The organism is Mesobacillus jeotgali, assembly GCF_031759225.1.
In the GTDB taxonomy this organism is placed as follows: Bacteria; Bacillota; Bacilli; order Bacillales; family Cytobacillaceae; genus Mesobacillus; species Mesobacillus jeotgali_B.
In genome coordinates this window covers 382,844-440,514 of the sequence record NZ_CP134494.1, presented here as the reverse complement: position 1 = coordinate 440,514, position 57,671 = coordinate 382,844, and the positions used below count along the sequence as shown (strand labels likewise).

At 44.3% G+C, this 57,671-nt stretch carries 58 protein-coding genes and 1 riboswitch (2 of these 59 running past the window's edge); of the genes, 17 read left to right on the top strand and 41 right to left on the bottom strand.

Annotated features, from left to right (window positions below):
- Positions 1–848 carry the 5' portion of a sodium/proline symporter PutP gene (gene putP / locus RH061_RS02255; RefSeq protein WP_311073610.1) on the bottom strand. 622 nt of this gene lie to the left of the window's left edge, so the window shows 848 of its 1,470 coding nt (coding positions 1–848); the start codon lies at positions 846–848; its stop codon lies off the left edge, out of view.
- A 704-nt stretch (positions 849–1,552) separates the two neighbouring features.
- Entirely contained in the window at positions 1,553–1,870 is a 318-nt protein-coding gene (locus RH061_RS02250; protein ID WP_311073609.1) for a hypothetical protein, read from the bottom strand.
- 154 nt (positions 1,871–2,024) lie between these two features.
- Here RH061_RS02250 and RH061_RS02245 point away from each other — a divergent pair, with 154 nt between their 5' ends.
- On the top strand, positions 2,025–2,837 hold the full coding sequence (locus RH061_RS02245; RefSeq protein ID WP_311073607.1) for an N-acetylmuramoyl-L-alanine amidase: 813 nt from the start codon (positions 2,025–2,027) through the stop codon (positions 2,835–2,837).
- Between the two features lie 58 nt (positions 2,838–2,895).
- Here RH061_RS02245 and RH061_RS02240 read toward each other — a convergent pair whose 3' ends face one another.
- Entirely contained in the window at positions 2,896–3,681 is a 786-nt protein-coding gene (locus RH061_RS02240; RefSeq protein WP_311073605.1) for an SDR family oxidoreductase, read from the bottom strand.
- A 247-nt stretch (positions 3,682–3,928) separates the two neighbouring features.
- Here RH061_RS02240 and cspC point away from each other — a divergent pair, with 247 nt between their 5' ends.
- Entirely contained in the window at positions 3,929–4,129 is a 201-nt protein-coding gene (cspC, locus tag RH061_RS02235; RefSeq protein ID WP_044394619.1) for a cold shock protein CspC, read from the top strand.
- 212 nt (positions 4,130–4,341) lie between these two features.
- Here cspC and RH061_RS02230 read toward each other — a convergent pair whose 3' ends face one another.
- From RH061_RS02230 to RH061_RS02205, 6 genes are all read right to left on the bottom strand, one after another.
- Positions 4,342–4,908, bottom strand: a complete 567-nt coding sequence (locus tag RH061_RS02230) for a DUF4256 domain-containing protein (RefSeq protein WP_311073596.1) — start codon at positions 4,906–4,908, stop codon at positions 4,342–4,344.
- A gap of 17 nt (positions 4,909–4,925) precedes the next feature.
- Positions 4,926–5,720: a nucleotidyltransferase domain-containing protein gene (locus tag RH061_RS02225; protein WP_311073594.1), complete on the bottom strand. Its 795-nt coding sequence runs from the start codon at positions 5,718–5,720 to the stop codon at positions 4,926–4,928.
- Between the two features lie 15 nt (positions 5,721–5,735).
- The gene (locus tag RH061_RS02220) at positions 5,736–6,092 is read right to left on the bottom strand and encodes a hypothetical protein (protein ID WP_311073593.1); all 357 of its coding nucleotides are present in this window, start codon (positions 6,090–6,092) and stop codon (positions 5,736–5,738) included.
- Positions 6,093–6,106: 14 nt separating this feature from the next.
- Positions 6,107–6,286, bottom strand: coding sequence for a hypothetical protein (locus RH061_RS02215; RefSeq protein ID WP_311073591.1), 180 nt, complete (start codon positions 6,284–6,286; stop codon positions 6,107–6,109).
- 132 nt (positions 6,287–6,418) lie between these two features.
- On the bottom strand, positions 6,419–6,628 hold the full coding sequence (locus RH061_RS02210; protein WP_311073590.1) for a hypothetical protein: 210 nt from the start codon (positions 6,626–6,628) through the stop codon (positions 6,419–6,421).
- A gap of 113 nt (positions 6,629–6,741) precedes the next feature.
- A complete protein-coding gene (locus tag RH061_RS02205; RefSeq protein ID WP_311073589.1) occupies positions 6,742–6,918 on the bottom strand; it encodes a DUF4083 family protein in 177 nt (58 codons plus the stop codon).
- Between the two features lie 105 nt (positions 6,919–7,023).
- On the opposite strand from RH061_RS02205, the gene RH061_RS02200 reads away from it, so the two are divergent.
- A complete protein-coding gene (locus RH061_RS02200) occupies positions 7,024–8,100 on the top strand; it encodes a Gfo/Idh/MocA family protein (RefSeq protein WP_311073588.1) in 1,077 nt (358 codons plus the stop codon).
- Positions 8,101–8,286: 186 nt separating this feature from the next.
- Here RH061_RS02200 and RH061_RS02195 read toward each other — a convergent pair whose 3' ends face one another.
- Together RH061_RS02195 and RH061_RS02190 are read right to left on the bottom strand one after the other, a co-directional pair.
- On the bottom strand, positions 8,287–8,463 hold the full coding sequence (locus RH061_RS02195; RefSeq protein ID WP_311073587.1) for an SE1832 family protein: 177 nt from the start codon (positions 8,461–8,463) through the stop codon (positions 8,287–8,289).
- 110 nt (positions 8,464–8,573) lie between these two features.
- Positions 8,574–8,771 carry a DUF378 domain-containing protein gene (locus RH061_RS02190; RefSeq protein ID WP_023626156.1) on the bottom strand — a complete coding sequence of 66 codons (198 nt, stop codon included), beginning with the start codon at positions 8,769–8,771 and terminating at the stop codon, positions 8,574–8,576.
- 171 nt (positions 8,772–8,942) lie between these two features.
- On the opposite strand from RH061_RS02190, the gene RH061_RS02185 reads away from it, so the two are divergent.
- Together RH061_RS02185 and RH061_RS02180 are read left to right on the top strand one after the other, a co-directional pair.
- The gene (locus tag RH061_RS02185) at positions 8,943–9,815 is read left to right on the top strand and encodes a MerR family transcriptional regulator (RefSeq protein WP_311073585.1); all 873 of its coding nucleotides are present in this window, start codon (positions 8,943–8,945) and stop codon (positions 9,813–9,815) included.
- Between the two features lie 81 nt (positions 9,816–9,896).
- Complete coding sequence (locus RH061_RS02180; protein WP_311073584.1) at positions 9,897–12,020, top strand: MMPL family transporter; 2,124 nt, start codon at positions 9,897–9,899, stop codon at positions 12,018–12,020.
- Between the two features lie 121 nt (positions 12,021–12,141).
- Here RH061_RS02180 and RH061_RS02175 read toward each other — a convergent pair whose 3' ends face one another.
- A complete protein-coding gene (locus tag RH061_RS02175) occupies positions 12,142–13,602 on the bottom strand; it encodes a protein adenylyltransferase SelO (protein ID WP_311073582.1) in 1,461 nt (486 codons plus the stop codon).
- 217 nt (positions 13,603–13,819) lie between these two features.
- Here RH061_RS02175 and RH061_RS02170 point away from each other — a divergent pair, with 217 nt between their 5' ends.
- Positions 13,820–14,359 (top strand): hypothetical protein, encoded by a 540-nt coding sequence (locus tag RH061_RS02170; RefSeq protein WP_311073581.1) that lies wholly within the window; start codon positions 13,820–13,822, stop codon positions 14,357–14,359.
- 496 nt (positions 14,360–14,855) lie between these two features.
- Here RH061_RS02170 and wrbA read toward each other — a convergent pair whose 3' ends face one another.
- The 3 genes from wrbA to RH061_RS02155 form a co-directional block, all read right to left on the bottom strand.
- The gene (wrbA, locus tag RH061_RS02165) at positions 14,856–15,467 is read right to left on the bottom strand and encodes an NAD(P)H:quinone oxidoreductase (RefSeq protein ID WP_311076242.1); all 612 of its coding nucleotides are present in this window, start codon (positions 15,465–15,467) and stop codon (positions 14,856–14,858) included.
- Positions 15,468–15,527: 60 nt separating this feature from the next.
- Positions 15,528–16,511: a ring-cleaving dioxygenase gene (locus RH061_RS02160; protein ID WP_311073579.1), complete on the bottom strand. Its 984-nt coding sequence runs from the start codon at positions 16,509–16,511 to the stop codon at positions 15,528–15,530.
- Positions 16,512–16,734: 223 nt separating this feature from the next.
- Complete coding sequence (locus RH061_RS02155; protein WP_311073577.1) at positions 16,735–17,016, bottom strand: GNAT family N-acetyltransferase; 282 nt, start codon at positions 17,014–17,016, stop codon at positions 16,735–16,737.
- Positions 17,017–17,207: 191 nt separating this feature from the next.
- On the opposite strand from RH061_RS02155, the gene RH061_RS02150 reads away from it, so the two are divergent.
- A complete protein-coding gene (locus RH061_RS02150; protein ID WP_311073575.1) occupies positions 17,208–17,783 on the top strand; it encodes a hypothetical protein in 576 nt (191 codons plus the stop codon).
- Between the two features lie 29 nt (positions 17,784–17,812).
- Here the strand turns inward: RH061_RS02150 and RH061_RS02145 are convergent, their stop codons facing one another.
- Positions 17,813–18,343 (bottom strand): CBO0543 family protein, encoded by a 531-nt coding sequence (locus tag RH061_RS02145; protein WP_311073573.1) that lies wholly within the window; start codon positions 18,341–18,343, stop codon positions 17,813–17,815.
- Positions 18,344–18,639: 296 nt separating this feature from the next.
- On the opposite strand from RH061_RS02145, the gene RH061_RS02140 reads away from it, so the two are divergent.
- On the top strand, positions 18,640–19,020 hold the full coding sequence (locus RH061_RS02140; RefSeq protein ID WP_311076240.1) for a CBO0543 family protein: 381 nt from the start codon (positions 18,640–18,642) through the stop codon (positions 19,018–19,020).
- Between the two features lie 80 nt (positions 19,021–19,100).
- Here RH061_RS02140 and RH061_RS02135 read toward each other — a convergent pair whose 3' ends face one another.
- Positions 19,101–20,072 (bottom strand): PstS family phosphate ABC transporter substrate-binding protein, encoded by a 972-nt coding sequence (locus RH061_RS02135; RefSeq protein ID WP_311073571.1) that lies wholly within the window; start codon positions 20,070–20,072, stop codon positions 19,101–19,103.
- Between the two features lie 312 nt (positions 20,073–20,384).
- Here RH061_RS02135 and RH061_RS02130 point away from each other — a divergent pair, with 312 nt between their 5' ends.
- The gene (locus RH061_RS02130) at positions 20,385–20,825 is read left to right on the top strand and encodes an AhpC/TSA family protein (protein WP_311076238.1); all 441 of its coding nucleotides are present in this window, start codon (positions 20,385–20,387) and stop codon (positions 20,823–20,825) included.
- A 267-nt stretch (positions 20,826–21,092) separates the two neighbouring features.
- Here RH061_RS02130 and RH061_RS02125 read toward each other — a convergent pair whose 3' ends face one another.
- The 4 genes from RH061_RS02125 to abc-f all read right to left on the bottom strand — a co-directional run bounded on the left by RH061_RS02125 (position 21,093) and on the right by abc-f (position 25,159).
- Positions 21,093–21,584 carry a TspO/MBR family protein gene (locus RH061_RS02125; RefSeq protein WP_311073570.1) on the bottom strand — a complete coding sequence of 164 codons (492 nt, stop codon included), beginning with the start codon at positions 21,582–21,584 and terminating at the stop codon, positions 21,093–21,095.
- 880 nt (positions 21,585–22,464) lie between these two features.
- A complete protein-coding gene (locus RH061_RS02120) occupies positions 22,465–22,602 on the bottom strand; it encodes a hypothetical protein (RefSeq protein WP_311073569.1) in 138 nt (45 codons plus the stop codon).
- A 12-nt stretch (positions 22,603–22,614) separates the two neighbouring features.
- On the bottom strand, positions 22,615–23,049 hold the full coding sequence (locus tag RH061_RS02115; RefSeq protein WP_311073568.1) for a DUF2269 family protein: 435 nt from the start codon (positions 23,047–23,049) through the stop codon (positions 22,615–22,617).
- A gap of 166 nt (positions 23,050–23,215) precedes the next feature.
- Positions 23,216–25,159, bottom strand: coding sequence for a ribosomal protection-like ABC-F family protein (abc-f, locus tag RH061_RS02110; RefSeq protein WP_311073567.1), 1,944 nt, complete (start codon positions 25,157–25,159; stop codon positions 23,216–23,218).
- Positions 25,160–25,286: 127 nt separating this feature from the next.
- Between abc-f and RH061_RS02105 the strand changes: the two genes are divergently transcribed.
- The 3 genes from RH061_RS02105 (at position 25,287) to RH061_RS02095 (ending at position 27,449) form a co-directional block, all read left to right on the top strand.
- Positions 25,287–25,466 carry a hypothetical protein gene (locus tag RH061_RS02105; RefSeq protein ID WP_311073566.1) on the top strand — a complete coding sequence of 60 codons (180 nt, stop codon included), beginning with the start codon at positions 25,287–25,289 and terminating at the stop codon, positions 25,464–25,466.
- A gap of 484 nt (positions 25,467–25,950) precedes the next feature.
- Complete coding sequence (locus RH061_RS02100; protein ID WP_311073565.1) at positions 25,951–26,871, top strand: DMT family transporter; 921 nt, start codon at positions 25,951–25,953, stop codon at positions 26,869–26,871.
- 17 nt (positions 26,872–26,888) lie between these two features.
- Positions 26,889–27,449, top strand: a complete 561-nt coding sequence (locus RH061_RS02095; RefSeq protein WP_311073564.1) for a cysteine dioxygenase — start codon at positions 26,889–26,891, stop codon at positions 27,447–27,449.
- 28 nt (positions 27,450–27,477) lie between these two features.
- Here RH061_RS02095 and RH061_RS02090 read toward each other — a convergent pair whose 3' ends face one another.
- Positions 27,478–27,969 carry a YehS family protein gene (locus RH061_RS02090; protein WP_311073563.1) on the bottom strand — a complete coding sequence of 164 codons (492 nt, stop codon included), beginning with the start codon at positions 27,967–27,969 and terminating at the stop codon, positions 27,478–27,480.
- Positions 27,970–28,547: 578 nt separating this feature from the next.
- On the opposite strand from RH061_RS02090, the gene RH061_RS02085 reads away from it, so the two are divergent.
- Together RH061_RS02085 and RH061_RS02080 are read left to right on the top strand one after the other, a co-directional pair.
- On the top strand, positions 28,548–29,855 hold the full coding sequence (locus RH061_RS02085) for an MFS transporter (RefSeq protein WP_311073562.1): 1,308 nt from the start codon (positions 28,548–28,550) through the stop codon (positions 29,853–29,855).
- Positions 29,856–29,981: 126 nt separating this feature from the next.
- Positions 29,982–30,164, top strand: coding sequence for a hypothetical protein (locus RH061_RS02080; RefSeq protein WP_311073561.1), 183 nt, complete (start codon positions 29,982–29,984; stop codon positions 30,162–30,164).
- Positions 30,165–30,308: 144 nt separating this feature from the next.
- Here the strand turns inward: RH061_RS02080 and RH061_RS02075 are convergent, their stop codons facing one another.
- Together RH061_RS02075 and RH061_RS02070 are read right to left on the bottom strand one after the other, a co-directional pair.
- Positions 30,309–31,766: an IS1182 family transposase gene (locus RH061_RS02075; protein ID WP_311070855.1), complete on the bottom strand. Its 1,458-nt coding sequence runs from the start codon at positions 31,764–31,766 to the stop codon at positions 30,309–30,311.
- Positions 31,767–32,136: 370 nt separating this feature from the next.
- Positions 32,137–33,123 (bottom strand): EAL domain-containing protein, encoded by a 987-nt coding sequence (locus RH061_RS02070; protein ID WP_311073560.1) that lies wholly within the window; start codon positions 33,121–33,123, stop codon positions 32,137–32,139.
- A gap of 170 nt (positions 33,124–33,293) precedes the next feature.
- Between RH061_RS02070 and yfkAB the strand changes: the two genes are divergently transcribed.
- The gene (gene yfkAB, locus RH061_RS02065; RefSeq protein ID WP_311073558.1) at positions 33,294–34,415 is read left to right on the top strand and encodes a radical SAM/CxCxxxxC motif protein YfkAB; all 1,122 of its coding nucleotides are present in this window, start codon (positions 33,294–33,296) and stop codon (positions 34,413–34,415) included.
- 43 nt (positions 34,416–34,458) lie between these two features.
- Here the strand turns inward: yfkAB and RH061_RS02060 are convergent, their stop codons facing one another.
- The 14 genes from RH061_RS02060 to RH061_RS01995 form a co-directional block, all read right to left on the bottom strand.
- A complete protein-coding gene (locus tag RH061_RS02060) occupies positions 34,459–35,559 on the bottom strand; it encodes a flavin monoamine oxidase family protein (RefSeq protein WP_311073556.1) in 1,101 nt (366 codons plus the stop codon).
- Between the two features lie 101 nt (positions 35,560–35,660).
- Complete coding sequence (locus RH061_RS02055) at positions 35,661–36,221, bottom strand: sugar O-acetyltransferase (RefSeq protein ID WP_311073555.1); 561 nt, start codon at positions 36,219–36,221, stop codon at positions 35,661–35,663.
- A gap of 123 nt (positions 36,222–36,344) precedes the next feature.
- Entirely contained in the window at positions 36,345–37,373 is a 1,029-nt protein-coding gene (locus RH061_RS02050; protein ID WP_311073553.1) for a ribonucleotide-diphosphate reductase subunit beta, read from the bottom strand.
- A gap of 21 nt (positions 37,374–37,394) precedes the next feature.
- Positions 37,395–39,617, bottom strand: coding sequence for a ribonucleoside-diphosphate reductase subunit alpha (locus RH061_RS02045; RefSeq protein WP_396654849.1), 2,223 nt, complete (start codon positions 39,615–39,617; stop codon positions 37,395–37,397).
- The gene (locus RH061_RS02040) at positions 39,601–40,104 is read right to left on the bottom strand and encodes an acyl-CoA thioesterase (RefSeq protein ID WP_311073551.1); all 504 of its coding nucleotides are present in this window, start codon (positions 40,102–40,104) and stop codon (positions 39,601–39,603) included. Before RH061_RS02040 ends, RH061_RS02045 begins: the two co-directional genes overlap by 17 nt.
- Positions 40,105–40,270: 166 nt before the next feature.
- Positions 40,271–40,455, bottom strand: a riboswitch (cobalamin riboswitch).
- A 99-nt stretch (positions 40,456–40,554) separates the two neighbouring features.
- Entirely contained in the window at positions 40,555–41,256 is a 702-nt protein-coding gene (locus RH061_RS02035; protein ID WP_311073550.1) for a LutC/YkgG family protein, read from the bottom strand.
- Positions 41,253–42,680, bottom strand: a complete 1,428-nt coding sequence (locus RH061_RS02030; RefSeq protein WP_311073549.1) for a LutB/LldF family L-lactate oxidation iron-sulfur protein — start codon at positions 42,678–42,680, stop codon at positions 41,253–41,255. The genes RH061_RS02035 and RH061_RS02030 overlap by 4 nt, the downstream gene beginning before the upstream one ends.
- Positions 42,681–42,698: 18 nt before the next feature.
- Positions 42,699–43,415 (bottom strand): (Fe-S)-binding protein, encoded by a 717-nt coding sequence (locus tag RH061_RS02025; protein ID WP_311073548.1) that lies wholly within the window; start codon positions 43,413–43,415, stop codon positions 42,699–42,701.
- 41 nt (positions 43,416–43,456) lie between these two features.
- Positions 43,457–44,164: a FadR/GntR family transcriptional regulator gene (locus tag RH061_RS02020; RefSeq protein WP_311073547.1), complete on the bottom strand. Its 708-nt coding sequence runs from the start codon at positions 44,162–44,164 to the stop codon at positions 43,457–43,459.
- Between the two features lie 74 nt (positions 44,165–44,238).
- Entirely contained in the window at positions 44,239–45,819 is a 1,581-nt protein-coding gene (locus RH061_RS02015) for an L-lactate permease (protein WP_311073545.1), read from the bottom strand.
- A gap of 669 nt (positions 45,820–46,488) precedes the next feature.
- A complete protein-coding gene (gene katG / locus RH061_RS02010; protein WP_311073544.1) occupies positions 46,489–48,708 on the bottom strand; it encodes a catalase/peroxidase HPI in 2,220 nt (739 codons plus the stop codon).
- A gap of 161 nt (positions 48,709–48,869) precedes the next feature.
- Positions 48,870–49,196, bottom strand: coding sequence for a hypothetical protein (locus RH061_RS02005; RefSeq protein WP_311073542.1), 327 nt, complete (start codon positions 49,194–49,196; stop codon positions 48,870–48,872).
- Between the two features lie 442 nt (positions 49,197–49,638).
- A complete protein-coding gene (sstT, locus tag RH061_RS02000; RefSeq protein ID WP_311073540.1) occupies positions 49,639–50,877 on the bottom strand; it encodes a serine/threonine transporter SstT in 1,239 nt (412 codons plus the stop codon).
- Between the two features lie 421 nt (positions 50,878–51,298).
- Positions 51,299–52,972: a M4 family metallopeptidase gene (locus RH061_RS01995; RefSeq protein ID WP_396654848.1), complete on the bottom strand. Its 1,674-nt coding sequence runs from the start codon at positions 52,970–52,972 to the stop codon at positions 51,299–51,301.
- Positions 52,973–53,305: 333 nt separating this feature from the next.
- On the opposite strand from RH061_RS01995, the gene RH061_RS01990 reads away from it, so the two are divergent.
- A complete protein-coding gene (locus RH061_RS01990; RefSeq protein ID WP_311073539.1) occupies positions 53,306–53,848 on the top strand; it encodes a DUF6143 family protein in 543 nt (180 codons plus the stop codon).
- Positions 53,841–54,410: a DUF6143 family protein gene (locus RH061_RS01985; RefSeq protein ID WP_311073538.1), complete on the top strand. Its 570-nt coding sequence runs from the start codon at positions 53,841–53,843 to the stop codon at positions 54,408–54,410. The genes RH061_RS01990 and RH061_RS01985 overlap by 8 nt, the downstream gene beginning before the upstream one ends.
- A gap of 201 nt (positions 54,411–54,611) precedes the next feature.
- On the opposite strand, the gene RH061_RS01980 is transcribed toward RH061_RS01985, so the two are convergent.
- The 3 genes from RH061_RS01980 to RH061_RS01970 form a co-directional block, all read right to left on the bottom strand.
- Positions 54,612–55,580: a tRNA dihydrouridine synthase gene (locus RH061_RS01980; RefSeq protein ID WP_311073536.1), complete on the bottom strand. Its 969-nt coding sequence runs from the start codon at positions 55,578–55,580 to the stop codon at positions 54,612–54,614.
- 310 nt (positions 55,581–55,890) lie between these two features.
- The gene (locus RH061_RS01975) at positions 55,891–56,994 is read right to left on the bottom strand and encodes a glycosyltransferase (protein ID WP_311073534.1); all 1,104 of its coding nucleotides are present in this window, start codon (positions 56,992–56,994) and stop codon (positions 55,891–55,893) included.
- Positions 56,991–57,671 carry the 3' portion of a GT-D fold domain-containing protein gene (locus RH061_RS01970; protein WP_311073533.1) on the bottom strand. It continues 504 nt past the right edge of the window, so only the last 681 of its 1,185 coding nucleotides appear in the window; its start codon lies off the right edge, out of view; the stop codon is at positions 56,991–56,993. Before RH061_RS01970 ends, RH061_RS01975 begins: the two co-directional genes overlap by 4 nt.

Below are 57,671 nucleotides of genomic sequence, written 5' to 3'. Positions count from 1 at the left end.
GCACCAATGATGGATACAATCATCCAAGTCATTGCGATTCTGCGCGCAGGCTTAAGCTCATCCATTGATTTGATCGCCATAAAGCGCACGATGATATGCGGCTGGCCAAAGTAACCAAGGCCCCATGCCAATAGCGAAACAATTCCAAGGAATGTCGTACCTTTAAAAAGATCCATCATTGTTGGATCGATTGCACTTACTGTATCCATGACATTTGTTGGTCCGCCAAGCTCTGTAAAAGCAACCACCGGCACCAAGACAAGCGCAAGGAACATGATGATACCTTGAACAAAGTCAGTCAAACTAACAGCAAGGAAACCACCGAACAGTGTATAAACGATAACAACACCAGCTGTCACGAACAAGCCCATACGATAATCAAGCCCGAATGCCGACTCAAACAAAGTACCGCCTGAAACTAGACCCGCTGAAGTATACAGCGTGAAGAAAATGATAATAACGACTGCAGATACAGACTTAAGGATTTTCGTCGTATCTGAAAAGCGGTTTTCAAGGAAATCGGGGATTGTGATTGAATCATTGGCCAACTCCGTATACGTTCGAAGTCTTGGAGCTAAGATGAGGTAGTTCAAATAGGCACCAATCGATAATCCAATTGCGATCCAGGCACTGGAAATACCTGATGTGTACATTGCGCCAGGCAAGCCCATCAGCATCCAGCCACTCATGTCAGACGCACCAGCTGATAGAGCCGTTACCGAAGGTCCAAGACCACGACCGCCAAGCATATAGTCTGATAGGTCAGACGTTTTGCGGTATGCATACAATCCAATCAGGATCATTGCAATAAAATAAATTGCCAAAGAAATTAATACTTCAAAAGACACCAAATCTCTCCTTTTCGTTTTCCCTAAACGAAATAATTAACATAGTGGTTAAAGCTCTTTTCGTATATTTAAATTATTACGATACCTAAGGCTCTCCTGATAAGGAAGCAACACGAAAAGAGCGGCCAAAACTCTTTTTTTAAAAAAGTAGTTATGAATAATAGCATTCAAGCCAAACCACATAGAAAAATTCTTATGTTAATTATGTCGTCCAAGTTTTTCCTGCCCTTATGGGGCTTACGGTTATTTAACCTAACAAACATCCAGGATTGTTTCAAGGATGTTACATGATTATGTGAACAGTGAAAAACCGCGTCTCTACTAGCCTCAAGGTAATGGTAACGCTTTCAAAATTTATCGAAGTAAATATATTATGAATATTCTGAACTAATTTTCGAGCGACTAAACCAGTACTTTTTCGCAAAATAAAAACTCCCTTGGTGCAGGGAGTTTCTGTTGAATATAAGATGATTAACGGCACTGAAATTTATTCAGATAAATGTCTGGTTGAACCTTACTTCACGTTCTTATATGTTAATTGCGCGGTTATACCGATTAATTGCACAACCTTCTATAATAATTGCACGGTCAAACAGATTAATTGCACAACCTTTTATGATAATTGCGTACTCATTAGCCATAATTGCGCACTCAACACGATTAATTGTACAATTTACCTTTTCTTGGAAATCTACTCCATACCCCTAATGCGTCGAATAAATAAACAGATAAATCGCCATAAACAGGCTTCCGATTCCGAGTACGCTCAGGCTTGCATAAAACACTTTCCGCCATGTATCACCGATAAAATAGATGTTCAGCAAAAAGTAATAAATCAAGGCACTTCCTCCGATGAACAGCAGATATTCCTTGAGATATTTTGCTGGCATCGGGTTGGTGACACTGGTCAGCGCCAGTCCGGCAAAGATGAATATCCCGATGATATTCAAGATCTTTTTGAAATCTGCTTCGGGGGTCCTCTCTATTTCTACATTTTGTGATGTCTGTATTTTCGTTTCCATCCTTCCACCTCATATATAGTCTTATTTCTTTTACGGTCCAACTCAAAAAATGTTCCGTCAAAATGGAGTTAACTTTTCCCAGCCGAGACATGCACCCTTACCAATTCATTTTTTTCACATAGTCTATAAGGACCAAGTAAAAGGAGGAGGTTATATGAAACTTTATTTAGATCCAGGCCATGGCGGCTCGGATCCTGGAGCACAGGGAAATGGTCTTCGGGAAAAGGATTTGACTCTCGATATAGCGCTTAAACTCCGTACCATTCTGGAAAACAACTATGAAAATATCGATGTCAGGATGAGCAGGACTAGTGATGTGACGAAAAGCCTCGACCAGCGGACAAATGAGGCCAACACCTGGGGCGCTGACTTTTACCTGTCAATCCACATCAATTCCTTTAACGGCTCTGCCAGTGGATATGAGGATTATATCTACAGCGGACTTTCCGATAATTCAGCAACCGCGAGATACCGGGACATCATCCACACTGAAGTGATGAAGCTGAACCAGCTTAATAACCGGGGCAAGAAAAAAGCCGATTTCCATGTGCTGCGCGAATCGACGATGGATGCCATGCTTTCCGAGAACGGTTTTATCGACAATGCTCAGGACGCAGCTCTTATGAAGCAGGAGTCCTGGAGGCTGAATGTAGCCCAGGGACATGCGAATGGCATTGCAAAAGCGTTCAACCTTGCAGCAAAAAATACGCCAACTGGCGGGGAATCATCTGATCGCGGAGCGCTATTTAAAGTCATCGCAGGTTCTTTCAAGCAAAGAGCGAATGCCGAGGAACGAGTAGCAGACCTTGATTCAAAAGGATTTGAAAGCTTCATTGCTGCATCGGAGATTTCCGGCGAGACCTGGTACCGTGTACAAGCTGGAGCTTTTTCGGACCGTAAAAATGCCGAAGCTCGCTTACGGGAGATCGAAAGCAAGGGAATCGATGCTTTTATCTCGACCGATTAATATGTATTCCGCGGCCGAATCCTCAATGGGATCCGGCCAGTTTCTTGGCTATATCCGCTTATATCTCCATAGTCCATCTTTTCTCTTGTGTCTTTTTGAGCTGCTTTTCCGTCTCCTCAGGATAAACCGTGCGGAATTTATGTTGGTCGGCAGGAATGATTTCTACCATTTTCGCAATCATATCCTTAGGATCAAACTGGTCCTTCAATGCCTCTTCCTGCTTTTCCATATCCTCTTTGCGGGTAAAATTCTTCTCTTCATCGTACCACTTCCACTTTTCCTCAGCCGCCCGCTTGTTGAAGCCCGTTTCGAAAGCTCCCGGGTTGATCGTCGCTACTTTTACATTGTGCTTTTCCAGCTCCGACTTCATTGTTTGGGCGATTCCCTCGATTGCATGCTTCGTTGCCGTATATGGCCCAACATATGGTGTTGCTGAAATACCTGCCATCGAGCTCATGAAGATGATTTTTCCGCTTCCTTTTTCCACTAGCTTCCGTGCTGCGATTTGCACAGTTTCCAAAGTAGAGAAAACATTCACTTCGAATAGCGCGCGGATCCGGTCCATCGGCACCTCAGCCAGCGGCCCGCCTTCATTGATCGCCGCATTGGCAACAAACACATCAAAATCATACTTTTGAATTTGTTCACGATCCCGTTCATTTGTTATATCAAGCTTGAACACTTCCATATCAAGACCCTGCTCCTCCGCCTCCCGCATCAGATCCGTCTTCTGGGAAGTCAGCTCAGTCGTCGCAATCACCCGGTGCCCCTTCTTCGCAAGCCCAAGAGAAGCCCCACGACCAAGCCCGCTGCCTGCACCCGTAATAAAAATCGTTTTAGCCATTTCCGAGTCCTCCTATCAATATCAACTAATAGTTTCATCTTCCCGAGAGGAGGATAGGTAAAACACAGAAAGATAATTTTAGTTACCGTCGTGTCGATTTGCTTTATCTTACGTTTCTTGTTATGATGAATAAGAATTATTTTTGTTCGGTGTAAAGGATAGTATAAGTATCAACTTTTCGTCTTGATGATCACTTTGGGCAAGGATAGTAATACGTTGTGCGATAGCGCACTAGGAGGCAACAAAAATGGAACAAGGTACAGTTAAATGGTTTAATGCAGAAAAAGGCTTCGGATTCATCGAGCGCGAAGGTGGAGACGACGTATTCGTACACTTCTCTGCTATCCAAAGTGAAGGTTTCAAATCTTTAGACGAAGGTCAAAAAGTTACTTTTGACGTTGAGCAAGGTGCTCGTGGAGCTCAAGCTGCTAACGTTCAAAAAGCTTAATCTTAAATCGATTATTTAAAACAGGCTCTCTATAGAGCCTGTTTTTTTTATATTCCCTAATTTAATTCTCAATAAAAAAACCCTGCTCAAGATTTGAGCAGGGAGATGGAACCGGTAATGTAAAAAGATCTAAAGCTTAAAAGGTTTAAAGTCAGTATACCATATTGGATTAACAATAGGCAGATTTTATTAAATTATATATTTTTACAGTTTCAGACCCTCAGCGCGCCCCGGAAACCTCTTGCTGCATAATAGGAATCGGCTCCGTTATGGTAGACAAAAACAGTATCATAACGGCGGTCACAAAATAGCGCGCCACCAAGCTTTCTAATATTCTCAGGAGTTTGCACCCAGCTCGACGTCTTCAAATCGAACTTCCCAAGTTCCTGCAGCTCGCGATACTGTTCCTCCGTTAAAAGCTCAATGCCCATTGCATTCGCCATATCCATCACGCTATTTTCTGGCTTGTGTTTCTTCCTTGACTCCAGTGCTTCACGGTCGTAACAAACACTTCTGCGGCCTTTAGGGCTTTCCGCCGCACAATCATAAAAAATATATTCACCGGTCTCTGAATCAAAGCCAACAACGTCTGGCTCTCCTCCGGTTGCCTCCATTTCATTGAGCGACCATAATTTATCAGGATTGTTTTCGAGCTTTGCTACCACGTCAGCCCAATCAAGTCCTTCATGTCTGTTCATATTTTTCTCAAAACGGGCTATCAAAGTTCCAAGTAGTTCCTTCTGCTGTTCGCTTGTCAGCTCTTTATTTTCCTTTGCCATATTGATGTCCCCCCTTATCAAATTCTTTCATTCCAAACTTCTTCTAAAGTATTCCTAAACAGCTGGTCCAGCTGAGGTGTAAAATCCGGCAAATCCACATTTATTGTTGATGTATATTCTTTCAGGCGTACGATATCCGCGTTCAGGAATTGGTTGATGACTTCAATTTTCGGTTCATAGTCCAGCTCATCCCCGCTGATTTTCTTTTTCAACAAAGTGTGGACCTCCCTCTTCAATTCACCTTCCGGCAGCAAGTCCTCCAATAGCTTCGGAAACTCCAGCGGCGGAAACTCATTGTATTTCTCGATCCATTTAGCAGCCAGGATCGGCCTTAGCACATTGATATAGTTCTTAATCTTGATTGGACCTTCCTGCAAGCATTTCCTGAAGTTATTGCTCGCCATATTCAAATAATGATGCAGACAGGAGTGCGGAGCGAAAACCTGTTTGCTGAGATCCTTCATCTGGTCAATGGTCGAGAAAGCCTGGTAGTATACAATCTGCGAACGGAGCCATTCCATCAGCGGCGGGTTCGATTTTCGGAATAACTTCAAAGCCTTGGTCAATTCCCAGCCAGTTATATCAAGCAAATCATTAAGCGGCAGTTCGATCACATCTCTTTTCTTGCCAATTCCCATCTGGTCGATCGTCAGATAATCTTCTTTCTTATGTACATAGATGAAACGGACGTCATAATCGCTGTCCTTCGACGGAAACCCCCATGCCCTGCTGCCGGATTCGACCGCATATAGGATTTTTACATCGAAATCTTCTTCTATTTTTGCCAGGGATTTTAAAATAGTCTCCTTCACAACCATTCTCTCCATTCACTTCGAAGATTTCAGAGCCCATCTTACCGCTAAAAAGAGGTACAATATTGCGAAATACACGACCACACCGCTCATATAAAAGATAGGATCTCCTGTTTCCCTATTAATGGCGTGGAGCCTGTCATACTCCTCAGCCGAAATAACATATGACCTTATGCTCATTAATGTAACCAATAATAATAGGAAAGCAAGAATGGCTTTTTTATGCAAAATCAGCCTGGCCAGGCTTACCTGTAATGCTTTGGTGAACCTGTCATGAGGGTTTCTAACAATTTTACCGTGAAAAGGTGTCAGGAAATAGATCATCAAACCGCCCCAGACTATCGCAAAGACGACTATCGATGTGAACTGCAATAGAATTTCCCTCCCTAATTCAATAAAATAAAATTCACGCGCAGTTCACTCTCGCTGATCGCAATCCTGGTCGACAAGTCCTTCGTTCGCAGCACATACTCTCTAACACCGATGAATTCTGACTCAACAATCAAATAGAATTGTGTTCCTTTCTTCAAACCCCTGAAATTCTTTTTCAGCATATATCTCTTCATTCTCGTTGCTCCTGAAAGATGATCTTTGTTTTACTTCAACAAAAAGAAGCGTGAATCCTCCTAAAGATTAACGCTTCTTTTGATTGTTTCCTATTGAAAAAAGCCGCCTCGATCGCCGTACACCGGCTCGCGCTACCGCGAAGCTTTCGGCGGCTGGCACACTTCGCATTTGCGCTGATGATTGTCCTTGAATTTCTTGAAAGTTTTTTCGAAGTTGTTGCCGCATTCACATTTGAAAAGTAATTTTTGCGAAAAACCTTGGTACTCTGTCGTCAACAGCTTACTCTCTGAATTTTTCTCCACAAACTCTTTGATTTTTTCGATCGTCCATCGCTTATTCATCTTTCAGTCCTCCATATATAATCGCCAGGCGGAGGCTTTTCAGGCATCCGTGCAATGATGTGTATTTCGTATAAACCTAAGTTCCTATTATAGCATGTAGCAAGCGACTTGTTTTACTCTTTATTGTTCTTTTCAAGCAGCTCAATTATTCGGTCCAGCTTTTGTTCTACGCTCTTAGAATTGTCAGGTTTCTTTTTGATAAGTGATGTGACAACGTAAAAAACTGCAGCGAAAATACCGATTAGTAAAATAAAAAAAATAAGCTGAAACAATAAATCCCCAATATTCATTGCGACTCCCGCCTCAAATTGTTTTTCCATCATTATACTATATTGATTTACATTCCTCCCTCGCGGATTTACTATTAAATTAAACTCTGGACAGGGGTGGTATTTTTGGAAAGGTTTAGAGTGGGTATAATCGGCACCGGTTTTGGCGCAAAGGTACATTCACCAATGATGGATCACCATGATGGATTCGAGGTTGTGGCAGTCTCGAGTGTTTCAAGGGGAAATATTGAGGAAGCACAGGAGGCCAGCGGAATTGAAAACATTTATACAGACTGGCGCCAGATGCTTGAACAGGAAAATCTCGACTTAGTGGTCGTTGCTTCTGCCGTGCATTTACATAAGGAAATGGTTGCCGCCGCTTTCGAGAAGGGCGTACATGTTGTCTGTGAAAAACCAATGGCTTTGAATATCGCTGAAACAGAAGAAATGATCACAGAGCGGGACAAGACAAAGAAATTCGGGCTGATCAACCATGAATTCCGCTTCCTGCCTGCTCGGACAAAGGTAAAAGAAATCATTGAGAGCGGAAAGCTCGGGGAGATTTTACATGTCCGTTACCAATGCGCATTTGCCAGCTATACCGGACTTATTTCAAAACCCCGCGGCTGGCTGGGACAGGAAGAAAAGGGCGGCGGAATGCTTGGCGCAATCGGCTCCCATATGACGGATGCTCTTCATTGGTGGATGGACAGCACTTTTAAAGAAGTTTTTGCCCAGCTGCCAATTCATATCCCTACTCGGACTGATGATAACGGGAACACAGAACACCGGACAGCCGACGATGCTTTCCAGATAATCGGTTCTCTGGAAAACGGGGCAACCGTCACGCTCGAATTAATTTCTGCCGCACGGCAGACGGAGCATACATGGCGTCTGGAGATTTACGGAACGGAAGGCACACTTGTGATGCTGGATGACAATAAAGTCCTGCTTTCTGAAGGAAATTCAGCACTTGAAGAAGTCGAACTGGCAGACGATCTCGAAGCACCTTCCACTATGCCGCCAGTCGCAGCACGGTACTATAACGGCTTCCAAAGAGCTTTGGATGCGCTCCATGAAACGCTCGTCTCCGGAACCAAGCATCCCTACCTCGCCGATTTCGAGCATGGGCATTCCACCCAAAAAGTATTGGACGCAGTCAGGACCTCTGCTCGCGAAGGCCGTAAAGTAGAAGTAAATTGATAGATTCAAGATTTTAATAGGCATGAGCCAGGGATATGACCTGGCTCATGCCTTTTGTTTTTTACACTCTTCTCCTAGTCTTTTCATTGAAAAAGGCTTATTAATCAAACGTTTGATTAAAAGTGCCTAAAGCTATGGCCTATGGGAAAAAGAAAGGCTGACCCCTTTTCAGAATAGACTTGTTTCCTACAAATCACGCAGCATTGTATTTAAAGAGCTTAGCTCCTCTTCAATGGCAGACAGCCGCTTTTCCAGCGGATGCAGATTGCCTTTGACAGATTCCAATTTTTCGAGATTATGCTGGAGCTGCAGATATTCGTCCTTCAGTTCGACGATTTTATATTCAATTTCTTTTTTGTCCATGGATGGATCCCCCTGTTTTGACGAATTCTTCTTATAGAATAGCGATATCGGGGCGTTTATTCAAGATGCATGCAAAAGGCGTACAGATAAGTTTCTGTACGCCCTTTCCCCTATTTATTCACTTTTGATAAAAGCGTGATGCTGTAAATAGCAGCGAGCCCTACAAGGATATAGACCACTTTAGCAATTGGACTGTCCATGCCGCCGAAGAGACCGCCGACCAAATCCCATTCAAACAAACCAACTAAAAGCCAATTCAAACCGCCGACAATAAGCAATACTAATGATACCAAATTCAAAGTTTTCATAACGACACCACCCAATGTATAATTTTTGTATAACCTTTCGAGATTAATTATACAAAACCTATACAAATTTAGCAAACATTTTATAAAATAATAATTAAATGTTGATTTAACAGCATTTTAGTTGTGTAATTTTTGTATAACTTATCTATAATGAAGAGTGGAGGTGAGGAAATGTATAGTATCAAACAAGTATCTGAAAAATTGGATATACCCGCCGTCACGATCAGGGCATGGGAAAATCGCTACAATGTCGTAGCCCCTACCAGGACCGAGGGCGGCCATCGTTTATATAGCGAAAAGGATATGGAAACACTCAAGTGGATCAAGGCCCAAGTACACGAAAAGAACATGAAGATCAGTGACGCAGTCAGGCTGCTGCAGTCATCCCCTCCGGCCCCTGCCCCGCCTCCATCACAGAGTAACAAGTACGGCGAACTGCAGGAAAAGCTTTACGAAGGCCTGGTCAACCTTGATACACAGGAGGCAAACCAAATTGCCGATCTTGCTTTTTCTCTGTACGACTATGAAGAGGTGTTTCACCACATATTAGTTCAGGTTTTGTATAAGATTGGCGATGAATGGGAGAATGGTTCCATCAGCGTAGCTCAAGAGCATTTTGCTTCACAGTTCATTATCAACCGCTGCACGCAATTCCTGAGGGTTCTCCCTGTCAATCCTGCACTCCAGAAAGTGCTGGCGTTCTGTCCAGAAGGAGAGCAGCATCAAATTGGCTTGATGGTCTTTAGTTTATTTTTAAAAAAGAAAGGCCATGACGTCATCTACTTGGGCCCGAATACGCCGTTTGAGGGATTAGCAGATTTGATAAAAATGAAGGACGTCAGCGTTGTTGCCATATCGATGACCAATCCCGATCCACTTGGCAAGGTGGAGGACTGGATTTCTTCCACTTTAAAAATGAAGCCATCTCTGAGGTTCATTGTCGGAGGCAGCTGCGTCAAAGACTGTCCAAAGCTGGAGTCCAAGTCTGTGACCTACTCCCTTGGTTCGGATTGGGATAAATGGTATGACTACTATATGCGTTGAAATTTGTTAACAGAAACGCCTACTTTTTCCGAGAAATAGAGTGGTAAGATTAAAATGGAATTTAATTAGGGAGGTTTACTAGTGAAAAAGCTGTTGTATCCCATTACCGATTGGGTTTCAACAAAGCGTGGAATGTGGATCACGATCATTGCCTGGCTGGCCCTCATGGTTGGCCTGAGCGCAGGACCAATGCTTAGTGAATACAAAACAACTAACTTCCAATCGCTTCCTGATGAAGCACAATCGATGATTGCTGAGAAAAAAACGGAAAATCTTTTTCCGAATGAACAAGGAACACCGGGAATCCTGGTATTCCATAATAAAAACGGAGATATCAATCTGGAGGAAGTCAACGAAATCCTCACTGGCATCATCGCAGAGGATATCGAAGGAATCGAAACCATCGTTGATATTAGCGCCCTCCCTCCTCAAGCATTAGGAGGATTCCTCTCTGAAGACGGTTCGACGGTGATCGTGCCGATGGAATTGGAAAAAGGGCTCGGAAACAGCGAGTATTCCGAAATCAACGACAAGGCTCTGGAAACCGGCAACGAAATTACTGAAGGCCTTGAAAGCACCGAGTTTTACATTACCGGTCCAGCCGGAATTGCCGGTGACACCGTCAAGCTGTTTGAACAAGCCGACTTTGTCCTGCTGATTGCAACAGTACTGATTATATTGGTCTTATTGATTGTCATTTATCGTTCGCCACTGCTTGCAATCATCCCGCTGCTCGCGACTGTTATTGTCTATCAGGTCGTCAATCAAAGTGTTGCCTTGATGGGAGCCAGCGGCCTGGAGGTCAGCAGCCAGACTTCATCGATTATGAGCATCCTGCTTTTTGCAGCGGTCATTGACTACTCGTTGTTCGTCTTCTCGCGATATCGCGAGGAACTGAACAAGTATGAGAGCAAATACGAAGCAATGAAATATGCGATGCGCGCAACCGCTGAACCTGTGTTTTTCGCAGGCGGCACAGTTCTCGCCGCGATGCTCGTCTTATTCTTTGCCGATTTCCGCGATTACCTGAACTTCGCACCCGTCTTCGGGACTGCCATGTTCTTTATCATGATCGCTTCCGTCACCCTGCTGCCGGCGCTGTTCACCCTATTTGGCCGCAAAGCATTCTGGCCTAAGGTACCGAAATACGGCCAGGAAACCGAAGTGAAGCATGGAATCTGGGGACCGGTCGCCAGGTTCGTGGTCAACAAACCTGGAATCTCAGGCGGAATCGTTGCAGCATTTTTAGTTCTCACAGCATTCAATGTCTTCAATCTCGACTTCGAATTCGATACGGTAAAAAAATTCCCTGAGGACCTGCCTTCACGAGTGGGTTATGAAATCGTCGAGGCAAGGTATGACAAAGGAGAACTGGCACCGACGACAATGATGGTTGTCAGTGAAGATGCTTTTACCGAGGAAGAGACAAAAGCCATCATCGATCAATGGCAAAGCTATGATGAGATTGCCTCCGTCCGGGTAACTGCTCTTTCCGAAGATGCACAAGCCATGAAACTGAGCGTAGCATTATCAATGAATCCCTACTCCACAAGAGCGATTGATTTTATCGGGGATTTGCGCTCGGAAACTCCAGAGTTATTGGAGGAGCTATCGATTGATGGAGAAGCTTATTACAGCGGAGTCACCGCAAAGCTTTTAGACGAACGAGAAATCAATAACCGTGATATCGTAAAAATCGTCCTGCTCGAAACGGTATTGATTCTGATCCTGTTATACGCACTCACTCGTGCAGTCAAAATGTCCATCTACATGATGGGAACAATTTTGCTGTCCTACCTGTCTGCGCTGGGGCTGGGAATCTTCCTAGTCGACGTCTTATTCGGCTTCGAAGCACTAAGCTCGCGCGTTCCAGTCTACGCCTTCATCTTCCTGGTGGCTTTGGGAATCGATTATAACATCATCCTCGCCTCCCGGTTCATCGAAGAACGTAAGTCACACAAAGTCAAGGAAGCCCTTGAAATCGCGATCCGCAACACCGGCGGCGTCATTTCATCAGCAGGTGTCATCCTGGCCGCAACCTTTGCAGCCCTGACAACCATGCCAATCGCCGACCTGTTCGTTTTCGGCTTCATCGTCGCAGTTGGCATTCTGATCGACACCTTCCTCGTCCGCGGCATGCTGCTGCCAGCATTGATTCTTTTCTTTGAAAAAGACAAAGAACCCGCCGCAGTGCAAGGTAAATAAGTCAAAGGCAGTCCCAACGCTGGGACTGCCTTTCCTTGTTTGGTGAAGTCCGTCGCTGACCTCGGGTGACGGACACTTTTTCTCGATTCCCTCGTGCTTTTGTCCATCATGACGGCAAGATTTAAGTACCGCAAAATGTCCGGTAAGGTCTTGCCGCTGGTGATGCTGGCTTGCAGAATTCAGCCTGTTCAGCTGAATGCTCATATGGATTGGCAAGGACTTCAAGCAATTTCACCATGACGCTCAAGTCACCATTTACTGCAGCCTCAAGTGCTTCCTCCACCCTATGGTTACGCGGAATCACACCTGGATTATGCTCACGCATCAGCTTCTGTGCCTCTTCTCGCGATTGCTCCTGGCGACCGAGTCTTTCCTGCCATTCTTCATGCCACTTCTTGTACTCCTCAGCCTGGAAAAGCTCCGACCCTTCAAGTCGATCAAATGTCAGGGCTTTAAACGTATTCGTGAAGTCTCCTTTGTGTTTATGCATCAGATTAAGGAGATCCGCAATAAGGCTTTTATCTTCTTTTTCCTCATTAAAAATACCCAGTTTCAATCTCATTCCGGATATGAATTCCGTCTCAAATATCTCTGGGAATTCAGAAAGAGCTCCCTCTGCCAGCTTTACAGCCTCATCTTCATCTTCATGCAGCAAAGGCAACAAAGCTTCAGCAAACCGCGAAAGATTCCAGCCGCCGATATACGGCTGATTGCCGTAGGCGTAGCGCCCATCCCTGTCGATCGAACTGAAAACGGTCGCTGGATCATAAGTATCCATGAACGCGCATGGTCCATAGTCAATACTCTCGCCGCTGATCGTCATGTTATCAGTGTTCATGACGCCATGGATAAAGCCAACATGCTGCCATTTCGCAATCAATGCTGCCTGGCGCCTGATTACTTTTTTCAAAAAGGAAAGATAGCGGTTATCCTCCCCTGCGACTTCAGGATAATGGCGCTCGATTGCATAATCAGCCAATGCCTGCAGGTCCTCTGTCTTACCCCAGTTCGCGGCAAATTGGAAGGTTCCAACCCTTAGATGGCTTGCTGCCACACGCGTAAGGATTGCACCTGTCTGTATCGTCTCGCGGATGATTTGCTCCCCCGTTGTTGTCACTGCCAGGCTTCTGGTAGTCGGGATTCCCAACCCCACCATCGCTTCGCTGATGATAAATTCCCTGAGCATCGGTCCCATTCCTGCACGGCCGTCTCCGCCACGGGAATACGGCGTCCGCCCTGAGCCTTTCAGCTGAATGTCAAACCGCTCGCCATCAGGAGTAATCTGCTCTCCCAGCAGAACTGCCCTTCCGTCCCCAAGCATGGTGAAATGGCCGAACTGATGTCCTGCATAGGCTTGCGCAAGCGGGGTCCCGCCTTCAGGAATCTCGTTGCCGCCAAAAATAGCTGCCCCTTCATTAGCTTGTAAAGCTTCAGGGTTTAGCCCCAGCTCCTCCGCCAGCGACTCATTGAAGATAACAACTTCCGGTTCTTCTACGGAAGTTGGTTTTTGCAGGCTATAAAACATTTTAGGCAGGCGCGAATAGCTATTATCGATATTCCAGCCGGATTGATTGTTCGTCATTTCGATTGCCTCCTTTGTTCATAATGCTTGTTACTTAATATACCCTTCACTAATGCAGGAAAGCGGTGTTTTAACATAAAGGAATATATACCCAGTACCATCCATATATTTATCATATCATCATCAGGGGAGTGATGAGCATATGGCGGCTTCATCAAACTGCAAGGAAAGCCAGCTTCGCTTTGCCGGTAGCGCAGCCATTATCGGCGGGTTACTGATGGGCGCAAACTGGTTCTGGCAAGGCTATCTAGACCTGACACCCGGCGCAGACTCCATTCTTCATGACACCAACCACATCGCCTATTACGTGAACAACCTCATGTTATTGGTAGCCTCGTGGTTTTTATTGCATGGCCTTTTTCGTTTCCGGAACCAGGATCCATCTGCAGGAGGTTGGAACTGGAAAATAGGCTTCTTCCTTTCCACACTTGGTCTTGGCCTGTTCGGTATCGGCACAGCCGGATTCATTTTCCATGGCCTGATCGGTTTTGGCGCCTTACTCGATTTCATCAACATCAGTACCGGCATCGGCAGCATTGCCATCCATCTCGGAGCCCTCCCACTCGGATACGCAATCCTCTATCACACCAGCACACCTCGCTACAGCTCACTGCTCTTTATCCTTCAAGCACCCATCGTGATTGTTTACCTTTTTGGAATCGTCCCTTTGAATCCACTGCTCGCAGGCATCTTGATTGGCGGACTTTATGGAGGCGCATGGATCATTATCGGGTATTATTTGCGGAGATACATTTGAGGCACCTTGGTTGGGTGCTTTTTTCGATTGGTTCTAAAATTTTATAGACATTTCCACCACTCCTGCTCCTCGAAATGTCTAAGAAACACCTTTTTATAGACATTTCCACCACTCCCGCTCCCCAAAATGTCTAACAAACTCCTTTTTATAGACATTCCCAAAGCTCCTGCTCCCCAAAATGTCTAAGAAACACCTCTTTATAGACATTTCCAAAGCTCCTGCTCCTCGAAATGTCTAAGAAACACCCTTTTATAGACATTTCGACACCTCCCGCTCCCCAAAATGTCTAAGAAACAACTCTTTATAGACATTTCCAAAGCTCCTGCTCCCGGAAATGTCTAACAAACACCCTTTTATAGACATCTCCACACCCCCCGCTCCCCAAAATGTCTAAGAAACTCCTCTTTATAGACATTTCCACCACTCCCCACTCCCCAAAATGTCTATTAAATACAAAGAAAAGAGGCGAATCAGATTCGCCTCTTCCTACCTTACCTTATTGATTTCCTTTCTTAACCCATCCAGCAACCGTTACGGTGCGCTTAGCTTGATATTTTACCGCTGCCTCGACGTCTTCGACCATGTTGCCGTCCTGGTCGACGGTTACGCTTGTGCCATATGGATTTCCGCCGGCTCCGAATGTCACTGGATCGCTGTAGCCAGGGGCTGCGACGATTGCACCCCAGTGGTACATTGTCGTATAGAGTGACAGGATGGTGGCTTCCTGCCCGCCATGTGGGTTTTGCGCAGATGACATCGCGCTCACGACTTTGTTCACCAGTTTGCCCTGTGCCCAGAGGCCGCCTGTTGTATCAAGGAATTGCTTCATCTGTGATGGCATGTTTCCGAATCGTGTTGGAACGCTGAAGATGATTGCGTCTGCCCATTCAAGGTCATCTGGAGTCACTTCAGGGATATCCTTTGTTTTTTCAACAGTCGCTTTCCATGCTTCATTGCCTTCAATCGCTGATTCAGGCGCTAATTCCTTCACTTTAAAAACCTTCACTTCCGCTCCAGCTTCCTTTGCCCCTTCAGCAGCCCATTTCGATAGCTGCACATTTGTTCCGCCCATGCTGTAAAAAATAACGGCTAATTTGACCATATTGATTGCCTCCCTTATTTGTTAGTACATTAAGGTATTTCCACTAATCGCCTATGACAAACTCGCTTATAGATACTCTTTTTCAATATTACGCGTGCTGCGGACTGTATCGATCGGGCGCACAAAGTCCTCGATCTGCTCCCGTTTCGACTCAAGGAACGGTGGCAATGACAATTTCTCGCCAAGAGTTTCATATGGTTCGTCACCCATGAAGCCTGGTCCGTCTGTTGCCCATTCGAACAAGATTCCTGGCGCGACGCGGGCATACAATGATTCAAAGAAGAATCGGTCGACATAACCTGATGTGCCGAATCCAGCACCCTTCATATGATCGATCCACTCATAAAGAACCGATGTGTCGGCAACACGGAATGCCGTGTGATGCACCGTACCGAATCCCTGGCGTCCTGCTGGCAGCACTTTATTATCCTCAACAATGACCTGCGCACCGTTTCCGCCTTCACCCATTTCAAAAAGGTGCAGGGAACCTTCCTGTCCAACCTCACGCATATGCATGACTTTTTCCAGTACCTCTTTAAAATAGTCAAAACGTGAGATCCTAATATGAATTGGACCTAATCCTGTGATTGCGTACTCCAGCGGAACAGGCCCGTTTTGCCAAGGAGTCCCCGATGCAACGCCCTCGTTGAACTCATCGGATACCAGCATGTATTGCTGGTCATCAAAATCAACGAATGAAATCGTCTTTTTACCGAACAATTCCTTGATGCCCGTATGCTTGACGTCGTATTTATCGAATCGCTTCACCCAGTAGTCCAGCGCCGCATCTGTCGGCACTCGGAAGCCTGTTTTATAAATCTCATCCGTTCCATGTGACCCCTTAGGAATCCCCGGAAAATCGAAGAACGTCATATCCGTGCCCGCTGACCCTTTATCGTCCGCGAAAAATAAATGATACGTGCGGATATCATCCTGGTTGACCGTCTTTTTGACAAGGCGCATTCCCAAAACATATGTGAAAAACTCATAATTCTTCTCCGCACTGCTGGTAATGGCCGTAACATGGTGAATTCCTTTTAACTCGTTCAAGTTGTCTCCCCCTTTATCTCGAAACCGAGATATTAATCCAAAAAATATCTATTCTTACTTTATCCTTAACGACTTCGAAAAAAACATAATATCTTGAATTCGAGATAATTTTATCATGTGGATATTTTCATGTCAACCCGGATAAAAGCGCACGAGTTAGCCTTAACAAGCTTAGCCCGCTTCCATGGACAAAAGCCTCTGAGCTGACTCAAAGGCTTTCAAGCTATTTCTTTAAAACTTCCTGATACTCTGATTTCCTCTCGAACTCTCTTTGCGCAAAGGAACAAACTGGCTCGACCTTCAATCCTTCTTTTTTGGCCTTCTCCACTACTTGGCGAACCAATTCCTCTGCTACACCCTGACCGCGGTTCGCAGGATCGACGCCGGTATGGTTTATAATGAGAACTTCATCCCCATCACGAGTATAGGTTACCTCTCCTACCTCAAGTCCCTCCTTATCCTTTGCAACAAAGCGTCCATCTTCTTGAGTATATTCAAACGACATAATAGTTCCTCCTCGCTATAATCTCAGTTCATAATGGAATTGTCTTACTCTTTTTCCCGCATCATAACGTACTTACTCATGATTATGAAAAATAATTTGCAGCCATGACAACTGCATGTGCATACGAAATGATTGGTCATGACAATCTATAGATATGTACGCAAAGCCGGCTATTAAAAGGAATGATCAACTTGGAAAAGGAACGTTTATCGCGCTTTGATGAGATTGTTAATATGGGAAAGGAAGGGCAAGAGGCTTTAAATCAGTATTGGCTTGATTATGCTCTTTATTCTTTTTTTGAATATTGGCTGATGGTCTCTTTCCTCGGTTTCCCACTCATATTTCTTATTTTAAAAATCAATAAAGAGAAGCTATTCCAGATTCTCTTTTTCGGTTATAGTGTCCATATTTGCTTTGGGTATGAAGATTTGTTTGGACGAAATATGGGGTTTTGGAATTATCCTATTCCGGTCATCCCGTCATTACCCGGGATTTCCCTTGACTCCAGCCTGATCCCTGTCATTTTTATTTTCGTTTATCAATCAACGCTGAACAGCAACAAAAAATATTATCTGTATGGGACTATAACAGCGGTAATCCTAGCCTTCGCTTTCAAACCTATGCTTGTCGGATTAGGCTTATTTAGAATGTATGGTTCCATTAGTTACTATCACCTATTCTTCAGCTATGTTTCTGTTTTTATTTTTGCAAAATTAATGACCGACTTATTTATTTGGATAAAAAAGTGGTATCGCACAAGTGATTAGAAAGCCCAGTTTCCAGGTCTTTTTTACATCTACCGAAAAACTTTTGAAGGTACATCAAAAGTGTTCCATAAAAAAACAATGAAAATAGCGGAGAGAACCCAGGCGACTACCGGTCTATGAAAGTGAACTTTCAATATAAAGAACATGACAGCATTAAAAAGAGCAGACCAGCCAATATTCCAGCCATTGTAGTATTTGATTAAATGGAAATGCAGGTCGATCGTTTCATTTATGAAATAAATAATCAGCCATGCAAAATAATAAAAAAGCTTCATGAAGATGCCTTGCCTGGGAAAATGAGATAAGTAGGCAAGACATGTCGCGGGATATTTTAAAAGCATGATTGAAAACGAAATATGCGTATTGGTGATTCCTATCTCGCTGTCTGCAGATGAGGGTACATACCTCCACATTGGATAATGATCAGACAATAAGTATAGATAAATAAAATCACCCAGCACAAAGAAAAGGATGGTCGGATAGTATCTCCTCCAGTTCCTCCAATCACCCAATACTATTAAGATCCCCAGCCAAAAAATCGCATAAATCGCATTCGTCATGTTTTTGCCTCACAGATAATCATTTACAAATAAAGGAAACTATTCTCTATTATGCCCAATCCCCTGCTGATTATTTCTAAAGCGTGCTAACCGCTTAAGAATAATCCCTGTTAAAGAAGGAATGATACAAATGATTATCAGTCGGGAGGTCGTTCCTTTTGAGAAGAAACACCGAAAAAACTACACTAAGAGTCCTTTTCGTCCTAGGTATCTTGTTTTTCTTTCAGCTGATAAGAAAGCCGCCTGTCAAGGATTGGCTCATCATATTCTTTTTGAAAAGTTATATCGCTTCTATTATGGATTCCTTACTAGTCAAAAAAGGATATTTGAAATACCCTGTATCCCTTTTTAAAATCTTTGATATCAGCGTGCTTTTCAGTTATCTTATTTTCCCTGTTACCTGCATTTACTTTAATCAGGCCACAGAAAAATCCGGTCCATTATCGACTTTGTTTAAATTATTTCTGTTCTCCGCCCCATCAACACTCGTCGAAAATTGGCTTGAAAAAAACACTAAATTAATTCAATACAAAAAGAGTTGGACATCCCTGCACAGCTTCCTCTCCATCTCAGCCACTTTTCTCGCGGTAAAACTTTTAATGGCCGTAATTAGAAAATTCGCAAGCAACACTGAAGGTGAAAGTGCTACTCAAATAAAACAAGCAGAAGAACAATGAAGTCCTCCTGCTTGTTTTTTGCTTATTTCAAGTCTTTGAGTTCTGTTTTGTTGATTTCAAGCCTACTAGTTCCACTATGCTTATTTCAATTCTTCCAATTCTGCTAATGTCGCCTGGATGTCTTCGTCAGTCAGTGGTGCAAACCCTGTTTCAGCTGCAATATCCTGTGCATTTTTCATCGTGTAGATTGCGTAGTCGAGCACTTGTGCTTTCTCTTTTGCGTTATTTACATTCAAGTATGTGAACACCGGACGTGTGAATGGAGCGTATTTTCCATCTTCCTTGATTGTTTCAAGAGAAGGTTCAACTGGTCCGTTGCCGAAATCCACTTTTACCGCAGCGAGCTTATCTTTGTTGTTCGCGTAATAGCCGTATCCAAAGAAGCCGATTGCGTTTTTATCTTTAGAGACTAGGTCTACCAATGTTGAATAATCCTGCTGCAGATTAATGTTTTCGACCAGATCTTTTTCATCAAGGATGTTTTCAAACATGAATTCGTATGTGCCATGGTTTTCGTTCGGTCCATATGTGTTAATAGCTTCAGCTGGGAAGTCCGGACGTACATCAGACCATTTCTTCTTGCCGCCTTCAGCCAGGAAGATGTCGATGATCTCTTCTTTCGTCAGTTCCTTTGCCCAGTCATTGTCCTTATTGATGACAATCGTCAATCCATCCAAAGCGACCTTCAGTTCTTTTACATCCATGCCAAGCTCTTCAGCTTTTGCCTTTTCTTCATCTTTGATCTGGCGTGATGCGTCATTGTAGTCTGTACCTTCTTCGATGAGGAATTTCTTGAAACCAGCGGATGTTCCGGAGCGGCTAACTTCTACAGATACATTCTCCTGCTGACCCATATAGTTTTCAGCCATTTTAGCCATAAAAGGGTAAACCGTACCAGAGCCATCAATCACAACGCTGCCTTCAAGCTGAGTTTCATTTCCATTAGAGCCATTCGTTGCTTCCGCGTTGCTTTCTCCATCTGAACAAGCCGTTCCAAAAGCCATTACCGAGGCAAGCATAGTAAACATCGCTAACTTTTTAAAACTCTTCATTCCTTAATTCCCCCTAATATTATGTCCCTTGCTACAAGTACAAGATTACTAGAGAGTTATTAATATGGTTTTAAGGAGTTGTAAATTATCTGAAAAGTATTGTTAAGGAAATGTTAATTCTTTCTTTATAGGGAGATTTTATATATATTGAGGAAAAGGGTGGTTCGAGTTGAACCTCATATCTTGTGAAAAGGAGATATCGATATGGACTATATATTAGAAACAACCGATTCTGAAAAAACGATCAGTTTGGACACAGCCATCCAGGGAAAGCCAACGATGGTCGTATTTGTCCGTCACCTTGGTTGACCAATCTGCCGACAATACCTTGCGCAGTTGCGCGAGCGAATGGATGAAGTAGAAGCAGCAGGCTATCAGGTTATCGCCGTCGCTCCTTCAAAAGGAAGTTTTATCAAGCAATTCGTGGATCAGTTCGGGCCATTCCCGTTTCCGATTTTAGGAGATCCATCAAGGAAAGCGTATCGCGCCATGGGCCATAAAACGATGCCGAAATGGAAGCTGCTAGCGAAAGCTGGTTTCGGATTCATTACAGGGCAGGTAAAAGATTTTATTCCAAAAAATGAAAAGCAGAAGGCATTCGTCATGAAGTCGATGAAAACACAGGATGTGTATATCCAGGGAGGGACCTGGCTCTATTCAGCAGAAGGTAAACTCTTGTGGAAGCATATCGATGAATCACCTGAGGACCACGCAAAAATCGATGATGTTTTACAGCAAATGAAAAAACGCTGATCAGCTTAACCCGCGATCAGCGTTTCTTCTTGTTATTTTTATCAGAAGCTTGTTCAAACAACTGTGAAATATAGCCTTTCAATTCAAAACCCTCTTCATTCATGAATTCCTTGATTTGTTTCATCTTAATCTACCTCCGTTTTTAATATGTTGTTGGTTATAGTATTCCCACTCTAGCAAACTTTTATTCAACCAATTTTTAGAAGTCTATTATTTTAGACGGAGGATAGATTGTAATAGTTGCATAATTCAGTAAAAATTTTACACTTATTTCTTATTTAGATTCCACAAGCTGTAATTGAGCTGAAGCGCGTATGCAACCCAGGCTATATACGGCAGCATCAGATGGCCGGCAATTTTATCTTTTTGATAGTATTGATAAGTTGTCAACGTAATCATGCCTAGCAGCAGGCCAATCTCCGCAAACGCCGTCCCGCGAAGGTTCCATTTGAAAAATAAAAACGACCAGATAAAGTTCAATCCAAGCTGGATATCATAAAGAGCTTCCGCTGTAGCAGTAGGTTTCTTCTTCATCGACACCCGGTAATTCGCCAGCCCTATCGTCGCATACAGGCCCGTCCACATAACCGGAAATACCCACGAAGGCGGCGCATAATCCGGCCTCTCCAGTTTGCGGTACTTCTCCTTCGCCCGCCTCGTCGCAATCAACCCAGTCACCATCCCGCCAACAACCGGAACCAGCAGCTCCTTGAGTAATCTGCCTTTATTGACCTGTCCATTTACCGAAAATACACTCATCTAGATCACCTGCCTTTATCATATATTTTCCTATTTTCGAGTAAAAAAACTCGCCGGAAGGAATTGCGTCTAATTTGAGGTCACTCATTCAGACAACTTTTCCTCGTTTCGCTCCAAACCTGTCTTAAGTTGCTCTTTCTTTTGACAGCTTTTCCTCGTTTCGCGCCAAACCTGTCTGAAGTTGCTCTTTCTTTTGACTGCTTTTCCTCGCTTGACACCAAACCTGTCTGAAGTTGCCCTTTCTTTTGACTGCTTTTCCTCGCTTGACACCAAACCTGTCTTAAGTTGCCCTTTCTTTTGACAGCTTTTCCTCCTTTAACACCAAACCTGTCTTAAGTTGCCCTTTCTTTTGACAGCTTTTCCTCCTTTAGCTCCAAACCTGTCTTAAGTTGCCCTTTCTTTTGACAGCTTTTCTTCGTTTCGCACCAAACCTGTCTTAAGTTGCCCTTTCTTTTGACAGCTTTTCCTCGTTTCGCGCCAAACCTGTCTGAAGTTGCTCTTTCTTTTGACAGCTTTTCCTCCTTTAACACCAAACCTGTCTGAAGTTGCTCTTTCTTATGACAGCTTTTCCTCCTTTAGCTCCAAACCTGTCTGAAGTTGCCCTTTCTTATTACAGCTTTTCCTCGTTTCGCGCCAAACCTGTCTTAAGTTACCCTTTCTTATTACAGCTTTTCTTCGTTTCGCGCCAAACCTGTCTGAAGTTGCCCTTTCTTATTACAGCTTTTCTTCGTTTCGCGCCAAACCTGTCTTAAGTTACCCTTTATCTGACAACTTTCCTCCTCCAGCCGCCAAACTGTTTGAACCCAGCCTACTCACAACAGCACACAGCAACAATAAAAAAAGCGCCAGCCATTATGGCTAGCACTTTCCCCTGATCAACCTATTTCACAAGCACATAAGGATTTCCGCCGATGGATTTCCTCATTTCTGCTGTAATAACAATGCTTGTTCGTTGGCCTTCCCCAGCAAACTGTTTATTTTCTCCGTGTCCATCATAAAACATTGGCTTTGCCTGCATTTTCATTTCCCCCTAGAATGGTTTTGTTGACATAAGTACGATGAGTACAACGGCTGCGACATGTGCGATGCCGTTCAGCTTTGCGGCTTTTTTATCCAGCTGGTGATATTCAGGCGATAATTCGCCGTCGCTGCTTTTCATAACGATATCGACCTGTTTTTCGATTGTTTTCGGCAGTATACCGGCAACAATTGGCTGGATAAGTACGTAGATGACCAATGATCCGATGAACCATCCTTGCGACCACAAGGCCGGGTTGACGATTGCCATCAAAATCCCGCTGGCCAACAGGGTGAGCGACCCAACCTTGGCAAATACCTCGATCTTCTGATTAATCTCAAAACATACTTTTGCATTGGTTACTGATTTAGCACCGAACTTGGCGACAACCGGCATTCCAAAGCTCGCTCCTAAACCAACAACGGCCGCGATTACATGAATAAGCACTAATAAACCATATAATGTCATGTAAATCCTCCTAAAACTTTTTACCTATTATTTATACCATAAATATTCCTACATCAGGGTAAAAATACCTACTTTTCCACCATGTTTATAGTGTTTATCCCTCTACAATAAAAAGAAGCATGAAAAAATTCATGCTTCCACTCCCTTATTCACCGGCACTCAACCACATTTCCATTGCCAGCTCAAGTTCTGTATTCAATTGCTGCTTCCTGCTATACAGCTGATCCAGCTCCTCATAATCCTGTTTGATCCCCATCACCAGATCAAGCTCAGTGATTTCTTTCTCCAGGCTTTCAATCCTTTTTAAAAGCTTCGCGCCCGGGTCTGGTTGCGCCCCCCGGTGCCCCTTTTCCTTTTTCGTACCCGGTTCCGACTGCGCCACTCGCTGCACATTTTCCTTTTTCTCCTTCAAAATCGGCACCGGCTCGCAAGCTGCTTTCTCCCTTTTATAATCATCATAATTCCCGTCATAGCTCTTCAGGCCGCCATCCTCAACGGCAATGACGCGCTCACCGATTTTATTGATAAAATAACGATCGTGTGAAATGAAGAAGATCGTACCCTTAAAATCGTCTAGTGCTGCCTCCAAGGTCTCAATGGAATCGATATCCAGATGATTCGTAGGTTCATCCAGGATCAGCAAATTGATATCCTGGTACATCAGCATCGCCAGCTTCAAGCGAATCCTCTCACCGCCTGACAGGAACTTCACTTTCTTGAAGACACTCTTTTTGTAAAACATGAACTTTGCCAGATACTCGCGCGCTTTTCCTTCGACTATTGAAATGTCCTCACGGAAACACTCCAACACCGTCAACTCTTCATCCTTAAACTCGATTTTCTGTGGCAGATAGGCGGCCATCACATTTGCGCCCAACTCAATCACACCCGCGTCCGGCTGCTCTTCACCAAGAAGCATCTTCAGGAACGTCGTTTTGCCGCTGCCATTCGGACCCACAAGACCGACCCGCTCACCGTAATGAACCATCAGATCAGCACCATCAAAAATCAGCTTATCTCCATAGCGCTTGGAAACACCAATCGCCTTGATTGTCTCCTTCCCTGACCTCATTGCATCGCTAAAATGAAGTCTCATATTCCTGCGCTCAAAAATCGGTTTATCGATTCGGTCCAGTTTATCAAGCTTCTTCTGAATGCTCGAAGCACGCCTGAAGAACTTGTTATTGTCCGCCCTCAGCGCCCAATCGCGCAGGCTCGTCACCTGATTCTCCATATTATTGATCTTTTTCTGCTGCTCTCGGAACTGGTCGTATTGCACCCGCATATTCTCTTCTTTTTGGCTGATAAAGGCCGAATAGTTCCCTTTGTAGCTGATCGTTTCCATATCTTCAATCTCGACGATCTTATTGACGACGTTATCAAGGAAGTAGCGGTCATGCGAAACAATCAGCACAATGCCCTTATAATTTTTCAAAAAGCCTTCCAGCCATTCAATCGATTCCATATCGAGGTGATTCGTCGGCTCATCCAGCAGCAGGATATCCGGTTGATGAACGAGGATTTTGCCAAGACCTACCGTCGTCTTCTCCCCGCCGCTCAGCAAATCGAAATCCATCTGTAAAAAGTCCTGTGTAAACTTAAGCCCGGTGCAAACCTTGCTCAGCTTCTCCTCCTGTTCGTACCCACCTCTTGCTTCATATAAATTCACGAGATCACTGTATTTACTAAGCGCTTTTTCCAAAGCTGCATCTTCCAAGACCTGCATCTGCCCCTCTAGCTCGCGCATCTGTTTTTCAATCCCATGGACCTCTTCAAAAGCAAGGTTCAGCACATCGATTACTTTCAAGCCGGCTGGATACGAAGGCATCTGCTCCAGGTAAGCAAACGACGCTCCCCTCGGGCGATGAATCAGCCCCTCATCATATCCAGGGCTTGAGGTCTGCGGGTATCCGGGATAATAATGCATCCTCTCGATTCCGGCAATAACTTTAAGAATCGTGCTTTTGCCGCTTCCGTTTGCTCCTACGATCCCGACCTTATCCCCTTCAAATGCTTCCAATGTAAAGCTGTTCACGACCAATGTCGCTTCCATATATTTTTTGATTCCGTGCACTTTCAGTTCTAACATATCCATTCCTTCTTTCATCCATAATGAAGCTACGCTTTTATGGACAGCACAAAGAAGAACCCATTTACTATTATAAGAAAAGCGTAAGCGCCTTGGTCAGCCCCGACAAGCGCTGGAGGGCCGACCGATGAAGTCGTTCTTTGACTTCGTTGGGCGGACCGAAATCGAAATGTATAGCCGACTGCCCAGAAACGCAGAAACTGGAGACTCCGACAAAGAAGCGCTTTTTGCTTCTGCCGGCGGAGTTGAAGTTTCGGAGTTTCTAGGAGGCGACACTAGACAAGCGACTCGAGCTGCTCAAAGCTAACGCTTCTCGCAAGATACTCTGAGAAGCACAAGCAAGGATGAAAACTGGCTAGGCGCTAGAGCTAGACAATTCTCGGAGTGAAAGATTACTTTTCTTATATATAAATAAAAAAGACCGTAGAAATCCCCTACAGTCTTGAATCAACATTTTCAGCGAGCTCAAATAAGCCTATGCCAAAAAATCCGTATCATGATTCAGTAAAGTAAGTTTTCTTCTAATTGCTGCAATTCCATAAAGAGCATAACGAAATAAACCTATGCAAATAGGCTTTTTACACTCAATACAAAATTCTTATTAATAAAAATTAATAATTAGCAATTAGATGTTGGTTCCATAAACTTACTTTCCCTCCTCAACCATTTGCTTCATTATCTCAGGTTTACAATATTTTGTAAATGAAATTGGATATTTTTTCATGATTCTTCTTCACCGAGGACAGGCATAGGATGGTAGAAAACTTGTCCATAAGAAAGGATTCTTGACCATGATTCCGTTCCGCTCCAAGCTTACCGCCTCTTTTTATGCTCTGTTATCAATCAGCTTTTGGGGAGTTTCTTTTGTATCTGCCAAAGCCGTACTACAAAAGCTCGACCCTTTTTCATTGTTGGTGTTCCGCTTTGGCATAGGTGCCTTATTTTTGTTCGTGATTTTACTGCTCAGTCGTGAACGGCTCCGGATTTCGTTGAGTTACCTTCCTCACCTGGTTGTCCTTGGAATACTGGGCGTCTTCGTCCATCAAGTCCTGCAGGCAACGGCCCTGTTAACGATCAATGCCTCATCTGCCGGATGGCTGATCTCATTCTCCCCAATTTTCACGGTTCTTCTGTCGATCTTATTTTTGCATGAAAAGATGGACGTGAAAAAAGCAATTGGAATGCTGATCGCCATTACAGGGGTTTTTATTGTCACTACAACCCGAAGCGGTCATTCATTCGAGTTCGCCATGAACATCGGCTTCATCCTGATGATGTTGAGCACCCTGAACTGGGCAGTATATTCCATCCTTTTAAAAAGACTGCAAATCCCTTACCCCGCTCTCGTAGTCACTTTTTACATGAGCTTGATCGGCTTCCTGCTCACCATCCCTTTTTTGATCCGGAACAGAGGCTGGGAATCTCTCCCGATGCTTACACAGACAGACTGGGCACATCTTCTTTTCCTGGCGATATTCGTGTCTGGAATTGGCTATTGGTATTGGGGAAAGGCGCTAGAGGTGCTGGATGCTTCAAAGGTAACCATGTTCATATACCTTGAGCCGCTGGTCACCTTGATTGCTGCTATATTCCTTCTACATGAAAAATTTATCCTCATAAGTGCATTCGGCGGCATCATAATTATTATAGGAGTGGCCATTGTCAATGGCGGCCTTGCCCGTCTTGTAGCGAGTGCAATTTTTAAAAAATGAGAAAGGTGGGAGTGACCTTGACTTTGCATCCTCAGGCAAAAAACGTGTTAGAATCATTGAAAAATCCATCCAGACTAGAGATGAAGGAAGCGCTGACGGAGCTCAATATGTCTGTAACTGACCTAGCGCCTTTACTTCAATCATCTTCCGGAAAGCCTTATTACCGTAAACTACTGTATAAAAACGAAGATGTCGAGCTGCTCGTGATGAACTGGTCAGATTTAGAATGCTCTCCACATGACCATGGCGATTCCCATGGATGGATCCAGGTTCTTAATGGGACTTCTGTTAATTCCGTTTACGAGGTCAATGGCAATAACCTGCCGAAAGAGCTATTCAAGGAGTACCATCATCAAGGCCAGTACTTTTTCGCACCTAAGAAAGGCGTCCATAAAATGCAGGCCGACGATACAAGGGGACTCGTCACCCTCCACCTATATTCTCCGCCCATCAGCGGCATGAAAGTTTACGATTTCGAAAAATGCGCAGCCTGTATCGTCTCTGGTGATTGCGGAGCATGGTGGCCGGATGAACAGCGTCAGAAACTGAAAGAAATTAGGCTAAAAAAAGAAGCATAGGGGTGTAATTCACCCTATGCTTCACTTCCTATTCCCTGTACTTCAAGGCCAAACCTTTAAGGAAATTCCGCGCGAATTTATCGCCGCATTCCCGGTAGTTTTTATGCCCCTCTTTTCGTAAAATAGCCCCCAGCTCGCCTTTCGAAACACGCACTCCCGCAAGGTCAAAGATTTCAAGCATATCCTCGCTCGTCAGCGCCAGCGCGATCTTCACCTTTTTCAACAGCTGGTTATTTACTGTCTCCCCGGTCAGCGGCGGAGTGCCAGTCTCCCCTGGACGCTTTCCTCTTTTAAAAGTGACAAAACCATTCAAGAACTGCTCCATCATTGCATTGTTGACTCTTATGTAGCCTTCTGGGACAATCTCTTCACCATATTCATCTTCATCTATCCTCTGCAGCATCATGCGGACATCGTCCTTCGTCACGTTCATGCCGCCAAGCTTGAAGATCTCTACCATATCAGTATCTTTAATATCCAGTCCGTAGCGCAAACGGATCATTATGTCATTGTTAAGCATGAAAAACCCTCCTATCGAAAGCTATACTATTAGTATTCCCGATTAACTACTGCAGTCTACCATTAAATGATGAAAAAGCCTATATTTTTCACCTTCTAAATTCCAATTCGATTAGAGCTAAAATAAGGATAACCGAAGAACCGGATGTTCCATATTTATACCCGGTCACTATTAAAAGAGAATAAAGGTTCATTGCTAACCGCCCTTACAAAAAGCCTTGATCAAACTCGTGTGTGATTAAGGCTTTTTTGATGTGTAAAAAGTCTGCAAATTAGTCTTCTTCAATAATGGGTTACCTGATCTGTCATTTCTCCATCTTCAGTGGCCAAACACATGCCCAGTGCTGTCATAATTCCTCCTTTTCTATGATGATACTTTTTAGCTTTGGCAAGGGGCTTTCTCTAAGGCAAAACCCCTATGGGTACTTACTTTTATCACCCTCTGTCAAAGAATGTTCAAGACTTTTTGACAGAATTGTGTTGGTGTTCCCAGATGTGAGGTTCGTCACAACTGATGTGTGATATAAATGGTTTATTAATCTTGTAAACACTCACTCAAAAATATTTGGAGGAATTAAAATGGCTCGCATAAATAAATGGAATCCTGAAGACGATGGTTTTTGGCAATCCGAAGGCAAAAAGCATGCCCAACGTAACTTATGGATCTCTGTTCCTTCCTTGATGCTCGCGTTCATTGTCTGGCAGATTTGGTCTGTAGTCGCAATTCGCTTGAATGATATTGGCTTTAGTTTTACTGATCAGCAGCTTTTCACTCTGGCAGCAATGCCTGGTCTTGTAGGGGCAACTTTACGATTTGTGTATACCTTTGGCGTTGGAATGATGGGCGGCCGTAACTGGACGGTCCTGTCAACAGCCGTACTTGCGATTCCTGCAGTCGGAATCGGTTTTGCAGTCCAGAATCCTGATACACCATATTCTGTGATGCTTTTACTGGCAGCACTTTCCGGCTTGGGTGGCGGTAACTTCTCTAGTTCTTCATCCAATATCAGCTTCTTTTTCCCGAAAAAAGCACGCGGAACCGCGCTTGGCATTAATGGCGGTTTAGGAAACATGGGTGTGTCAGTCGTTCAATTCGTAACTCCATTGATCATTACAACTGGAACTTTCGCTTTTATCGCTGGCGATGGACAGAAATTGTCTAACGGCCAGGAAGTATTTCTGCAAAACGCAGCATTCATCTGGCTTTTACCAATCGCGATTGTCACAATCGCAGCCTGGTTCGGTATGGATAACCTGCCTGGAACAAAGCAATCGTTCTCTGATCAATTCGTCATTGTTAAAAGAAAGCACACTTGGATCATGACATGGCTTTACGTTGCAACATTCGGCTCATTCATTGGATACTCAGCGGCATTCCCGCTATTGTTAAAATCTCAGTTCCCTGAATATATCTCATTAGCATTCTTAGGTGCTTTCCTTGCTGCAGCATCCCGCCCAGTAGGCGGCTGGCTTGCTGATAAGATGGGTGGCGCGAAGCTGACATCAATCGTACTGGTTGTAATGATGGCTGGTGCCGGAAGCGTCATTTACTTCCTTGGCACTAAGCAGTTCGGCGGCTTCCTGGCATCATTCTTGATCCTGTTCATCGCTTCCGGAATCGGTTCCGGTTCAACATTCCAAATGATCCCTGGAATCTTCGTACCGAAAGAAGCAGCACCAGTACTAGGTTTCACAGCAGCATTCGCAGCTTACGGATCCTTCCTGATTCCAAAGCTTTTTGGATGGTCCGTGAACATTTCAGGTGGGTATGTGCCCGCATTCTTTATCTTCATCGGATTCTATGTACTGTCAATCGTCCTGAACTGGTATTACTACCAGAGAAAAGAATCTGTCGCAGTACTTGAAGCGCAAAAGACAACTGCTTAAAATCAAGAGTCTCACCTATTAGTCAGGTGAGACTCTTTTTCCAAATTTTATGTTTCCAAAAGATAAATAATGGGTATTTGGTACTATATAGAGAGAAAGATAGTTTCACTAAAAGGGGAGATAAAGATGCTGACACTTTTTCTATTCCAGAGGGAACTAAGCCAACTGAAAAATGAGTATCAATCAAGTGCTGATAAAGTCATCAAAACACAAATTCAAAAGGACATGGCGCTCCTGACAGCTGCCATAAAAGAAGTGAAAGAGGCTTTGGAATCAAGGTGTTCCTTGAATTCAGCCGAGAATATATAGCAAAAAAAGAAACCGTATCGACCAGGCCACTGAAAATCTGCCGATTTTTTAGATTTTCATGATAACCAAACAAAAAAGCCGATCCAACTCCATATTTTTGGAATTGAATCGGCTTTTTTTCCAGTTTCTTGTCCCCTTTGGCCTCTATTGTTGCCCTTTCAGTTTTAAAATTCTTTTTAAATTGACCGTGAAAATGGCCATGGCGCCTTGCATTTCCATGCCAATTAGACCCGAGGATGTGGCTACATCATACCCGTGTCTGTGTTTCAACTCGCTATTCTTCGCTTCAATCTTATAGCGCTCCTTGGACTTCTGCTTAAAGTATTCACTTTCCTGAAACTCTGCCTGGTCTAGGTGTTCAGTTGACTTCAAGGAAACAGAATACGTCTTACTTTTCGCACCTTCTTTATAACAGCCTTCCCTTAAGGGGCAACGCTTGCACTTATCAATATCAAAATAATAGGTATCTACCTGGTTCGTTCCAGTGTTTTTCTTTCCGGTTCGAGCCTTTCTGATTGCGAGGTGTCCTGCTTTACAGACATACATCCCAGCGTCCTTATTAAATTCGAATTCGTCTTCCTTTGAGCGGAATCCCTGGGTAACACTTGGATTCAATTTTGCGACCAAGTTTATTTTGTTTGTTTTACTGTACTTAATATTGTCTTTTTCTGAATACGCCGCATCGCCGATCACAGTCTCAACCTGTATACCTGCGTCTTCGCTTTTCTCAATAAGAGTTTGAAGTTGCTTGCCATCGTTTTTCTCGCCTGTCGTAATGACAGCTGCCGTTATGATTCGTTCCTCGCTCATTGCCAGGTGGGTCTTGTATCCAAAGAAAGAGGAATCTGCCGTCTTGTGTCCCACTTTCGCATCATGATCCTTTGAGCATTTGATCTGTTCAAGGTCATCTGCGACCGTCTCTTTCAATAAGTTAAGCTGTTCTTTTACTACCGGGTATTGAATCAGGGTCTCTTCCTTTTCAATCACTTCAATGAGTTTCTGTGAATAGGCAATTTCATCCTCCAACACATCAGTCTTTGTCTTGGAAGGAAATTTGGATTTCATGGATTCATCGATTTGGTAAATTGCCTTCCTTAGCTTCTTGGAACGCTCCATCAGAACTTCTTTCGGTTTCATCTGATTATAACGGGCTTTTGTATGAGTGGCATCGACAATAATGGATTTGCTTTTGATGATCTCTTTTTCTAAAGCAATCTCCACCGTTTTATTAATAAGCAGATCCAGGAGGTTAATATCCTTTAACCTCAATTTACGGAATTTGGTCAGGGAGCTCGGGTCTATAACTTCCTCTTCTGGAGTCATATCCAGAAAATATTTGAACGACATATCATACTTCGAACGATCAACAATATCCACGTCCGAAAGGTCATGGATGGTTTTTAATAATAGATATTTGAACATGCGAATGGGATCGATTGCGTTCCTGCCGTTATCAAGGCAATACTTATCCTTGAGCTCTTCATAAACAAAGGTAAAGTCAACCAGATCATTAATCTGACGCAACATATTATCCTTTGGCACGATAAGGTCATAGAGACCCATATAAGGACTTAGTTTGATTGATTGTTGCATTGACATCATTGGAACCACCCATTTCAGCTAAATTAATTCTATTATAAAATAAAAACCGCCCAAATCCCTTAAAAAAGTCAGGATTTGAACGGTTTATAGTTTGTCTAAATAAGGTTTAGTAGCACTAGGTTGATTGGAACGGAAGGTGCGTAGACTCCTGCGGGATCAGCGGGACAGGTGAGACCCCGCAGGCGCTTTAGCGCTGAGGAGGCTCACCGCACGCCCCGCGGAAAGCGAAGCAACCTGGAGTGGAAATCAACCGGTCCTATTTAACAAGCTATCCAGTGGGGACTTTTTCAGTGGCCTCGTATCGACCGGTTTCTTTTTTTTTGGCTCGTAAACTTTGTTGCTTTCACAGTGCTAGTTTAGTCAATTTTTTTCAAGCTAATTGGCCAACCGGGGCAGGCTTTCCAAACAAATACCCTTGAAACAGTTGATATCCGTTCGCCTTAAGCCACTCAAAATCTTCCTCAGCCTCGATTCCCTCTGCAAGCGGAACAGAGCCCAATCTCTTTGCTTCGGCTAAAAACGCGGAAGCTGTCTGCTGTTTTTGAGGATCGACGGCAACTCCCTGGACATACTTCATATCCAGTTTCATATAATGCGGCTGCAGGTCAGCGAGCAATTCCAGCGTACTATACCCTTCGCCTACATCGTCCAATGCATAACGGAACCCCTTTTCTTTGTAAAAAGCCAGGATCCGTTTCAAATGGTCAGTGTCTTCCACATTTTCCGTTTCCACGACTTCAAAGACTAGCCGGTCCGGGTGCACCCCTAAGGTGTCTGCCAACAAGGTGGTCGATCTCAAACAGTATTCTGGTGAATAAATGGAGGTCGGAATGAAATTGATAAAAACCTTTTTATCTGTAAAAGCAGCCGCCCTTACTGCAGCCATCCGGCAAATCCGGTCAAGTGCATACAATCGGTCCCTTTTCCTCGCTGCCCCGAAGATCTCTCCAGGATAAATCATTGTTCCATCTTCACGATAGAATCTGGCCAGCATCTCATACGCATAAACATCCCCTGCTCCATCAATGATCGGCTGAGCATGGCAGGTCACCAGCTCTTTACGGATAACTTCATCAATCCACTGGCTCTCGAGGACTTCTTCCGCTTCAGCGACCAGCAGCCACTTCTTGCCCTCCAGCCGGAAAAAGACCTTCTCGAACTCCATATGATCCCGGCAAAAATCAAGAAAATCCCTCATTCCTGATTCCTTTATCATGAACGAATCGCCATCCACCCAAACCAATTCACCATTGCGTTCCATATGCTCAATCACTTCAGGAAAGATGAACAAATTCCGTTCCCCTTCAACCTTGATTTCAAACTGCAGACTCCCCACCACACACGCACTACAACTCATGAACGACAGCTTCCTCTCAAGTTAGTTAGTTATCACTATATCATTAATAGGTAAAATGAACCAATAACATAGCGCTAAACACAACAAAATAGGGGGAGAGGAATAGGCGATTGTAGGGCGCTCATGTATAATGAAGTGGTTTTTCTAAATTATTCACTAAGGAGCCAATCATGTCATACATACAAACCATATCCCCTCAACACGACCCCTGGGAAGCCTATCTTGATGTCGAACAATACGGCAGCCCTCAACTCACCAATATCGAATTCACGACAACAACCCTCTGCAATATGCGTTGCGAGCACTGCGCTGTCGGCTATACATTGCAAACCAAGGACCCTGCCGCACTTCCATTGGAGCTGCTTTTGCACCGGCTGGACGAAATCCCGAAGCTTCGCTCTTTAAGCATTACCGGCGGGGAACCGATGCTTTCCCTTTCTTCTGTAAAAAATTACGTTGTCCCTATTTTAAAATACGCTTCTGAACGTGGTGTCCGCACGCAAATCAATTCCAATTTGACAATGGACCTGTCACGCTATGAGATGATCATCCCCTATTTGGATGTTCTCCATATCTCCCATAATTGGGGTACGGTCGATGACTTCGTCCAAGGCGGATTCGCGATGATGGAAAAGAAACCCGACTACCAGAAGCGCGAAAAATATTTTGCAAGAATGATAGAGAACAGCAGAGAGCTCGTCAAAGCAGGAGTCATGGTGTCGGCAGAAACAATGCTCAATAAACGGACCTTGCCCTATCTTGAAAAAATACACAGGCAAATCGTAGATGAAATGCACTGCCAGAGGCATGAGGTGCACCCTATGTATCCTAGCGATTTTGCCAGCAGCCTTGAATCGCTGACGCTTGAAGAAACTCGCCATGCCATCCACCATCTGCTTGACAATCGTGATGAAAATGTGTGGATGTTGTTCGGGACGCTGCCTTTTTATGCCTGCAGCAGCAACAAGGAGGACCTGGAACTCCTGAAACGTCTATATAGCAGCAAGAACGTCACCGTCAGGAATGATCCGGATGGACGTTCGCGCCTTAATGTGAACATTTTCAATGGCGATATCATCGTCACCGATTTCGGCGACACCCCTCCGCTAGGCAATATTCAGGACACAAGGCTGGAAGACGCCTATCAAAAATGGCAAGAATCCGAAGTCGCCAAGCAGCTAAGCTGCCACTGCCCAGCTGTATCCTGCCTGGGCCCGAACATTCTCGTGAAAAATAGCTACTACCAGGAGACCGATTTCAGCAAGAGGCAGCATAATATTTCTAAATACTAATTTTAAAAGGCCCGATCCCTATTGGATCAGGCCTTGTTTTATATCATAAAGCTTTCATCACTTCCGCTGCCGCTCGCTCTGCTGCTTGAAGTGCTCCTTCCAAATGCCCTCCATGTCCAGACGCTGTTTCTGTACCCGCGAAAATCACACTCTTTTCCCACGATATGTTTCCTGCCGGCAGGCCATATTCCGGAAATGTGGTCAACGGTATTGCATCTTCATCCACAGCTGTTGCCTGATCGCTACCCCAATCTTTGTAAAATAGAGCTAGAGGATTCCCTGCTGAAGGACCAAAGAGCCGTATCAATTGGTCGGTGACAAGCCTCAAAATCTGTTCCTCACCAAGATCCTGCCGCATTTTAGTCGGAATGCCGAAAAAGCCAAAAAGTGCGCCATATTCATTGTCAGAAGAAGCGTCATGAATTTCCTGCAGTGGACCGGCCCAGCTGGTGACCTGTCCGGAAAGACCTTCCTCTCTCCAAAATGGCCGATCATAAACCGCAACCACTTTCGCCTGTCCTGCCATCCAAGTCGGCTTGTCTTTCAGGCTGGCTCTAAGTCCATCCGGGAGTGCCGGTGAAAAAGCAATCCTTTCCGCAACGATTCGAGGCGGCAATGCCAGGATCACCGCTCCTGCAGAGATGGTTTTCACGGATCCATCAATTTGCCCAGCTTCTATTGTGACTCCGCCAGCTTTCTCCAGTTGGATAGCCTTTACCTCGGTATTCAGTTCAACACTGCCTTCAGGAAGTGATGCTGCGATGGCATCCACAAGGGTTTGAACACCGCCGTCCAGCCTTACCGATCTCTCAACAGCACCATCCGGCAGAACATGCCGCTGCACAGGACCAGATTGCGATTGTTCAAAAAGTATGGCTCCTGCGGCATACTGCTCTATAGTTGGCAGTCCAAGATCCTTGACCAATTTTGTGATGATAGGCTCATGATTTGGCCAATACCATGTGGAACCCAAATCATACCTGCCCAGCTCGGGCCTGTCATTGGATTCCATACTTAAAACCCTTCCCCCGATTCGACTTCGTGCCTCCAGTACTCTGCAGCTTATTCCTTTTGAAACAAGCAAAGCAGCAGCATGCAACCCGGATAAGCCAGCCCCGACAATCACGACCGGTTGCTTCATCATGTTTTCCTCCATTCATTACACTTCGTTACTGGTGACAGATCCAAGAGCGTTTTTTTATCCGAAGCAAGATCAAGCCTTCCCACAGTCACGCTGCGACCTGCTTAAAGTTCAATCTGCTTGATCACCCTTGCTGGATTGCCGCCAACCACGACATTGTCGGGAACGTCCTTTGTCACGACTGCTCCTGATGCAATCACGACATTGTCACCAACCGTCACTCCCGGGTTGATGATGGCACCTCCGCCAATCCAGACATTGTGTCCAAAAGTAATCGGCTTCGCATATTCCCGTCCCGAATTCCGCTCAGTTGGGTCAAGCGGATGGGTGGCTGTATAGATTTGAACGTTCGGCGCAAGCATACAATTGTCGCCAAACCGGACTTCACAGACATCAAGGATCGTACAGTCGAAATTGGCAAAAAAGTTCTCGCCGACATGAGTGTTATATCCATAATCAAACCGGATATTCGGCTCCATCACGACGGTCTCACCTGTTGAACCGAGCAATTCCTTCAATAACCTCGTCCGGTTCTCACCTTCTGTTTCTAATGTTTGATTATAAAGTCTCACTTTTCGCCTTGCTTCCTCGCGTTCTTTTACCAAAACTGGGTCTGCAGGGTTGTACATTTCCCCCGCCAGCATCTTTTCTTTTTCCGTTTTCATGTTGATACCTGCTTTCCAATTGAGTATATAGGACGTCAAAAAAAATGGAAGCATAAGGAACGTCCCCTTTGCTTCCATTTTATCAATAGTTGCGAAACTTATAAAATCAACAACCCCAGCACTCTACAGTTCATCAAATCCATTGTCAGCGGATGTCTTCGTGTACTGTCTTGATTTTTGCTCGAAGAAGTCTGTCTTTCCGAGATCCACTTCCTGATAGGCGATGATCCATCTTAGCGGATTGGTACGATATCCTTCGAATGGAGCATCAAAGCCTAGTTGTTCTGCCCGTTTGTTGGCCATGAATTTTATATAGGCTTCGAGGTCTGATATGAGCAGGCCGTCAATATCGTTTCCGATGATATATTCTGCCCAATCGATCTCCAAACGCGCTGCTTCCCGGAAGGAATCAGTGCCAAATTCCCTCAAGGAGCTGGTGTCATACTCAGGATTTTCACGCAGGATTTCCTTGAAGATTTTTTCGAATAACCCTACATGAAGCTGTTCATCACGATTGATATAATTAATCATCGTGCTCGTGCCGACCATTTTCTGATTGCGCGCCAGATTATAAAAGAAGGCAAAGCCCGAATAGAAAAACAAGCCCTCAAGAATGACATCATAGATAATTGAATGCAGCAGATTTTCGATGCTCGGGTTTTCAGCAAAACCTTTGTATCCGTCCGTGATGAATTCGTTCCGCTTGCGCAAGATTGGTTCTGTCCTCCAGTAGTCGAACACTTCCTCCTGCTTCGACTTGGAAACGATGCTTGACAGCACATAGCTGTAGGAATGGTTATGAATCACTTCCTGCTGTGCCAGCATGATCATCAGCGCATTCAAACTGGAATCTGTTAGATAATCTGCAACTTTACCTGCATAGTCGGTTTGAATGCTGTCGAGCAATGCCAGCAGCCCGATGATTTTTAAAAATGTATCTTGCTCCTTTCCGGTAAGTGTAGAAAACTGTTTGATATCCTTTGACATATTGATTTCAAATGGAGTCCAGAAATTCCCCAGCATCCTCTTGTATTTTGGATATGCCCATTGGTAGCGTACATCATCCCAGTTCAGGATATTCGAACTCCTGCCATTGATGATGCCGGTGGAAGCATTAGGAGCATCAACGTCAATCAGCACTCTTTTTTCCATGGATTTCCCCGTCCCTTCCTCTTAACTATGACAGCTTTCACATTCCACAAAATCACTGCTCGATGTGGAACGGACATAATAAGTGGTCTTCAGTCCCGATTTCCAGGCATCCAGATGCAAATCCAGCAGCGTCTTTGCTTTGATTGTATTTTTTACATAAAAATTAAATGAGATGGACTGGTCAATATGGCGCTGGCGCCTTGCATTCTGCTTAATGCTCCAATGCTGATCCACATTGTAGGCCGTCTTGTAGAACCACAGGGTTTCGGCAGTTAGGTCAGGTGCGGTCACTGGAATCTTGTAATCCTTTTTCTCCTCAGAGTACTCGAGCCTGAAAATCGGGTCTATGCTTGCTGTCGAACCTGCCAGGATCGAGGTTGAAGAATTCGGCGCCACTGCCATCAGGTATCCATTCCTGATACCATGCTTCTTTACTTCCCCCGCAAGGCTCTCCCATCTTTCACCTGCATACTGTCTCTTCCCGAAAAACTGTCCTGTACACCAATCGGATCCCTCAAAATATGGATATACCCCTTTTTCTTTAGCCAGTTCCATGCTTGCACTGATGGTTAAATAGGCCATTCTTTCATAGAGTGCATCACAATACTCGACAGCCTCTTCACTTTCCCATTTGATTCCTTTCAGGGCGAGAAGATGGTGCCAGCCGAATGTCCCCAGACCGATTCCCCGATAGTTCTTGTTCGTGATCTGGGCCTGCAGCACCGGAACCTCATTGATATCGATGACGCAATCAAGCATTCGTACCTGTATATCTATCACTCGCTCCAGGACATCATCTATGACCGTTTTCGCCAGGGAAATCGAGGATAAGTTGCAGACAACGAAGTCTCCTGGCTTTTTATAAATTAAAATCTTTCCGTTCTCCACTTTTTCCTCTTCTAGAAGGGTCGGGCTCATATTCTGGGTAATTTCAGTGCAAAGATTGCTGCAGTAGATCATGCCCTTATGATGATTAGCATTCATCCTGTTCACCTGGTCCCTGTAAAACATATATGGAGTGCCGGTTTCAAGCTGGGAGATCATGATTGACTTAAAGATTTCGATGGCAGGCACCACTTCATGTGACAAGCCCGGATGATAGACACATTCCCAGTACTTTTCCCGGAAGGAGCCTGCTCCCTTTTCCTCATCAAAGAAATCCTCAAGCGAATAGCCCATGACTTGCCTTACCTCATGCGGGTCAAATAGATACCAGTCTCCGCGTTTTTCTACTTGCTCCATAAAAAGATCTGGGATGCAGATGCCTGTGAATAAATCATGTGTCCTCTGGCGCTCGTCCCCATTGTTCAGCTTTGCGTCTAGGAATGGGAAGATATCTTTATGCCACACATCCAGATAGACGGCAATCGCCCCCTGGCGCTGCCCTAATTGATCGACCGAAACCGCTGTGTTATTCAGCTGCTTCATCCATGGAATGACACCGGAACTGATCCCTTTGAAGCCTTTGATATCACTGCCGCGGCTCCTGATTTTACCAAGATAGACACCAATGCCACCTCCGTTTTTGCTCAAGGTCGAAATATCCGTATTAGAATCATAGATACTCCTTAAATCATCAGCCACTGTATCGATAAAACAGCTTGATAGCTGGCCATAGCTTTTGCCGGCATTGGCAAGCGTTGGAGTCGCGACTGTCATATAGAGGTTTGAAAGCGCCCAGTAAGCTTCCTCCACTAATTGAAGCCGCTTTTCCTTCGGCTCTTCCGCCAGCAATGTCATGGCGATGATCATGAACCTCTCCTGCGGCAGTTCAGCAACATCGCCTGTTTGCGTGCGCGCCAGGTACCTTTCCGCCATCGTTAACAGGCCGATATATGTAAACAGCTCATCTCTCTTGGAATCAATGACTTTTTCCAAAAGGTCTATCTCTTCCCGGGAGTACGATTCTACGATTTCACCATCATAGATTCCTATTTCTATCAACCTATTGATTAGTTCATAGAATGAACCATATCCAGCTGCTCCCCTAAAGCCCGAACTAAGCTTGTACAATCTCTTCAGGTAAAACCGTGCTGCAACATATGTCCAGTCCGTTTCATTCCGGTCAATTCGCTCCACTGCGTTCAGAATCAGCATGTTATCAATCTGGTCATCTGTCATATCCTTCACACGATGAGCCTGTTCCACCTTTTTCTTGAAATCTGAAAAATCCAGTCGTGGAAATTCTTGTTCCATTTCTTCAATCTGTTTCGCGGCTTTTTCATCCTTAACTTGATTGCTCATCGTCTATTCCTCCAGCTTGATTACTTTTCCTTTTTTCCAGCCTGTGCTGCCTTCTCATATCGGCCGTGTTGAACAGCTCCCATTCCTCAGCATTCTCCGGAATCACCCTTGCCACCGGAATTGGAGTGCCATTTTCATCCTTAGCGACCATGGTTAAAATCGAGGTGGTCGTCAAAGTCTTTTTACAAGTTTTCAAGTTTTCGCTTTCTACTTTCACGAACACTTCCATTGATGTTCTGCCTGTCGAAATCACCATTGCTTCCAGGGTCAATATATCGCCCACTACTGCGGAAGACAGGAAATTAACTGAGTCAATCGAGGCCGTGACGACTGCCGTTCTGCTGTGCTTCATCGCCGCAATTGCCGCGATTTCATCAATATAAGCCAATACCGTTCCGCCAAAAATCGTTCCAAGATGGTTTGTGTCCGGCGGCAGCACCAGCACATTCTGAAAAGTCCTCGACACATTTGTTGATAATCCTTCCATTCCTGACCTCCTGTTTTTTTAAAAATACTCCCTGAAAAATGAGAAAAACCCATCTCGAAAGATGGGTTAAAGTTAACGTTGATGTCATGAACAGCTCAAATGAAACGAAAAACCAGCATAAGCCTGTCAATTAATCCCCGTAATACCTTCCCAATTCCCGAAGAAGATAACACGAATAAATATGGCAGGTCTCCTGACTTGTGCTTCACCCTACTTTAAGGCCTTCCCATCTATTTGTTAGACAGTGGTTCTTCCTCATTTCGTCAGCACTTACAGTTGCGGGAACAGTTCTGGATTCTCACCAGATTCCCTATTAAGTCTTATTCAGACACCATACTTACCGGTATATTCAATATTTAGTTATGAAAAAACTAATCTAACACAATATATCGTGTTATGAATTGATAGTAAATCATCTTTCTTTCTTTTTCAACTATTTTTCATCGGGGCTTAATCCACGACAATATATGTGGCTTTCACTGGTCCATGCACACCGACGATCAGGTTCATCTCGATGTCGGCACTGTTGCTTGGTCCGGTGATGAAGCTGACATAGGATGGTACATCTTCGCCGCCGGCCTGAGCTTGATGAATATGTCTGGCTGCCTGTGTCATTCGCGGCACGAGGGTGCTTTTTGGAATGATGGCAATGAAGGTACGCGGCAGCAGGCTGATGGAACGCCCATTGTCTTTTGTATTGAACAATGTCACGGTTCCCGACTCGGCTAGTGTGATATCACTGAACACAAGACCGACATCCGCTCGTTCCGCGATCTTTTGATTTTCTTTGCCAAGCGCTGGATCCCAAACATGGACATCCACGCGGTCTCCCTGTTCTTCGAAAAACTTTGTGATCCCATACTCTTGATGGCGGGCATCATTCGATGTGACGATCGCTTTGCCTTCATAGGCCTTAAGCGTTTCGTTCAACACTTCTGTCAGTCCGACACGATCTGTCCGTTTAAAAGTGGTATGGATGACCTTGCAGTGTTTTTCGAGCACTTCGACAAGTTCATCCTGGCTCATGCCTTTGAACACTTCGTCCTGGGGAGTAACGCTCCATTGTGGCCGCTCCACACCTTCTGTCCGCCGCTCCCGGCCAAGTCTTGATGCCAGTTTATCTAAAAAGGCTTCTCGATTTTGGATGCTCATTTGGATTCACCGTCCTTCTGTCTTTGCTTGAACCACGAACGGAACGATTGTCCCTGTGGAGCGTAAAAATCACGGACTTCGGTCCACGCCTTCAGTGGCCCTGGTCCATTTTCAATCATTCCGTCTTTCGTCCATGGCCCAAGCGCCGGTTTAGCCATTTTTGCACTCATATTATAAATTGCCGGATTAGAAGCCCATGCCGCAAAACCTTTCATCATTAATTTTTCAGCCGTCGGGGCTTTCTTTTCTTTCTCGACGATGATTTGGCGATGGCGGATCAAATGCTCATGCAACGGAATTTTAACAGGACAGGCTTCGGTACAAGCCGCGCACAATGTCGATGCATACGGAAGCTCTTTATGGTCATCATACCCTTCCAATAGCGGCGTGATCACCGCACCGATTGGACCTGGATAAATCGAGTTATACGCATGTCCCCCGATATGGCGGTAAACCGGACACGCATTGATGCAGGCCGCACAGCGAATGCAATGCAGTGCCGACTGAAACTCGGTTCCAAGGATCTTGGAGCGGCCGTTGTCGACAATCACCAAATGGAATTCCTCAGGACTATCCACTTCCTGCTCAAGGCGGGCACCGGTAATCGCCGTGATATAGCTCGTCAGTTTCTGGCCAACAGCTGCCCGTGTCAGCAGGCTGACCAGGACCTCCATTTCCTCCCATGTCGGCACGATCCGTTCCATACCCATTACCGTGATCACGGTATCCGGAAGGCTCGTCACCATCTCGGCGTTCCCTTCATTTGTGACCAGCGTGATCGATCCAGACTCTGCAATCGCAAAGTTGCAGCCTGTCACACCGACATCGGCTGATAAAAAGTCCTGGCGCAGCTGCTCACGGGCAAATGCGGCCAATTCTTCCGGCGTGTCAGACCCGGTATAGCCTTTTTTCTTCGCGAACGTTTCGCGGATCTGCTGCTTGTTTTTATGAAGCGCAGGGGTCACGATATGCGATGGCGGATCTTCATCCAATTGCAGGATCCACTCACCAAGATCGGATTCAACCACTTCCGCGCCAACTTCCTCAAGCGCCTTATTCAAGCCGATTTCCTCGGTGACCATCGATTTCGCCTTGACGACTTTTTTCGCTTCCTTCTTTTGGATGATGCTTTTCACATACTGGTTCGCTTCTTCTGCTGTCTCGGCGAAAAATACATGGCCGCCGCGTCGTGATACTTGTTCACTCAATTGCTGCAGATAGTAGTCAAGGTTTTCCAGGGTATGGGTACGGATTTCCTCGCCTAAATTGCGCCAGTCCTCCCAGTTCCCAAGCTCGGCAGCCTGTGTGAGCCGGCCAGTGCGGAATCTACCCTGCGCGGAGGAAACAGCCTGCCGCATAAAATCATCTTTGATCCCTGTTTGGATTCGCTCTTTATAAGGAACCTCACCAATTTTGATGCTCATCTCTTTTCCCTCCGTCCCTTAATGTGTATTTAAAATTTCTGTGATATGGATGATCTTTACCTTTTTGCCTTCACGCTCCATGCGTCCGCCAATATTCATCAAGCAGCCCATATCAGCGCCAACCAGATACTCCGCTTGGGTCTCTGATACATGGCGTGACTTTTCACTGACCATTTCCTGTGAAATGACCGGGTTTTTCACGGCAAACGTTCCGCCAAAGCCGCAGCAATCCTCTTCCCATGGCAAATCGACAAGCTCAACACCCTTCACATTGCGCAGCAGGATTTTCGGCTGTTCTTTTACCCCAAGGAGGCGTTTCATATGGCAGGAGGAATGGAATGTCACTCTTCCTTTAAAAGTAGAGCCCAAATCGATAATGCCCATTACATCCACGAGGAACTCGGTAATTTCATAGCATTTAGCAGCAAAGACCTTCGCTTCTTCTTCCCACTCAGGGTCCCCTTTAAAAATATGCGGATATTCCTTAAGCATGCTCACGCAGGAGCCTGATGGCCCAACTACATATTCTGAATGACGGAAGGCCTTCATCATTTGCCTCATCGCAGCTTTTGCCTCTTCCAGATACCCGCTGTTGTAGGCAGGCTGTCCACAGCATGTCTGTTCCATCGGATAGTCCACTTCACATCCAACTCTTTCAAGGATTTCAAGCGTATTTTTCGCCACATCCGCAAAGAGGATATCGCTAAGACACGTACTAAATAAGGATACTTTCATATTTTCCACCTCTGGTAAAAGTCAGCCGATCATCGCGCTCCTTACTCAATGCATCTAAAAAGCCGATCCTGCACTTTCTGTAAATGCTCAAACATAGCTTGGCGCGCTTCATCTGGCTGTCGATTTTTTATTGCTTCAAAAATCCGTCGATGCTCGAAATGCAGGTCATCAACAATATTGTCTGAATACAGGAGCACCTTCCGGGTTTCCTGAATGGTTTGTGCATTCAGCGCCGAGACGCTGCCCATCAGATTGATCAATAATTTGTTATGCGTCGCATTGGCGATGGCAACGTGGAAATCCAAATCTGCTGTCGAAGCCAGCTCTTCATTTCCATTGGCATGCTCCATCACGATCAATGCTTTTTCAATCGCCAGCAAATCTTCCTCCTGGTGCACAGCAGCGGCATGAGCCGCAGTGCCGCTTTCCAGAATCTTTCGAACCTCATACAGTTCCTTCACATCTTCAAGCTTCATCAAGAAAGCGCTGGTAACAGGCAATTGGAATTTCGACGGGTCAAAAGAATTCACAAACGTCCCCTCGCCCTGCCGCATTGTCACAAGTCCCATTGTCCTTAGGCCACTTAATGCTTCCCGAATCGTAGAGCTCCCTACGTCAAAGCTTCTTGCCAGCTTTTCAACTGAATCTAATTTATCACCGGGTTTTAACTCACCCGTTTTTATCAACTCAATAATTGAGTCAGCAACTTGTTCATAAACCTTTTTCACTTTCACTCTTTTATATGGCATGTCGTTCATCTCCCATCTATTCCTTATTATACAGAGAATTTAGTTCTCCGAAAGATAGTGGGACCTTTTGGATACTATAGAAGGTTTAAAAAGATAAACCCAGAAACTCCAGCAAGGATTCCATAGAAAATCGCAGGCGCTAATGTTTTACGAATGATCTCGCCTTCTTTGCCGGAAACCCCAACAACTGCACTTGCCGCAACGACGTTATGCACACAAATCATATTTCCTGCAGCTGCCCCAATGAGCTGGACGGCCAGCACGATATTCGACTCGAGGCCAACGGAATCAGCGACATTGAATTGAATCGGCGAAAACGTAAGCGTGGAAACTGTTGCACTTCCAGTAATGAACGCCCCTAGCTCGCCAAGGAATGGGGCAACGAAAATCCATACCGAGCCCAACGAGCTTGCGAAGGATTCCGCAATATACTGCGGCATGCTGATCAATTCATTCAGGTTCAATCCTGAGTTAACAAATACTTGCACCATTGATAGAGTCGCAATCAATGAAATCGATGTCATCTTCATCGTTGATAATGACTCCTTCGATGCATTAGCAAAGGTCTGGTACGATTTTCGCTGGAATAAGAACGCTAAAACCGCTGCAGCAGTTAGGATGGTGCCTGGGGAGTACAAGAATTCCCATGCAGATGTCACGCCCTCAACACCTAAAATATTGCTCCAGGTAAAGTCGATGGTTGTTCTCGTAAACTCTTTCAGAGCAGGAACAATCCTTGTAAGCAGCAATAAAAGAACGACAACAACATATGGCGACCAGGCTGTCACAATACCCATCTTTGACTTTTCAGTCGAAACAACAAAGTCTTTACGCATTGCTGCTTTCCATTCTGTTTTCGGAAGCAAGAAACCTTTCTTAGCAGTCACAGTCGCCACCGCCAATGTGATGAGCGAGGCAAGAATCGAAACAAATTCATGTCCAAAAAGACTTGCTACCAGGAACGCACTGCCTGTATAAACGAACCCAATCATCAGCGTCCATGGAAGCATCGGCAACGCATCTTTGATACCGCTTCCAAAGAATACCGTTAAAACAACCATTAAAACGAATGGAATAAACGAACCTGCTAACAGATCAAGACTTGTCACTGTTACCGCAATATCATGAAAAAATGGCGTATCGGCACCCGGAATATTGCTCAATCCAACAGCCACCGGCGTCCCCACCGCCCCAAACATAACAGCGGTACTATCAGCAATCAATGCAATCGTTGCAGCCGCAATTGGCTGGAAACCTAAAGCAAGCATCAAAGGGCCGGTTACCATCGCAGGTGTTCCAAATCCTGCAGCTCCTTCAATAAGTGAACCGAATAAAAAGGCAACGATGATGACCTGCACCCTCATGTCACCAGAAATGCTTTGAAAACCCTGATTAATCCTCACAACCGCTCCCGTATTTCGAAGCGTGTTCAATAACACCAAAGCACCAAATAAAATCCAAAGAATCGTCAACGTTTTATGTACCCCTTGAAAAATCGATGCCAGCACCACTTGCCCTTCCATCCCCCAGGCAGTAAGCGCTAACAAAATGACGATCAATGCACTCAACGTCATCCCCTTCGCTGCAGGCATCCGCATAATCACCAGGAATAAAAACGGAGCGATAATCGCACTTAACGCAATCAGCAATAACATCTGTACCCTTCCCCCTAGTTGCTCATATTGAGTTTTCAGTGTTGTAGCTTCATAGTTTTGTTTGCAAACCCATTTGTCATGTGGTCATCAGATGACCTCATTATTTTTTCACACTTTTTTATATAATTCAATAAGAAAAATCACACATTTTGGTTTATTTCTATTTTTAGCGAGGGAGAGTGCAGACAACAAAATAAAGCTTAATCACCATGGAAGGCTATGTTGATGTTTATAAGCATTCATAAGCGGATCATTTTCGGCTATTGTATTAAGAGGATGCTTATGTAGCAGAAATTAGCGGAGAGATCCGGTTATTGTATATTAGGGATGCTTATGTAGCAGAAATAATCCTGGAGATTCCGGTTATTGTATATTAGGGATGCTTATAATGCAGAAATAAACGGACAAAATCCGGTTATCGTATTTAAAGGATGCTTATGATACCGAAATAAGGGGATAAATTCCGATTAACTTCTATAAATTGGACAAAAACAAATGATTTTAAAGAAATAAACGGAAAAAGGACCCTTATTTTTAAGAAAAAAAGGGGTTTTTTCAATTTAAGGGGAATTTCTCCGCTTATTTTCAAACTCTGTAGATTCAAAAAGTAATAAAGCACAACAATAAAAATAGATAGCAGACCAATTGATCTGCTATCTACTAAAATATTTAATGCTTCAACGCCAGTTCCGAAGTATTGCGAGCCTGTTCACTCAGGTCAAAACGGTCTGCATTCATGACCTTGACCCATGCAGCAACAAAGTCGCGCACAAATTTCTCTTTGTTATCATCCTGCGCATACACTTCGGCAATCGCACGCAGCTGTGAGTTGGAACCGAAAACGAGGTCGACTCTGGTGGCTGTTCGAACAAGGTCACCTGTCTTACGGTCACGTCCTTCATATATGACACCGTCTACTGGCTTCCATTCCACTCCCATATCCAGCAGATTCACAAAGAAATCATTCGTCAGTGTGCCGACGGAGTCAGTAAATACGCCGTGTTTAGTGCCGCCATGGTTCGTACCAAGAACGCGCATGCCGCCAATCAATGCTGTCATTTCCGGTGCACTTAGGTTCAATAACTGCGCCTTGTCCAGCAAAAGCTCTTCCGGACTCACACCATACTGTTTCTTTTGATAGTTGCGGAAACCGTCGGCATAAGGCTCCAGCACCGCAAAACCCTCTGCATCAGTCTGTTCTTCTGTCGCATCCCCACGGCCAGCAGCAAAAGGAACGGTTACATCAAAGCCTGCATCTTGAGCAGCTTTCTCGATAGCAGCACTTCCGCCAAGCACAATCAAGTCGGCAAGACTGACTTTCTGGTCCAGTCGGCTTTGAATGTCTTCAAGTACACCAATCACCTTTGAAAGCTGTTCCGGCTGATTCACTTCCCAATCCTTTTGCGGAGCCAGACGGATTCGAGCCCCATTCGCTCCACCGCGGAAATCAGAGCCGCGGAAGGTACTTGCAGAAGCCCATGCAGTCGTAACCAACTCGCCGATTGTAAGCCCGGAGTCCAGGATCAACTCCTTGATCTTTTCTACTTGTTCATTCGTTAATTCATAATCGACAGCCGGAACAGGATCCTGCCAGACAAAGTCTTCCTCAGGCACTTCTGGACCTTTATACCTTGATTTAGGGCCCATATCACGATGCAATAATTTGAACCACGCTTTCGCAAATGCATCCGCAAACTCATCCGGATTCTGATGGAATCGGCGGGAGATTTTTTCGTATGCAGGATCATGGCGCAACGCAATATCGGTTGTGAGCATCATGGTTGGGACTTTTACAGAAGGATCTTCCGCATCTGGTGCAAGATCCTTCTCCGCTGGATCTACGGCCAGCCACTGATAAGCACCTGCCGGACTCTTCGTCAGCCACCATTCGTAACCAAATAATAAATCAAAGTAGCCATTATCCCACTGTGTCGGATTTGCCGTCCAGGCTCCTTCCAGGCCGCTCGTGATCGTATCACGTCCCTTGCCGCTGCCATATGCATTTTTCCAGCCTAAGCCCATTTCTTCAATCGGAGAAGCCTCAGGTTCCGGACCAACCTTGGCCGCGTCCCCTGCTCCGTGGGCTTTTCCAAAAGTATGGCCGCCAGCGATCAGGGCTACTGTCTCTTCATCGTTCATGCCCATCCGCGCAAAGGTTTCGCGAATGTCCTTAGCTGCTGCCAGTGGATCCGGCTTGCCATTCGGCCCTTCAGGATTCACATAAATAAGACCCATTTGCACTGCAGCAAGCGGATTCTCTAACTCGCGATCGCCACTGTACCGTTTATCGCCAAGCCATTCTGATTCAACACCCCAGTATGTGTCTTCTTCAGGATGCCAAATATCCGGCCTTCCTGCACCAAAACCGATTGTCTTGCCGCCCATCGACTCAATGGCCACATTGCCTGCCAGCAAAATCAAATCAGCCCAGGAAATCTTGTTTCCATACTTCTGCTTTAGCGGCCATAGCAGTCGGCGAGCCTTATCAAGGTTGCCGTTATCAGGCCAGCTGTTAAGCGGCGCAAAACGCTGCGAACCCGTTCCGCCGCCGCCCCGGCCATCGCCAATACGATAAGTGCCTGCCGAGTGCCAGGCCATCCGGATGAATAATGGCCCATAATGTCCATAGTCAGCCGGCCACCAGTCCTGGCTTGTTGTCATAAGGTCTTGCAAGTCCTGTTTCAGAGCATCATAATCCAGCTTATTAAATTCTTCACTATAATTAAAATCTTCTCCCATAGGATTGGATTTGCGATCATGCTGATGGAGAATATTCAATTGTAACTGGTTCGGCCACCAGTCCCGGTTCGTCGTCCCGCTGGTTTTCTGACTAGTAGCACCCCCGTGTGTAAACGGGCATTTTCCAACCTTTGCAGTATCCTTGTCCATTTTCTTTCCCCTTTCCATTAAAGTAAAAATGAATTTAACTTCACCATTAATAAATATGAAAGGGGCAAGCAATTTAGTATCTATAATTGGAATCTTTTATGTTTAAAGGCAAAAGAGGATGGAATATTGGGGAAATAAGGTTGGATTCAAACGAAAGACTGCTAACCAAAATAGACTTCTACACTTTTTTCTTTCTGTGCCGTTTCCAAACAGCTTTGGATAAAGAGGAAGATTTGCTTTTGATCCCAGGATGTACAATCACTTTCCGACGGTGAAGCAGTTTTAAAGAATTTTTTATATCCCTTCATAGCCTTTTCCACTTGTTGCAGCGAAAAGACCGAACTCCTGCCTGACCCACTGACTCCGGCATAGAACTGGTAGGCATCTAGGAAACGATAAAGCAAAAGTGCATTATGATTCCCCATGCTAAAACGCGCATAAGCAATCTCTTCCCTAGCTTTATTCAACCCGTATATATCATGACCCATTAATTTTCCCTCCTTGAAATACAAAAATTGAAACGCTTTAGACTTAAAAAAGCAGATCGGCAGCTTACATGGCAAACCACTCCCTTCGCGTTTGAAAAATATATTAGAAAAAATGAAATGACATTAAGAAAAGGTAAGAGATGTAAAAGTAGACAAATTGCAGAATGAAAGGTTTTAGAGTGGACCTTACGAAGTCACTGATTATGAGGACAATATTAAGGAGATAAGGAGTGTATATACTGAAATAATACCATACTGCGTATCAATTAAATTCTGTTTTCTTAGAACTTATCGACAATTTCGTGAACTCTATTAGTGGCCTGCTTCAATAGCAGGATTCATCTTCAGCAGAATATTAAGGACCTCTGCTCCCACCTGAAAAAATGCAAGCAGGAACCTATACGGTTCCTGCTTGCTGGTGAATTTCACTATCGATCATATATTAAGATGCCTTTTTAATTTGAATTACCTTTCCTTCTTCACGCCATTTCTTGAATTCGACTGCGGCTGTGAAGAGGACGTCTGTGGATGAGTTAAGGGCTGTTTCAAAGGAGTCTTGTAAAACACCAATGATGAATCCTACCGCAACCACTTGCATGGCGACATCATTCGGGATGCCGAACAAGCTGGATGCGAGCGGGATCAGCAACAGAGAACCGCCGGCAACGCCTGAAGCACCAGCAGCACTGATCGCAGCCAATACACTTAGAATGATAGCAGTCGGCAGATCCACTTGAATTCCAAGTGTATGAACCGCAGCGAGTGTCATAACAGAGATTGTAACGGCTGCTCCAGCCATATTGATAGTCGCTCCTAAAGGAATGGAAACAGAATAGGAGTCCTTATCCAGTCCTAATTCTTCACATATTTTAATATTTACAGGGATATTAGAAGCGGAACTGCGTGTAAAGAATGCAGTAATGCCACTTTCTTTTAAACATTTAAATACAAGCGGATATGGGTTTTGCCTGATCAAAGTGAACACGATGAGTGGATTGACGACAAGGGCCACAACAAGCATGCAGCCGATCAGGACGGCAAGCAATTTTCCATATCCAAGCAAAGAGCTTAATCCGTTTGTCGTAATCGATTCAAATACAAGACCCATGATGCCCAGCGGCGCGAATTTGATCACCCATGCAACGATTTTGGCCATAGCATCGGCTAAGTTCCCAATTACCGTCTTTGTAGAATCAGCTGCACTTTTCAGAGCAAAACCGATCAGGGCTGCCCAGGCTAAAATACCGATGTAATTTGCATTTATAATAGCGTTAACTGGATTGTCCACAATGTTGAGCAGCAAGGTTCTTAAGACCTCTACCACACTTCCAGGAGGCGTCATGCCCTCCGCACCAGCAGTAAGCTTCAGGCTCACCGGGAACATAAAACTAGCAATAACGGCAATAAGTCCAGCTGCAAACGTCCCTAAAAGATATAAAGAAATAATCGTTTTCATGTTTGTTTTCTGCCCGCGTTTGTGCTGGACAATCGCCGACATAACCAAGAATAATACTAATACAGGGGCAACTGCTTTCAGGGCACCTACAAACAGAGACCCTAAAATCGCAACCGGCTTTGCAAGCTCAGGAATCGTTAATGCGAGAACCACACCAATTACCAAACCCGCAATAATCTGTTTCACCAGGCTTACTTGATTCAACTTCTTCAGTAAATCTTTCATCGTCATCTCCCCCTAAAGTAAGTTCTTTTTTACTTTGCCTTTGCAAGAGAAACAATGAACGATTCTTTGTCCTCTCGAAAAACACAAGTGTCCTCGTTCTGTGTATTATAGATGCTAAAATGGTATATTACAATATAAAACTTCTAATATACTAAAATCTTAACTATCTAAATACTCAGTTAATAATACATCATATTGTAATTCCCTGTTAATAGATCATTCTTCCCAGTAAAGGTCCCTTTTTTAATAAACCAAAACCTCAACCAGCTTTCTTTTTGCTGCAAAAACCAACGAATAAGGCTCACTGATTTTATGCAAATACTATTTTCGCAACAGCCTCCACACACGTTTAGTGAAGTTAGACCCATGAAAAATCCCTCAAACTCACTGTCTGAGGGATTTCAAGTTACCACTTTATTAATTAATAGATTCCGACCGCATCAAATCCCGCGTTAGCGGCCGCCTCTTCCTCGCTGCCTTCACCATAAAGATCGATTGCAGACTGGACAATCGCCTGTCGTGCATCGCTAAAATCGGAATTCGCAGTTAAGTAAACCGTTAACGCGCGATAATAAATCTTCCCTAATTTTTCTCTTCCAAGGTCTTGAGCAATCAGGTATGCGGCATGGTTTGTAATCGATGAGTTAACATGGACTCCGCCGCCGTCTACCGAAGTTGGCATATGATAAAACTCGTCCATGTGGTCTGGATAGACTCCGCCATTCGTACTGTATGCCCTTCTTTGCTCGTTGCTGACGATGACACCATTCGGATTGCTTAAGCTGCGTAATACGGTTGAACCGTTAGCCTTAGCCTCCGGTGCCATAATATCCTCGCCCATTTCCCAATCGCTGTCGTCAACCAGCGCACCAAACACATCGGCAAATGATTCGTTTAGTGCCCCAGATTGATTACGATAAACCAAATTCGCCGAATGAGAGATAACACCATGCGTCATCTCATGTGCTGCAACATCAAGGCCAGCTGATAGGGAAATCATGAATTTTCCGTCACCATCGCCATAAGTCATCCAGCGCCCATTCCAGGAAGCATTGTTGTAATTGTTTCCATAGTGGACTCTGGATATGATCGCCATCCCATTCCCGTCAAGGGAGTTCCGGCCATGTTCATTCAAGAAATAATCATATACCTTTTCAGAATTATAGTGCGCATCGACAGCAGCCCGATCGTAATCGCTGATAAATGCTGCCGAGTTCCCCATATATACCGTATCGTTGCTGGAGCTATAATCATTTTTAGCATCATAGGTTACGATGCCCCCAAGGTTCTCATGAGAATAATCCGCTAACGCAAATTTAGTTCCGGCGTTCGGCTCTTTTACCTGCGTAATATGCAGTTCCCTGTGGTCGCCATGTACACCTTTTCCTGCACCTTTCTGCGTTTGTTCGTCAGCATGCATTAAGCCATTGTACTTGTCGATTACCTCTCCCGTTTTTGCATCCACAAAAACGAACCAGTTGCCAGGCTCCTCTCCCATGAAGTTGACATTCACTTTAAAAGCTGTGTAATTCTTTCCTTCAAAAGGCAGGACAACAAGCTCGGAAGTTGGTTCGTATGTCAGTTCCTCAGGTGCATTGACAGAAGCCAATGCCGCGCTCAAAGCTTCATCGCTGCTTAATGACGCACTTGTGTCGACTGAATCTGCTGTAATGGTCTGATTGGTTCTTCCGTTGACAGACACGATTTCATTATTCTTATTAAAATGAACAATAACCTCGGCTCCTTCAACATTTACACCATTTACAGATTGGTTAAAGCGCACGTGAGTCATACCTAGTTGATCTTTTTCAGTGCTCTTTACCTTGAGGTTTTGATCAGGATGAGGAATTCCAGTTTTGTCCTGGTTTTTCTTCAGATAATTCAACGCATTAGAAGCTGTGCTGGATGAGAACTTCTCTGAATATCGCTCCTTCACGAACAAAGGAACACTTGCCTTCTCATTCCACTCCTTGAAAGCTTGTCCACTGCCAGCCACACTTGAATCAGCTGTCTGTGCGAGCACAGAGCTAACAGGTATAGAACCTACCAACATTGCCGACGACAGAACTACAGGTAAAATAAACTTCTTCTTCAAAAACATCATTCCTCCCATCAATTTCCATTAGATGGGTTCATTATATATTTCCAGAAACGAAATATCATGAATAATTAGAATTATTAGAATAAATTAAAAAACTGGATAAAATATCCTAATTCCAGGAGCTTGGGTAGACTCCTTGTCCTTCTAATTACCTTCATTGACTCAGGCATTTTGGATTACAAAGTTATACCAAAAAGCCTCGGCAAACTGATGCAAGGGGACGTACCCTGTGCTTCCCTCCGGCAGAGTATGTAAATCCGATCTGAACACCTGCCCAGAATGTTTCATATTATATATTCTGAAAAATGAACAGTTAGGAGTAATGCTATGCCAAATGAAATGGATAAACAGACATTAGAAGTGGTGAACGTAACAAGTCCAGCCTTAAATTCAAGGCGCGGAAAATACTTTATCGGCAAAACCGGATTACTGAATTTCGGCGGCGGATATTACGCCTGGGGTGGAATCGTAAATCCCGTTGATTCTGGAGTCAATGTGTATATCGATATTTTTACGATCACAAACTTTTCAAACCAAAATTTCATAAGTGAAATCTGGCTAAACGCCGCCCCTCCAAGAAATGCAGCAATCTCGTCCCATGTAGTGCCAACAAACCAGGCGATTTCACCTTCTCCACTTCCAAAGGCAGTCATGAAATATGCTGGACATTCTGCTGAGCCCATGACCAAAGGTGTGAATATATTTGATCGAATTGTTAACCAAAATTCCACCCTTGTAAGCGATTCGCACAACGGCTCAATCATTATTGGTCCCGGAGACTCTTTCTCCATACTTCTTAGGCCGCCGGGTTATCCATACATCTCAGGAACAATCGTTTTGACCTGGTGGGAGGAAGCGGCCAATGCATGATCAAGAGATGACTGGCATGAACTTCAAGTCAATGGAAAGCGAAAAACATCTCAATGAGGTCACCGTACTGCCCGAAAATGTATATCACTCCTATCTCGGTGAATACTTTCTCGGTCAAACAGATCTGATATCCTTCGGAGGTGGATTCAATGGATGGGGCGGACTGGTCAACCCGGCGGACTCCAATGTGAATATATTTTTGAACGCCTATACCATCAGCAACTATTCAAATGAGCCGTTAACCACTGAAGCCTGGATTGGCAGCATCCTTCCCGGAAACGGAAAAACTTCGCCGCATGTCGCTGCCGGGAACCAAGCCTTAAATCCCCCGCCAATACCCAAGATTGATATTAAAAGCGCCAGCTTCCTTTCAGGAAAGCCAAGCAGGGGTACTAACGCCTTTGTACGAAGGGTTGAGCCGATCACGACCCTTACAAAACATGACTTTCAAGGTATGTTTATCATCCCTCCAGGAAGTTCCATTTCCTTATTCTTTCTGTCACCGGGGAAAAGGCAGGCCCATGCAAGAGTTGCCTTTGGCTGGTGGGAGGAAAAAGCATAAAGTTCATGGTGCGGTCTTTGTTCGGAGCATGAGGGTGCTCGATATTACCATGCTTCCTCTGAAAATTAAACTAAAAGAGCCTCAACCTTCAAAAAGGAAAAGGCTCTTTTTCACAATGGTTGAACTGTAATTGACGAAAAAAAGAAACGGAAACAGTATCACCTGATTCCGTTAGCAACATCGTTGTATTCGTGCTCTCACTTAATCAAGATTTTTTGACGCAAACTCACCAAGCAATTCACGCACTTCATCTGTTGACTTCGTATTCATCAATTGATTTCTTAATCCACTCGCCCCGTGGAATCCTTTTACATAGATTTTGAAAAAGCGATGAAGAGCCGTGAACGGTCGCAGCTCTAAATGCGAATACTTGTCATGCAGGTCCATATGCAATCTTAAGAGGTCAAGCAATTCCTCACTAGTATGGTCTTTCTTCTCCTTTTCAAAGGCAAATGGATTATGGAAAATTCCGCGCCCAATCATAACCCCATCAACACCATACTGCTCAACCAACTTCAAGCCAGTCTGGCGGTCAGGGATGTCCCCATTGATCGTCAAAAGGGTATCCGGTGCCACCTCGTCACGAAGTTTCTTGATCTCCGGAATCAGCTCCCAATGCGCAGGCACTTTACTCATTTCATCCCTTGTGCGCAGGTGAATGGAAAGATTAGCAATGTCTTGTTCCAAAATGTGTCTCAGCCAGCTCTTCCACTCGTCTACTTCTGAGAAACCAAGCCTTGTCTTTACACTGACTGGCAATCCTCCGGCTTTTGCTGCCTGGATTAATTCTGCTGCAACGTCCGGATGGCAGATCAAGCCGCTTCCCTTCCCGTTTTGCACCACATTGGGAACAGGACAGCCCATATTGATATCCAGACCCTTGAAACCCATTTCCGCCATCCCGATGCTCATTTTCCGGAAGTTTTCAGGCTTGTCCCCCCATATATGCGCGACAATCGGCTGTTCATCATCTGTAAAAGTCAAACGCCCCCGTACACTTTGAATGCCATCTGGATGACAATAACTTTCACTATTAGTAAACTCAGTAAAAAACACATCCGGTCTTGCCGCTTCACTCACTACATGACGGAACACAACATCCGTCACTTCTTCCATTGGTGCCAATATAAAAAATGGTCGTGGTAAATCACGCCAGAAATTCTCTTTCATAATCGTTCAAATCCTCTCATCATGGGATAACAGAGCTTTCCCTATCCCAAAATTAACAAGCAGAATGCTTCTGCTCCATTACACTTATACCATGCCTAAGCACTTTTTATCAAACTGATCGTTGATGGTAATTTTAACTTTATAATCTCTGTAAAATTAAAAGCCTCTTGCTATCTTTACCGCTGGATACAGAAATTCGACTTAGCAGCAACATAAGCTTGTCCCCCTGAAGCAAAAAGTGAAAATGTAAGAAAGGCAACTCTCCCAGTGGGTAAGCTGCCTTCTTTTAGAATGAGTTGTAGTGCTATTTTTAAAACTTATGCTTATATTGACAGACCAAATGATGGCTGTTTAATTGACCTAATGCTTTTAGGTTTTGCAATGGTGTTCCATAATTAGGTTTATTAATGAGTGCGTTAAAGAAATGCTTGTAGGCTTTATTGAAATTTTTTATAGATAAAAAAGCTTCTCCAAGATAATTTTCAATAATATGATCTTTGGTTTGAAATCCCCCAAAGATTCTTATTGCATCTTCATACCTTTTCTCAACTAATGCCTTCATCCCTTCAAAAAAGTCACGGTCCATTTGGTCTTTTATTAATGGAATAGCTGTTTCAAAAAATTTATATCCTTCTTGTATCATTCCCCTGCTGGCAAGGGCTTCACCCATTATCAAATGAGCTTTCAACTGGCATTTTTCTTTATTGCCATTAACTGAAATTATGTCATTCAGTTGTTCATTGTAATCAGTGTTTTGTATAATCCCTTTAATATGCTCTGCTAATTGTTCATAGCTAAAGCCTTTTGTTGAATTACCTGAGTGTCTCCGATATAGGTACAGTGGTGCATGTATGTGATAAGATGCATGCTTCATTGCAATTTTTATGACAAACTCTGTATCCTCTCCTATTTTGTAAGGATTAAAGTGTTGGTTCTCCAATACTTCTCTCCGATATAAAATAGTCCCATTATTAAATGGAGTTCCTACATTAAGAAAAAAAGAAAATACATCATCGGGTTGAATATTGCTAGATTGCCAGTATCCAATAGGCTGGTTTGTTTCATTGATCAGTAACATATCGGAATGGACAAAACCAATATTACCGTGAAAGCCCTCCAATAGCTTTTCAAATCGGTTAGGCAATGACAGGTCATCAGAATCATGAAAGGTTATGAAGTTTCCCTGGCAATGCTTCAAGCCTAAATTTTTCGCTGCTGCTGCACCTTTGTTCTCTTGTTTAAAATATTTTATTCGTTTGTCCTGAATGGTTTGTAAAATCTCTTCAGTAGCATCTGTTGACCCATCATTCACAATGATTATTTCAATATCTTCGATTGTCTGATTCAAAATGCTATTAACTGTATCTTTAATAAATCCTTCTCCATTATATACAGGTATAATGACGCTGATCATTTTTTTAACTGCCCTTCAAAGAAGTTCTTATTTTGAAGGACACTTGGATCATTTGGTGCGAGGATTCTTGCCTGTTCATTATGTTCATATGCAGTTTGCAGGTCCCCTAACTCCCAATAGCAGACAGCAAGCTGTATATGAGCAATCGTCAAATTTTGAACAGACTTCTTTGTTGAGGATTTTTCCAACTCTACGATTTTCTCATACCAAAAAGCGGCCGTTTTAAAGTCGTCCCAGCTAAAATAATAATATGCGATGTCAAAACAATTGGATGAGTTGATTGCGCCGTTATCAAATGATTTTATATTAAAATCCCCTGATAAAAGCCAATCAATTGTGTGGCCGAAATCGATTGCAATCTTATTGCTTTTTGCAAGGTTGACACATATTAGGTTGGCCGGGATTCCTGCGGAAACAAGAGCAACATCGTAATCGAATTGACTAGCTTGCTCTATTACACTTGGCACACTATTGATGCCTTTCACCGGGATATTACCCACAACATTTTCATACCCCAATTTTTTGAAGTATTCCACACCTTCTGCCATTCTATTGCCAATCAACAGAACTTTATAATTCTTCAGGATTTCATCTAATAGGGTTGTATATTTTAGAATTTCAAAATGAATATTGGAACTCACCAAATTCATCTTTTCCAAATTCCATTTATAGTGTTT

Coding starts and splice junctions, on each gene's coding strand:
- RH061_RS02250 (WP_311073609.1), bottom strand. CDS start 1,870: ATGGAAACGAAAATACAGACATCACAAAATGTAGAAATAGAGAGGACC.
- RH061_RS02245 (WP_311073607.1), top strand. CDS start 2,025: ATGAAACTTTATTTAGATCCAGGCCATGGCGGCTCGGATCCTGGAGCA.
- RH061_RS02240 (WP_311073605.1), bottom strand. CDS start 3,681: ATGGCTAAAACGATTTTTATTACGGGTGCAGGCAGCGGGCTTGGTCGT.
- cspC (WP_044394619.1), top strand. CDS start 3,929: ATGGAACAAGGTACAGTTAAATGGTTTAATGCAGAAAAAGGCTTCGGA.
- RH061_RS02230 (WP_311073596.1), bottom strand. CDS start 4,908: ATGGCAAAGGAAAATAAAGAGCTGACAAGCGAACAGCAGAAGGAACTA.
- RH061_RS02215 (WP_311073591.1), bottom strand. CDS start 6,286: ATGAAGAGATATATGCTGAAAAAGAATTTCAGGGGTTTGAAGAAAGGA.
- RH061_RS02210 (WP_311073590.1), bottom strand. CDS start 6,628: ATGAATAAGCGATGGACGATCGAAAAAATCAAAGAGTTTGTGGAGAAA.
- RH061_RS02205 (WP_311073589.1), bottom strand. CDS start 6,918: ATGAATATTGGGGATTTATTGTTTCAGCTTATTTTTTTTATTTTACTA.
- RH061_RS02195 (WP_311073587.1), bottom strand. CDS start 8,463: ATGGACAAAAAAGAAATTGAATATAAAATCGTCGAACTGAAGGACGAA.
- RH061_RS02190 (WP_023626156.1), bottom strand. CDS start 8,771: ATGAAAACTTTGAATTTGGTATCATTAGTATTGCTTATTGTCGGCGGT.
- RH061_RS02185 (WP_311073585.1), top strand. CDS start 8,943: ATGTATAGTATCAAACAAGTATCTGAAAAATTGGATATACCCGCCGTC.
- RH061_RS02175 (WP_311073582.1), bottom strand. CDS start 13,602: ATGACGAACAATCAATCCGGCTGGAATATCGATAATAGCTATTCGCGC.
- RH061_RS02170 (WP_311073581.1), top strand. CDS start 13,820: ATGGGCGCAAACTGGTTCTGGCAAGGCTATCTAGACCTGACACCCGGC.
- RH061_RS02155 (WP_311073577.1), bottom strand. CDS start 17,016: ATGTCGTTTGAATATACTCAAGAAGATGGACGCTTTGTTGCAAAGGAT.
- RH061_RS02145 (WP_311073573.1), bottom strand. CDS start 18,343: ATGACGAATGCGATTTATGCGATTTTTTGGCTGGGGATCTTAATAGTA.
- RH061_RS02140 (WP_311076240.1), top strand. CDS start 18,640: ATGGATTCCTTACTAGTCAAAAAAGGATATTTGAAATACCCTGTATCC.
- RH061_RS02135 (WP_311073571.1), bottom strand. CDS start 20,072: ATGAAGAGTTTTAAAAAGTTAGCGATGTTTACTATGCTTGCCTCGGTA.
- RH061_RS02125 (WP_311073570.1), bottom strand. CDS start 21,584: ATGAGTGTATTTTCGGTAAATGGACAGGTCAATAAAGGCAGATTACTC.
- RH061_RS02120 (WP_311073569.1), bottom strand. CDS start 22,602: ATGCAGGCAAAGCCAATGTTTTATGATGGACACGGAGAAAATAAACAG.
- abc-f (WP_311073567.1), bottom strand. CDS start 25,159: ATGTTAGAACTGAAAGTGCACGGAATCAAAAAATATATGGAAGCGACA.
- RH061_RS02105 (WP_311073566.1), top strand. CDS start 25,287: ATGAAGTCGTTCTTTGACTTCGTTGGGCGGACCGAAATCGAAATGTAT.
- RH061_RS02100 (WP_311073565.1), top strand. CDS start 25,951: ATGATTCCGTTCCGCTCCAAGCTTACCGCCTCTTTTTATGCTCTGTTA.
- RH061_RS02090 (WP_311073563.1), bottom strand. CDS start 27,969: ATGCTTAACAATGACATAATGATCCGTTTGCGCTACGGACTGGATATT.
- RH061_RS02085 (WP_311073562.1), top strand. CDS start 28,548: ATGGCTCGCATAAATAAATGGAATCCTGAAGACGATGGTTTTTGGCAA.
- RH061_RS02080 (WP_311073561.1), top strand. CDS start 29,982: ATGCTGACACTTTTTCTATTCCAGAGGGAACTAAGCCAACTGAAAAAT.
- RH061_RS02075 (WP_311070855.1), bottom strand. CDS start 31,766: ATGATGTCAATGCAACAATCAATCAAACTAAGTCCTTATATGGGTCTC.
- RH061_RS02070 (WP_311073560.1), bottom strand. CDS start 33,123: ATGAGTTGTAGTGCGTGTGTGGTGGGGAGTCTGCAGTTTGAAATCAAG.
- yfkAB (WP_311073558.1), top strand. CDS start 33,294: ATGTCATACATACAAACCATATCCCCTCAACACGACCCCTGGGAAGCC.
- RH061_RS02060 (WP_311073556.1), bottom strand. CDS start 35,559: ATGATGAAGCAACCGGTCGTGATTGTCGGGGCTGGCTTATCCGGGTTG.
- RH061_RS02055 (WP_311073555.1), bottom strand. CDS start 36,221: ATGAAAACGGAAAAAGAAAAGATGCTGGCGGGGGAAATGTACAACCCT.
- RH061_RS02050 (WP_311073553.1), bottom strand. CDS start 37,373: ATGGAAAAAAGAGTGCTGATTGACGTTGATGCTCCTAATGCTTCCACC.
- RH061_RS02045 (WP_396654849.1), bottom strand. CDS start 39,617: ATGAGCAATCAAGTTAAGGATGAAAAAGCCGCGAAACAGATTGAAGAA.
- RH061_RS02040 (WP_311073551.1), bottom strand. CDS start 40,104: ATGGAAGGATTATCAACAAATGTGTCGAGGACTTTTCAGAATGTGCTG.
- RH061_RS02035 (WP_311073550.1), bottom strand. CDS start 41,256: ATGAGCATCCAAAATCGAGAAGCCTTTTTAGATAAACTGGCATCAAGA.
- RH061_RS02030 (WP_311073549.1), bottom strand. CDS start 42,680: ATGAGCATCAAAATTGGTGAGGTTCCTTATAAAGAGCGAATCCAAACA.
- RH061_RS02025 (WP_311073548.1), bottom strand. CDS start 43,415: ATGAAAGTATCCTTATTTAGTACGTGTCTTAGCGATATCCTCTTTGCG.
- RH061_RS02020 (WP_311073547.1), bottom strand. CDS start 44,164: ATGCCATATAAAAGAGTGAAAGTGAAAAAGGTTTATGAACAAGTTGCT.
- RH061_RS02015 (WP_311073545.1), bottom strand. CDS start 45,819: ATGTTATTGCTGATTGCGTTAAGTGCGATTATCGCTCCGTTTTTATTC.
- katG (WP_311073544.1), bottom strand. CDS start 48,708: ATGGACAAGGATACTGCAAAGGTTGGAAAATGCCCGTTTACACACGGG.
- RH061_RS02005 (WP_311073542.1), bottom strand. CDS start 49,196: ATGGGTCATGATATATACGGGTTGAATAAAGCTAGGGAAGAGATTGCT.
- sstT (WP_311073540.1), bottom strand. CDS start 50,877: ATGAAAGATTTACTGAAGAAGTTGAATCAAGTAAGCCTGGTGAAACAG.
- RH061_RS01990 (WP_311073539.1), top strand. CDS start 53,306: ATGCCAAATGAAATGGATAAACAGACATTAGAAGTGGTGAACGTAACA.
- RH061_RS01985 (WP_311073538.1), top strand. CDS start 53,841: ATGCATGATCAAGAGATGACTGGCATGAACTTCAAGTCAATGGAAAGC.
- RH061_RS01980 (WP_311073536.1), bottom strand. CDS start 55,580: ATGAAAGAGAATTTCTGGCGTGATTTACCACGACCATTTTTTATATTG.
- RH061_RS01975 (WP_311073534.1), bottom strand. CDS start 56,994: ATGATCAGCGTCATTATACCTGTATATAATGGAGAAGGATTTATTAAA.